The sequence below is a fragment of the Klebsiella sp. P1927 genome (assembly GCF_018204675.1).
Classification (GTDB): Bacteria; Pseudomonadota; Gammaproteobacteria; order Enterobacterales; family Enterobacteriaceae; genus Klebsiella; species Klebsiella pneumoniae.
Genome location: NZ_CP073377.1, coordinates 4,127,497 through 4,185,167 on the forward strand (window position 1 = coordinate 4,127,497; position 57,671 = coordinate 4,185,167).

A 57,671-nucleotide genomic window follows, 5' to 3' on the forward strand; every position below is an offset into this window, starting at 1 on the left:
GACTGCACATCTCCTCCGCAGCGGACTGCTTACTTTTGCCCTGCTCCTACTTACCGCCTGTACCTTGGACGTCGGCCGCAGCTCGCCTTCCACATCTGCTGCCGATGACCATTCATCATCCTGGGCTGTTACCCTCCAGCGTCAAAGCTCGATTGCCGGCAGCGGACTGCGCGAAATCGCCGAAAGCGACCTGCGCTCCGGCGACCTGCTGTTCTCCTCCAGCCTGGGCGTCACATCGCTTGGGATCCGCGCCTTCAGCGCCTCTTCCGTAAGCCACGTCGCGCTGTATGTTGGCGAAGGTCAGGTTGCGGAAGCCACCGGCGCCGGCGTACAAGTGATTACCCTTCAGCAGGCGCTGGCGCACAGCGATAAACTCTTTGCTCTCAGGGTGCCTGACCTGACGCCGGACCAGGCAACGACGATGAAAAGTTTTGCCTGGCAGGTCAAAGACAGCGGGTATAACTATCGCGGCATTATTCAGTTTATCCCTTATATGGTCACCAAACCGCTCTGCTCGCTCAACCCCTTCTCACGAGACTTTCGCCAGCAGTGCGTCAGTGGCCTGGCTAAAGCGCAGCTGGGCGATGCGGCAAGCGGCGACAAGAAAGCGTGGTTTTGCTCGGAGTTTGTCAGCGAGGCCTTTGTCCGAGCCGGGCATCCGCTGACGCTCGCGCAGGCGGCGTGGATCAGTCCTTCCGATCTGCTGCACATGCGGGAAGGAGACGTCGCCACGTTTAAACCCGAAACGCAGCTCCAGTATGTCGGGCATTTGAAACTGGGAGTTTATCTTCAGGCCGGTAAGCTGGTGGGGCTGAACAAACCGAAGGACGGTGCGGAGTAAAGAAACGATTGACGCTTTTCCGCCAGCCAGATCCACGCTCACTCTTGATGTGACAGGGCTAATAACAGGAGGAAGTAGGTGGTACTGCGCGGGATCATCCCCTGCCCGTTACCCGGACAGGGGCCTGACAATCAATGGCTGCAGTCTTTACCGGGAATAAATTTGCCGGCTTGATCCGTCATCAGCGTTTTCATCATCTCGCCGGTATCCGGGTTCGCTTCGAGAGTAAAGTGCCCTTCTACCACCAGCAGTACCGGGCGAGTATCGGTCCCGCGCGCGGCGGCATAATCCCGTTCAAGCTGGGCATTGTTCGCCACCGCGACGCGTTTACCGGTCGCGCAATCGGTAAAGGTTGCCGCATCGGCCATATAGAAATACATGCCGCGCATCGCCATCGGCGTCGTCGGCAGGCTGGCCTTCACTGGCTCCAGGGTATAGTTGAGAGGAGACTGAATGGGGCTTCCGTTGCGGTCGAGCATCTCCAGCTTGTCGCCTTTCGCGCGAAAGTAAGATTTCTCGCCCTTGCTGTTGGTCAGCACCAGCTTATCCGCGGTACGTGCCCAGGTGCCGTACGAGGCAAAGGATGACGGCTCACGACGGGCGCCCTGGTAGTGCTCATTCATCACCCAGGTCCCGTCTTTTTCCAGGAACAGCGAGGTGTCGATACCTTCGCAATCCGCGCAAGGCAGCACGCCTCGCCAGCTTTGCTGCATCGGCTTGAGCTCTTCCATCGCCGCTGGCTGGACCGTGTCAGTCTCGGCGCGATGGTTACAACCAAACAGCGCGAACAGCGAACAGGCCGCTATCACGGAGAATACGATTTTCTTCACTTTGCTTTCCTTATCATCCATTTCACCCGTTCGCCGACGCCTTCACTGGCGAACTTTCCCACGCAGCGCCTTGACTGAGGACTTCTGTGCCTTGGAAGCAAGGCGTCGCTCTTTCGATGCCCGAGTCGGTCGCGTCTCCCGGCGACTTTTTTGCACTGCGGTTAATTCTTTAATAAGGGCCACCAGCCGGGCGATCGCCGCTTCACGGTTCATCTCCTGGCTGCGGTATTCCTGAGCCTTAATGATAACCACACCGTCAGCAGAAATTAAGTGGTGGCTGGCGGCGAGCAGGCGCTCTTTGTAAAACTCCGGCAGGCTTGAAGCTTTAATATCAAAGCGCAGATGGATCGCCGTCGACGCTTTGTTCACATGCTGCCCCCCTGCTCCCTGGGCGCGAATGCCTGACAAGACGATCTCGTCGTCGGCAAGGGCTACGCTGCGGCTAATAGTAATCATGCCGACGCTTGCCAGGCGGTAAGCTGAATTTCAAGATTATTCCGAGCGTCGGATAACCAGATACTGCCCTCCTGCAGAGTGGCCTGCAGCGTCATGGTACGATCGGCAAAGGCGCTAAGCAGTGCCAGTTGCGCATCATCAAGATACCAGATGGTCAGCTTCGGGTACGCCGCAAGCTTGCTCTGATTCTGCTGCCACCAGATTTCAGCTGCCCGGCTATTATAGGCAAACAGCGCCACCGCCTGCGCCCGTGAGCAGGCTTTCTTAATCCGCCGCTCATCCGGCAGGCCCAGTTCGATCCACAGATCGACCCCGAGATGATCGTTAAGCAGCCACAGCTCCGGCTCGTCATCCGACGACAGACCGCGGGTAAACTGTAGCCGTTCATCGGCATATTTGATCCATGCCAGCAGGCGCAGCATCATGCGCTCCTGGGTTTCTGACGGATGCTGAGCCAGCGTCAGGTTAGCATCCAGAAACTGGTTGCGATCCAGATCGGCTACATTTACCGCAGCTTTATATATTGTCGCTTTCAGCGCCATGAATAAACTCCTGAAAAGAATGGCGTACATTGTAGCGAAACTGGCGGCAAAAGGCTGTCGTCAATCGCAGCAACCTGTTTCATCCTGCTGAAATTGCTTAAATGACTATGATATAGTTCCCTTGCTAAACAGAGTTTATCTTCGTAGGCTTAAACTTGCATCCCACGGTTGAGTCAGAACGCTGACAGGAGGGCATGTGGACCACTATTGTGAGTTAATACGCAAGCGGTATGCGGAAATAGCCAGCGGAGACTTAGGGTATATCCCGGATGCGCTGGGTTGCGTGTTGAAAGTATTGAATGAGATTGCGGCGGATGAGGCCCTTTCGGAGTCAGTCAGGGAAAAGGCCGCTTATGCGGCAGCAAACTTACTGGTGAGCGATTATGTCAATGAATGATACTTATCAACCCATTAACTGCGATGATTACGACAACCTGGAGCTGGCCTGCCAGCATCACCTGGTGCTGACGCTGGCGCTGAAGGATGGCGAACAGCTGCAGGCAAAGGCCAGCGATCTTATCTCGCGAAAAAATATCGAGTATCTGGTGGTCGAACTCGCCGGCAACGTCCGCGAGCTGCGCCTGGATAAAATCGCCAGCTTCAGTCACCCGGAAATCGGCACCGTGGTGGTGAGCGAATCCTGAATCAAAAACGGGCTTAATCGCCCGTTTTCCTCCACATCAGCCTGACCCCTTCCCCGTCCTTCACTTCACCTTCTGTGGTCACAAACAGATCGTCCGCTGCGGCAATCGGCGTTTCGCCGTAAAACAGCAGCGGCGTGGTGTCTCGTCGCCACGGAGCAACGCCCAGCTCCTGCCAGAGCTTCTTAAGCTTGCGTCCGCCATGGCGCCCGACAATATGCAGGTGGCCGCTGGCGCGAAAGCGGACGGTGACCGGCTCATCCGCCGACGGCGGGCGCAACTTGCCGCCGGGCCGCAGCGTCAGCTCGCCGAGACCGTCCGCCAGCCGCAGCGGCTGGCGCCAGTCGGGCCAGCGCTGAACGCTGTCCGTCTGACCGGGAAGATACTTCACCCAGTACAAACGCTGTTGAAAACGGCGGACGGTAAATTCCCCCAGCCGCAGACAGGGGCTGGCATCTTCCCGCGCCAGCGCCACCTCGTGCCAGAGGCGCTCAGGCACCTCGCGGGCGGGCATCGGCGCCTGCTGCCCGGCGAGCCAGCGACGCAGCAGCGCCGCTCGGCGCGGCGGACTCATCGTCGCCAGCGGCGCGATAGCCAGCGAGCCATCTTCGGCCACCAGCGACGCCAGCTCCGCCGCCAACATCTCGTCCAGCAGTTGTTCCTGCTCGGCGCACAGGCTGGCGCTGCGGGCGACGGCCTCGCTAAAGTGCGGCCAACGCTCGCGCAGCACCGGGATCACCCGCAGGCGCAGGAAATTGCGGTCATAGGTATCATCCTGATTACTCTCATCTTCGATCCACGACAGCTGATGGGCGAGCGCCCACTGGCGTAGTGATTCGCGGGTTTCATTGAGGAGAGGACGCAGTAGTCGACTGCCGGCAAAGGCAGAGGATGGCGCCATCGCCGACAGGCCGGTAGGACCGCTGCCGCGTTTTAACGCCAGCAGCAGGGTTTCGCACTGATCGTCCTGGTGCTGGGCGGTCACTAACACCTCGCCGGCATTGAGCGTATCCTGAAAGGCCTGATAGCGCGCCGCACGAGCGTGGGCCTCGACGCCCAGCCCTCCCCGGGCTAACGTCACGCGATGCACCACCAGCGGCACCTGCCACTGCTGGCAAATCTGCCGACAATGCGCCACCCAGTCGTCTGCGTGGGCGCTAAGGCCGTGGTGAACATGCACCGCCCGCAGCGTCAGCGAGGGATCCTGTTCCCGCAGCAGCACCAGCTGATGCAGAAGAACCGTCGAGTCCAGACCGCCGCTGAAGGCCACCAGCAGCTGGCGATGGGGATGAAGCGTATGCGCAATATCAGCCGTCATATCCACGAACATACCGAGAAGTGATGGCCCGGCACGTTACCGGGCCAGGGCCGCGCTGGCAAGATTTACTGCTGATATATTTCCAGCGGCAGGTCGTCCGGATCGCTAAAGAAGGTAAAGCGTTTACCGGTAAAGGGATCGACACGAATCGCTTCGCACTCCACGCCATGCGCGGTGAGATGGGCTACCGCGGCGTCGATATCATCCACGCTAAAGGCCAGATGACGCAGCCCGCAGGCTTCCGGACGACTGGGGCGGGCTGGCGGAAACGGGAACGAGAACAACTCAATCACATACTCGCCGTTGAGCGCCAGATCGCCTTTCCAGGAATCGCGCTCGGCGCGATAAAACTCACTTTGCAGCGTAAACCCCAGAATATCGCAATAGAACGCTTTACTGCGGGCGTAGTCGGTCGCAATGATGGCAATATGGTGAACCCGTTTCAAACCCAGCATGGTTAAACTCCTTCTGTTAAGCCAGCCACGTTACTCGTGCGCGCCGTTAACGCGCAAGCCTTTCGTCATTTTTTAAGACTCGTACCCGATACACACCGTCCTCATCGCGCTTGGCGCCGTGAATATCGGTCTCAAAGCCCGGGTAATGACGGCCGATAGAGCAAAGCATCAGCAGAAAATCGAGCACCGCCCGGCTTTCCTCGGTGATCATCTCTCCCGGCATCAGCAGCGGAACCCCCGGCGGATAAGGGAGGATCATGTTGGCCGAAATCCGCCCCACCAGGTTCTCCAGTTCAATAGTTTCCACCTCCCCCTTGATCTGGCGCTGCCAGGCGTGATGCGGCGTCATTTTCATTTCCGGCAGGACGTCAAAGGCGCTGAGCATCAGCTGCGGCAGCTGATGCTGACGGATCAAGCGGTGGATCCCCTGCGCCAGATCCTGGATCCGCATGTTGCGGTAGAAGTCGGGATCTTCGGCGTACAGATCCGGCAGCATATTTTTCACCCGCAGATTGAGATCGTAGGCGCGTTTAAACTCGGTCAGGCCGCGCAGCAGCCCCATCGCCCGGGTTTTATCGATGCCGATACTGAACAGGAACAGCAGATTGTAGGGGCCTGTTTTCTCTACCACCACGCCCCGCTCGTCGAGGAACTTCGCCACCAGCGCCGCCGGGATCCCCTCTTCATCCATATTCCCCTGCTCGTCCATGCCCGGCGTCAGAATGGTGACCTTCACCGGATCGAGATACATATGATCCGCATCGGCATCTTTGAAACCGTGCCAGTCCTCGCCCGGCGCTACCGGCCAGCACTCGGCTTTATCCACGGCTTCCGGCTGCCAGATATCAAAGAACCAGCCGTCCGACTCCTCGCGCAGTCGCTGCACCTCTTTGCGGAAGTCCAGCGCCCGCTCAATGGAGCGCTGGATCAGACGTTTACCGGAGTTGCCGCGCAGCATCGCCGCCGCGGTCTCAATCGACGCGACGATGGGGTAGCTCGGCGACGTAGAGGTATGCATCATAAAGGCTTCGTTAAAGGTCTCTTCATCATAGTTGCCTTTAATGTGGATCAGCGAGGCCTGCGACAGCGCGGCCAGCATCTTATGCGTCGACTGCGTCTCGAAGATGACTTTCCCGGGGATCCGCTCCCCGCTCATACCGCTTTTCCCCTGATATATCGGATGGAAATGGGTATAGGGCACCCAGGCGGAATCGAAATGGATCGACGGGACATCGAGCGTCTCCTTAAGCCAGGTGGTGTTATAGAGCAGACCATCGTAGGTGGAGTTGGTGATCACCGCATGCACGGGCCACTGCGCCCCGCCCGTGTCGCGCACTTTCTGCTGAATGCTGTCGCGGGTAAATTCGCGCCGGGGGATACCGCCGAGGATCCCCAGCGCGTTGCGGGTCGGCTTCAGCCACAGGGGAACCACATCGCTCATCATCAGCAGGTGGGCCAGCGATTTGTGACAGTTACGGTCAATCAGCAGGGTGCTGCCGGCGGGCGCCGAGTACATGCCGACAATTTTATTGGACGTCGAGGTGCCGTTGGTCACCATATAGCTTTGCTCGGCGCCAAAGGCGCGCGCGATATACTCCTCCGCCTCCAGGTGCGGGCCGGTATGATCCAGCAGGGAGCCCAGCTCGGTGACCGAAATCGAGACATCCGCCTTCAGCGTATTCCCGCCAAAAAAATCATAGAACAGGCAGCCCACCGGGCTTTTCTGATAGGCGCTGCCGCCCATATGACCCGGCGTACAGAAGGTATATTTTCCCTCCTGGACATAGTTGAACAGCGCGCGGGTAAACGGCGGAGTGATATTCTCCAGGTACTCGCGGGTGTACTGCCCAATGCGGGTGGCGATCTCTTCGGAGAGTCCCAGCGCATATTCGAAGAACCACAGCGTCATGCGCAAATCCTGACTGCTGACATCCATCGTCGAGTGGGCGTTAATAAAGGCGTACAGAGGAAGGTATTCATTGAGCTGATTGATATCGCTGCACAGATCGACGCTGTATTCATCCCAGTCGAAGATCACCCCGCAGATGCGCGGGTTGTGCTCGATAAACTGCAGCAGGTCGGCGCTGTTTTGCGGCCAGATGGTCTGGAAGCCCTGGCGCTGCAGCGCCGCTTCCAGTTCTTTGATCGGCTCGTCTTTGTGGTAGACGCCGTGAGGCCCCATGATGGCGATGATATTCACGCTTTCCTCCTGGTATTCACCTAAGTCAAGCATCATAGCAATCCCCCGGGCGCATCGCACATAAAAAAAGGGCCGGAAAATCCGGCCCTTAGTGTTTAGTCCTGACGAAAAAGTTAAGCGTAACCGTAGCTCATCAGACGCTGATAGCGGCGGTTCAGCAGCTCTTCTTCGCTGAGCAGATCGAGGTCTGCCAGGTCTGCCAGCAGCTGCGCCTTCAGGCTCGCTGCCATCGCTTCCGGGTTGCGGTGAGCGCCGCCCAGCGGTTCCAGAACGATAGAATCGATCAGCTTCAGCTCTTTCAGACGCGGGGCGATAATGCCCATCGCTTCCGCAGCCAGCGGCGCTTTATCCGCGCTCTTCCACAGAATGGAGGCGCAGCCTTCCGGCGAAATGACCGAATAGGTGCTGTACTGGAGCATGTTGACCTTGTCGCCCACGCCGATCGCCAGCGCGCCGCCGGAGCCGCCTTCACCGATTACGGTGCAGATAACCGGCACGCTCAGACGCGACATCTCACGCAGGTTGCGGGCGATCGCTTCCGACTGGCCACGCTCTTCCGCGCCGACGCCCGGGTAGGCGCCCGGGGTGTCGATAAAGGTGATGATCGGCATTTTAAACCGCTCAGCCATCTCCATCAGGCGTAGCGCTTTGCGGTAGCCTTCCGGCGCCGGCATCCCAAAGTTGCGGCGAATTTTCTCTTTGGTTTCACGACCTTTCTGGTGGCCGATGATCATCACCGGACGACCGTCAAGACGCGCGATACCGCCGACAATCGCTTTATCGTCAGCGAAGGCGCGGTCACCGGCCAGTTCGTCAAATTCGTCGAACGCCAGGCGGACATAATCCAGGGTGTAAGGACGGCGCGGGTGGCGCGCCAGTTGCGCAACCTGCCATGCACCGAGATCGGCGAAGATTTTGCGCGTCAGCTCTACGCTTTTCTCACGCAGACGATGCACTTCTTCGTCGATGTTAATATCCAGTTTCTCATCCTGACGGCTTACCGCAGTCAGGGAATCGATTTTCGCTTCCAGCTCTGCAATCGGCTGTTCAAAATCTAGGAAATTCAGACTCATAGTATTCCTGTATTAGTCAAACTCCAGTTCCACCTGCTCCGAGCCGATAAGGCCCCGCAGATCGTTAAGTAAACGATCGCTCGGAGAGACGCGCCATGTTGCGCCGAAACGCAACCGCGCGCGTGCATCCGCCCTCTGATAGTAGAGGTGCACTGGAATGGTTCCCGAACGGTGGGGTTCCAGAGACTGACGGAGTCGGTTTAAAAGCTGGTCATCAATTTGCCTGTCCGTCAGCGAGATAGCAAGCCCGCGAGCATATTTTTCCCGGGCTTCGTCAATGTCCATGACTTCACGGGCGGTCATTTTAAGCCCCCCGCTAAAGTCATCAAAGCTGACCTGTCCGCTGACGATAAGTATGCGGTCTTTTTCCAGCAACTGCTGATATTTATCCAGCGCGTCGGTGAATAACATCACTTCCAGCCGCCCGGAACGGTCATCCAGGGTACAGATGCCGATACGATTGCCGCGCTTGGTGACCATTACCCGCGCCGCAATCACCAGCCCCGCCGCCGTGGTGACTTTCCCACGTTCGGTCGGATGCATGTCTTTGAGCCTCACGCCGCCGACGTAGCGCTCAATCTCCTTCAGATACTGGTTAATCGGGTGTCCGGTGAGGTATAGCCCCAGGGTCTCCCTTTCACCATCCAGCACCACCTGCTCAGGCCATGGCTGGCAGCTGGCGTAGGATTGCTCAATTTGCTCGGGCTCTTCCGCCAGCACGCCGAACATATCAGCCTGGCCGATGGCCTCGGCTTTCGCGTGCTGGTCAGCGGCTTTCAACGCATCGCCCAGCGAATTCATCAGCGCCGCGCGATGTGGGCCGAGACGATCGAACGCCCCGGACATAATCAGCTTTTCCAGCACCCGACGGTTGAGCTTTTTAATATCGGTTCGCGCGCAGAGGTCGAACAGCTCGCGGAAATAGCCGCCATTGTTGCGCGCCTCAATAATCGCTTCGATCGGTCCTTCGCCGACGCCCTTGATGGCGCCAATGCCATAGACGATCTCGCCATCGTCGTTGACGTGGAAATGGTACAGGCCGGAGTTAATATCCGGGGGCAGGATTTTTAGCCCCATTCGCCAGCACTCATCCACCAGGCCAACCACCTTCTCGGTGTTGTCCATATCGGCGGTCATCACTGCCGCCATAAACTCGGCCGGGTAGTGCGCCTTAAGCCACAGCGTCTGGTAGGAGACCAACGCGTAGGCGGCGGAGTGCGATTTGTTAAATCCGTAACCGGCGAATTTCTCCACCAGGTCGAAGATTTTCATCGCCAGTTCGCCGTCAATGCCGTTTTTCTTCGCCCCATCCTCAAAGATAGAACGCTGCTTGGCCATCTCCTCCGGCTTTTTCTTACCCATCGCACGACGCAGCATGTCCGCGCCGCCGAGGGTATATCCGGACAGCACCTGGGCAATCTGCATGACCTGTTCCTGATACAGGATGATGCCGTAGGTTGGCTCCAGCACCGGTTTCAGGCTTTCATGCTGCCACTGCACGTCCGGATAAGAGATCTCCTCGCGGCCATGCTTACGGTCGATAAAGTTATCTACCATCCCCGACTGCAGCGGGCCCGGGCGGAACAGAGCCACCAGCGCGATCATATCTTCGAAGCAGTCCGGCTGCAGGCGTTTAATCAGATCTTTCATGCCGCGTGATTCAAGCTGGAAGACCGCGGTGGTTTCCGAGCGCTGCAGCATGTCGAAGCTTTTCTTGTCATCCAGCGGGATGGCGGCGATATCCAGCGGCCCTTCGCCGTTCTTCTCACGGCGCTTGTTGATCATCTCCAGCGCCCAGTTAATGATAGTAAGCGTACGCAGACCGAGGAAGTCGAATTTCACCAGCCCGGCGTATTCCACGTCGTTCTTATCAAACTGGGTAACCGGATGCAGCCCCTGCTCATCGCAATACAGTGGCGCGAAATCGGTGATTTTGGTTGGAGCGATAACTACCCCACCGGCATGTTTACCGGCGTTTCGCGTCACCCCTTCCAGCTTACGCGCCATGTCGATCAGCGCTTTCACTTCTTCGTCCGCCTCGTAGATCTCCGGCAGCTGCGGCTCGGCCTCAAAGGCTTTCGCCAGCGTCATGCCCGGATCGGGCGGCACCAGCTTGGAGATACGATCGACAAATCCGTACGGGTGACCCAGCACGCGACCGACATCGCGGATGACCGCTTTCGCCGCCATGGTACCGAAGGTGATGATCTGCGATACCGCGTCGCGGCCGTACATATCCGCCACGTGCTCGATAACCTGGTCGCGTTTCTCCATGCAGAAGTCGACGTCGAAGTCGGGCATCGAGACACGTTCCGGGTTAAGGAAACGTTCGAACAGCAGGTCGAACTCCAGCGGGTCAAGATCGGTGATCTTCAGAGCATAGGCCACCAGCGAACCGGCGCCGGAACCGCGTCCCGGGCCAACCGGCACGCCGTTATCCTTCGACCACTGGATAAACTCCATCACAATCAGGAAGTAGCCCGGGAACCCCATCTGGTTGATAACCTGCAGCTCGATGTCCAGACGTTCGTCGTACTCCGGTCGACGCTTTGCGCGCTCTTCCGGATCCGGAAACAGAAACGCCAGACGCTCTTCCAGACCCTCTTTCGATTTCATGACCAGGAAATCTTCCGTGGTCATATCGCCGGTCGGGAACTGCGGCAGGAAATATTCGCCAAGCCGCACGGTGACGTTGCAGCGCTTGGCGATTTCTACGCTGTTTGCCAGCGCTTCCGGGATGTCGGCGAACAGCTCGCACATCTCCTCCTCACTGCGCATATATTGCTGCGGCGAGTAGTTACGCGGCCGTTTCGGATCGTCGAGCGTGAAGCCGTCGTGAATGGCAACGCGGATTTCGTGGGCGTCGAAGTCGCCGGTTTCAAGGAAGCGGACATCGTTGGTCGCCACCACCGGCAGACCGCGCGCTTCCGCCAGCGCCACGGCGGCGTGGAGATAGGCCTCTTCATCCTGTCGACCGGTACGGATCAGCTCCAGAAAATAGCGGTCCGGGAAATGCTCTTCGTAGAAGGCGACGCACTGTTCAACCAGCGGCATATTGCCGCGGATCAGGCTGACGCCGACGTCACCTTTCCGGCCGCCGGAGAGCAGAATCAGCCCTTCCTGATGTTCCACCAGCCAGTTGCGATCGATCCACGGCCCCAGGGCGCCGTAGCCGCGCTGATAGGCACGGGAAATCAACAGGGTCAGGTTCTGGTAGCCGGTGTTGTTCGCCGCCAGCACGGTCAGCTCGGTAAATTCGTCGCCGAGCAGGTCGCACTGCACGTGAAAGTCGGCGCCGACGATCGGCTTAATCCCCGCGCCGTGTCCCGTCCCGTAGAACTTCACCAGTCCGCAGAGGTTGGTGAAATCGGTGATCGCCAGCGCTGGCATGCCAAGCGAGGCCGCCTTCTTCACCAGCGGCCCGGTCTTTGCCAGCCCATCGATCATGGAATAGTCGCTGTGCACCCGCAGGTGTACGAAACGTGGTTCAGCCATCTTTAGATCCCGGTGACTTAGTTGGACGCCAGGCCCAGGGCACGCTTCACCGGGCCAAAACTGCGCCGGTGATGCTCTGTTGCGCCGTGTTCCTGCAGCTTCTGCAGGTGAACAGCGGTGGGATAGCCTTTATGCTGGGCAAATCCGTAGTGGGGAAATGCGAGGTCCAGCGTGGCCATTTCGGCGTCACGAGTGACTTTTGCCAGAATAGACGCTGCGCTGATTTCTGCCACCCGGCTGTCGCCTTTCACCACCGCCTGGGAGGGCATCGGTAGCGACGGACAGCGGTTGCCATCGATCAGGACAAACTCAGGAACAATGCTCAGGCCGGCGACGGCGCGCTGCATCGCCAGCATAGTGGCATGCAGAATATTCAGCTCGTCGATTTCGTGCGGCTCGGCGCGCCCCAGGCTCCAGCACAGCGCTTTCTCTTTAATCTCATCGAACAGCGCCAGACGACGCTTCTCGCTGAGTTTTTTGGAATCATTCAGACCCACAATCGGCTTCGCCGGATCGAGGATCACCGCCGCGGTCACCACCGCGCCAACCAGGGGGCCACGCCCGACCTCATCGACGCCGGCAACCAGATGGGTATGCGGATAGACGAACTCCATCATTGTTTTGCTAACTCCAGTACGGCGTCCGCCGCCTGCTCATCGGCGTTGCAGCGGATCTGCTGATGCAGGGCGCGGAACGTCTCATGCATCTCATGGCTGGTTTTGCCATCGGCCAGCAGCGGCTGCAGAGCGGCTGCCAGCGCCTGGGGCTCGCACTCATCCTGCAGCAGCTCTTTAACCAGTTCGCGACCGGCCAGCAGGTTCGGTAACGAGACGTAGTCGGTTTTTACCAACCGCTTCGCCAGCCAGAAGGTGAACGGCTTCATCCGGTAGCCAACCACCATCGGGCATTTCGCCAGCATACACTCCAGCGCTGCCGTCCCGGAGGCCAGCAGCGCGGCGTCGCTGGCGATCATTGCATCGCGCGCCTGACCGTCCAGCATATGCACGATCATATCCGGCGCCGTCTCAGCTTTAATACGCTCAAACTGCTCCCGCCGTTTAGCATTAACCAGCGGCACCACCACCTGCAGATCGGGATAGGTGGCGCGCAGAAGCTGCGCGGTTTTCAGGAAGTCGGCGCTAAGCATTTCGACTTCCGCGCCGCGGCTGCCGGGTAGCAGAGCGAGGCAGCGCACGCTGTGCGGGATCCCTAACCGGTCGCGCGCAGCGCCTTTGTCAGGATCCAGCGGCATCGCATCCGCCATGGTATGGCCAATAAAGCGGCAGGGGACGTTAAATTTGTCATAAAACGCTTTTTCGAAAGGCAGAAAGGCCAGCACCAGATCGGTGGATCTGCCGATTTTGAAAACGCGTTTTTGTCGCCAGGCCCAGACCGACGGGCTGACGTAGTGAATGGTTTTGATGCCCTGCTTTTTCAGATTTCCTTCGAGGGTGATATTAAAGTCAGGGGCGTCGATGCCGACGAAGACATCGGGACGCAGCTCGCCGAAGCGGCGGGTCAAATCGGCGCGAATATGGAGTAAGCGACGCAGGCGACCGAGCACTTCAACAATGCCCATCACCGCCAGCTCTTCCATTTCATACCAGGCTTCGCACCCTTCCGCCTGCATTAGCGGCCCCGCCACGCCGACAAAGCGCGCATTCGGGATGCGTGCTTTAAGCGCGCGGATGAGACCAGCGCCTAGAATATCGCCGGAGGTTTCTCCGGCGACCAGGGCAATCGTCAGGGGACGCTGTTCAGCCATTAACGAATCAAGCCGCGGGTAGAACGAGCGAAGAAATCGACAAACAGCTGAACCTCAGGATGCTGAGCAGCCAGTTCGGCGATTTCCGGCTTGGCTTCTTCCAGCGTTTTGCCGCTGCGGTACAGCAGTTTATACGCGTTGCGGATCGCGGTGATTGCTTCCCGGCTGAAGCCGCGGCGTTTCAGCCCTTCGATGTTAACGCCGAACGGCGTCGCATGGTTGCCCTGGGCAATGACGAACGGCGGAACGTCCTGCGCCACGCCGGAGCAGCCGCCAACCATAACGTGTGAGCCAATGACGCAGAACTGATGCACCGCCGTCATGCCGCCGATAATGACATAATCATCCAGCGAAACATGGCCCGCGAGCGTCGCGTTATTGGCCAGAATGCAGCGATCGCCAAGCGTACAATCGTGCGCCACGTGGGCGTTGATCATCAGCAGGTTATCGTTGCCCACCTTTGTTAATCCACCGCCCTGTACTGTGCCGCGATGAATGGTGACGCTTTCGCGAATGCGGTTGCGATCGCCAATTTCCACCCGGGTCGGTTCGCCAGCATATTTCAGATCCTGGTTAACTTCGCCGATGGAAGCGAACTGATAGATCTCATTGTCACGGCCGATTTTGGTGTGGCCGTTAACGACAACGTGAGACTTCAGCACGGTGCCTTCGCCGATTTCGACGTTAGCGCCAACAATACAAAACGGACCAATGTGAACGTTAGCGCCAATCACGGCGCCCTCTTCTACAATGGCGGTAGGATGAACAAAAGCGGTTTTATCAATCACGTATCAGGCCTCCCGGCTACGCGCACACATCATCGTCGCTTCGCAAACCACTTTACCGTCAACCAGCGCAACGCCTTTGAAACGGGTCAGGCCGCGGCGGGTTTTCTCGAAAGTGACTTCCATAATCATCTGATCGCCTGGTACTACCGGGCGTTTGAAGCGTGCTTCATCGATACCCGCGAAGTAGTACAGCTCGCCTGGTTCCAGTTTTCCGACGCTTTTGAACGCCAGAATCCCGGTGGCTTGCGCCATTGCTTCCAGAATCAGGACGCCCGGCAAAATCGGCTTACCAGGGAAGTGCCCCTGGAAAAACGGCTCGTTTACAGAAACATTTTTTACTGCGCGCAGAAAACGACCTTCTTCAAAATCCAGCACGCGGTCTACCAGCAGGAACGGGTAACGGTGAGGCAGAAGTTCCAGAATCTCTTCAATGTGCAGAGTATGAGTGTCAGTAGTCAAAATACTCTTCCTGTCTAAATGTACTAAAAGGCAATAATAACACGGCCTGCGGCAATCTTTTAGCGAATGCAACAGGCCGGAAATGTCATGTGACCAAATGATGAATTAGTCTTGTTGATTAACCTTGCGCTCAATCGCTTTCAGGCGCTTGCTCATCTCGTCAATATTCATCACCAGCGCAGCGGTTTTACGCCACGCCTTGTTCGGCTGCAGCGGAATACCGGAGGAATATACGCCAGGTTCGCTGATAGGACGCATCACCATCCCCATCCCCGTGACGGTGACCTTATCGCAGATTTCCATATGGCCGTTAATCACGCTGGCGCCGCCAATCATGCAGTAGCGGCCAATTTTCAGGCTGCCCGCCATGATAACGCCGCCAGCGACCGCGGTATTGTCGCCAATCACCACGTTATGCGCAATCTGGCACTGGTTATCAATGATAACCCCGTTGCCAATCACGGTATCGTCCAGCGCACCACGGTCAATCGTGGTGCAGGCGCCAATCTCCACGCGATCGCCAATAATGACGCGACCCAACTGCGGGATCTTTACCCAGTTACCGCGATCGTTAGCGTAGCCGAAGCCATCCGCGCCAATCACCGTGCTGGACTGAATCAGGCAATTCTCGCCGATCTCAATCTCATGGTAAACGGTCACATTAGCCCACAAACGCGAGCCGGCGCCTATTTTCGTATTTTTCCCAACGAAGCAGCCTGCGCCGATAACTACGTTATCGCCCAGCACTACGCCGGATTCGATAACCGCGTTGGCGCCGATGGCAACGTTGCTACCCAGCTTCGCCGACGGATCGATGACCGCGCTCGGCGCGATATCCTGAGCCGGCTGCGGCGTGGTATCAAGAATTTGAGCCATGCGCGCGTAGGTCAGGTAGGGGTTACGCACTACCAGCGCGGCGCTATGGGCAAAAGGTAAATCATCCTGCGTCATCACAACGGCAGAAGCCTGGCAAGCGGCCAGGTGCTCACGGTACTTAGGGTTGACCATGAAAGTGATTTGGCCCGTTTTCGCGCTCTGCATGGACGCAACGCCGGTGATGACGATATCGCCATCACCGTGTAATTCTGCATCCAACTGCTGCGCGAGATCAGCCAGTCGAATTGAAGGCATTACTTATTTAACCTGTTTCAGCACATCAGCGGTGATGTCTTTTACATCGCTGCTGTTATATGCAACGGCATTCGCGTCAACCACCAGATCGATGCTCTGATCTTTCGCTACGCTCTGTACGGCAGTCTGGATACGGGTAACCAGTTTGCCACGCTCTTCGTTGGAACGACGTGCGCGATCCTGTTCAAACGCCTGCGCTTTCTGGGAGAAGGTCTGGCGCTGTGCCATCACGTCTTTTTCCAGTTTGGTACGATCGGCGCCCGGCTTCATGGACTGCAGACGCTGCATTTTGGACTGCAGGTCGCCTTCCATACGCTGCAGTTCGCTAGCGCGGCCTTTGAACTCGTTTTCCAGCGTGTTGGAAACGCCAGTTTTCTGGGCAACCTGTTGGAACAGGCTGTTCATGTTCACCAGGGCAATTTTATCTGCCGCCTGAGCGGAAGTTACCATTGCCAAACCCAGACCTGCAGCTAATAACCACTTTTTCACAATAAACTCCTTACCATCCCATGAGTACCCAGGGGTACCGTTATTTGCGTGGCGAGGCGATAAACGCGTTATCGCCTACGGTCAGCGCTATACTGCACTTGCATTCCGTTGCCGCCAACAATTACCAGGTTTTACCAATGTTAAACTGGAACTGTTCGGCTTTGTCTCCATCGTACTTTTTGAACGGTTGGGCGTAGGAGAAGACCAACGGCCCCAACGGCGACATCCACTGCACGGCAATACCCGCAGACATACGGATGTTGCTCGGATCGCTGTAATCCGGATAACCAGCGTACGCGCTCGAATCCCAGTGAGTATCCCATACGGTACCCATATCCCAGAAGACGGAAGTCCGGACCGAGTTCGCATATTTGTCACTAATAAACGGCGTCGGGGTAATCAGCTCAAGGCTGGCCACCGCCATCGCGTTACCGCCAACCGCATCATCGGATTTACACGGTGCGGATTCGGTGCTCTTACAGTCATTGGTATAACCGCTATCGCCATCATGACGGCTGCTCGACGGGAAGTACACCGCCTTCGGACCAATGGTGTTCGACTGGAAGCCACGCACGGTGCTGGAACCACCGGCATAGAAGTTCTCATAGAACGGCATCTCTTTGCCGCCGATACCATCGCCATAACCAAAGCGCGTACGACCCAGTACTACCCACTGATGATCGTTGTCGATCGGCACGTAGGTCGCGGTATCCAGCGTCGCTTTGTAGTACTCGTTGTCTGAGCCCGGAATGGTCACCTTACCGTTCAGGTTGACGCGCGAACCTTCCGTTGGGAAGAAGCCGCGGTCAAGCTTGTTATAGGTCCAACCGTAGTTGAAGGTGAAGTCATTCGCACTGAACGAGTTCCGGTCGTTGGTGTTGTCCGGATACTGGCCCATCGAGTTAAGGTAACGCCACATTGCCACCTGCGGCTGCATATTGGACAGGGAGTTATGCACATAACCGACGCCGGCGCGCAGCGTGTTGTATTCATTGACCGGGAAGCCCAGCGTAATGTCTGTACCATAGCTTTTGTTGGTATAGTCAGACAGATCCGCATCGTTTGCATCAAAGTCATTATAGAAGACACGACCGCCGAGGCTTACACCGTCTACGGTGAAGTACGGGTTGGTCACCGACAGCTCGGTATAGGTCTGGTAGTCGTTTTTGGTACCGTTGATCCCGACAGCATAGCCAGTACCTAACCAGTTATCCTGCTGAACGCCCGCCTGGAAGCTGACGCCGCTCTCGGTGCCGTAGCCGATACCGAAGTTGAAGCTACCGGTGTTACGCTCTTTCACCTTGTAGACAACGTCGACCTGGTCCGGGTTGCCCGGCACGCGCTGGGTATCAGTATCCACCGTTTCAAAGAAACCTAAACGATTGAGACGGTCTTTACCCTGATCGACGAGGTCGCTGCCCAGCCATGCGCCTTCCATCTGGCGCATTTCGCGGCGCAGTACGGCATCTTTAGAGGTGTCGTTGCCTTCGAAGCGAATTTTACGCACGTAATAACGGTTGCCTGCGTCGACGTTAACGTGCAGCTTAACGGTTTTATCGCTGTCGTTGATCTCCGGCTGCGACTGCACGCGCGGATAGGCGTAACCATAACGACCCAACAGTTTCTTGATGTCGTTTTCCATCCTGGTCACTTTCGCGCCGTTGTACAGTTCGCCTGGCTCAACTTTAGTCAGCGCTTCGATTTCCGCGGAATGGCCAGCGAGGTTGCCCGTCACCTGCACTCCGGAAAACTTGTACTGATCGCCTTCGGTGATGTTGACGGTGATGTAGATCCCTTTCTTATCCGGCGTCAGGCTGACCTGGGTAGAATCGATGTTGAAACGGGCATAGCCGCGATCCAGGTAGTAGCTGCGCAGGGTTTCAAGGTCGCCCGCTAGCTTCTGCTTCTGGTATTTACGGTCGCCGACCACGTTCCACCACGGCACCTCATCGCGCAGCTGGAAGTGGGAGATCAGCTCATCGGTCGAAAACGCATGGTTGCCGACGATGTTGATCTGTTGAATTTTTGCGGAGACGCCTTCCTGGAAGACCAGCTTCAAATCGACACGGTTACGCGGCAGCGGCGTAACGACTGCTTTGACGCTGGCGCTGTATTTACCGACGCTGTAGTAGAAGTCTTCAAGACCCTTCTCGATATCCGCGATGGTCGTGCGGTCAAGCGACTCGCCCACCCGAACGCCTGAGGCCTCAAGGTTCTGCTTCAGCATGTCATCTTTCACCGACTTGTTGCCGGAGAAGGTGATGCTGGCGATCGTCGGACGCTCTTTCACCTGCACCAGCAGGGTATCACCATCGCGCAGGACGCGGACGTCCTCGAAGTTGCCAGTGGCAAACAGCGCGCGAATAGTGTTACTGATATCATCGTCGGTCACCGTATCGCCAGGACGCACTGGCATACTGAGGAGGGCCGCACCAACAGCGACACGCTGCAAGCCTTCGAAATGAATGTCCTTCACCACGAACCCTTCAGCACCGTATACAGTCGCGCTGCTAAACAGCAGCGACGCTATGAGCAACTTTTTCATCGCCATCGTTATTATGCGTTCTTCCTAACAAACTCTCTTATAACCGAGAGAAATCATTGAAAAGTGCAAGCCCCATTAACAGCACCAGCAGTATTGAGCCAATGCGATAACTAAAGTCTTGAACTCGCTCGGATACCGGCCCGCCCTTCAGCTTTTCAATCGCTAAAAACAGCAGATGTCCCCCATCCAGTACGGGTAGAGGGAACAGGTTGATGATTCCGAGGTTCACGCTAATCAGCGCCAGGAACATCAGATAATAAATCAACCCAAACTCCGCTGACATTCCAGCCCCCTGAGCGATAGAGATCGGCCCACTGAGGTTGTTCAGTTTGACATCACCGGTTATCAATTTACCCAGCATCCTGACCGTCAGCGACATCAGCTGCCAGGTTTTATCCGTGGCTTCAGCGATGGCGGCAAACGGTCCGTACTGACGTACTGTCTTGTATTCTTCAGGCAGCGGGATGACCTTTGGCACCACCCCTGCGAACCCTTCCGCCTTACCTTTCACCGTTTTCGCATCCGGCGTCAGGGTTAACGGCAGCACACTCCCCTGCCGTTCAATCTCCAGCGCCAGCGCTTTGCCCGGATTATCGCGCACCAGATTAACAAACGTCATCCACTGCGTTAACGGTTGACCATCGACTTTAACGATCCGGTCGCCCGCTTGCAAACCCGCTTTCTGGGCTGCCGATCCCGCCTGAACCTCAGCCAGCACCGTATCAATCTGCGCGCTGCGCGGCTGGATCCCCAGCGAGGTCACGGGATCTTGCTTGTCTGGCTCAAACGACCAGTGCCGCAGATCGACGATTTTATCCTGGCGCTGATTGGTCCCGAAAGGGGCGACGGTAACTATTGTTTGCGGGTTGCCGATTTTGGCCACCAGCTGCAGACGCACCGCATCCCAATCAGGCGTTTCGATACCATCTATCGCTTTAAGTTCCGTTCCTTTTGCAATTTGTGCTTGCGCGGCAACCGAATTGGGCGTTATTTCACCCACCACCGGCCGCACGCCGGGAACGCCGATGATAAAGACCAGCCAGTAAGCAAAGATAGCGAAAATGAAGTTAGCGATGGGGCCGGCGGCAATCACCGCCGCACGCTGACCGACGGTTTTGTTGTTGAAGGCATAGTGACGCATCTCCGGCGCCACCGCTTCAACACGCTCATCCAGCATCTTGACGTAGCCGCCCAGTGGGATCAGGGCGATGACGAACTCTGTGCCCTGCTTATCCATCCGCCGCCACAGCGCTTTGCCGAAGCCGATAGAAAAACGCTCAACCCGGATACCGCAGCGGCGCGCCACCCAAAAATGGCCAAACTCATGCACCGTAATCAGTACGCCAAGCGCAATGATAAAAGCCGCCAGATTCCAGAGCACGCTCAGCATATAACCTTCCGTCAAATCGTCCTGAAGACCAACAGTAGCAGACAGGCGAAGACCGGTACCGCCGCCGTCAGGCTGTCGATACGATCGAGAATACCACCATGTCCGGGAATCAAGTGCCCGCTATCCTTAATGCCGGCCTCGCGCTTAAACATACTTTCCGTCAGGTCGCCCAGCACCGAAGCCAGGGCCGCCACCACCGAACAGACCAGCAGCACCGTCGGCGTGACGTCAAGATGGGCCCACACGCCGTAGGCCCAGGAAATCACTGCCGCGGTCAGCAAACCGCCAAAAAAGCCCTGCCAGGTTTTACCCGGTGAGACCTTCGGCGCCAGCTTGTGCTTGCCAAACATTTTACCAAACATATAGGCGCCAGAGTCCGCGCCCCACACCAGGATCATGACGTACAGCAGCCACAGCGCGCCGCTATAGTGGTTATCGGCATAGTGCCAGGCGCGCAGCGCCAGCATGCCCCAGAAAAACGGGACGATGGTCAGAATGCCGAAGATGAGGCGCAGCACCTTAGAGTGGCGCCAGAATGCCGCCGACGCCGGGTATGAGAGCACCAGCAGTAACGCGACGATCCACCAGGCAAAAGAGGCCCATAGCGACCCTTCAACCATCGGTTGATGAACGTCATAGTGGTATTCAGGCAGCAGAAAAAGCATCGCCGCCAGCAGAAGGCCGCACAGCACCGCCAGCCAAACCCGCTGCGACGTCGAGGTAAAACCGCTCAGTTGTCCCCACTCCCAGGCGGCGAGCATACAGACCACCAGGGTGACGATAGCAAAGCCCATCGGCGGCAATAAAAACAATGCCGCAATGACGATGGGGATTAAGACGAAAGCAGATATCAGGCGATACTTCAGCAAAAGTGACCCCCATCAGGCATGACTGCCACCCGGCTCAGTGCCGCCGAAACGACGCTCTCGATTAACAAAGGCATGGAGTGCACCTTCAAAGTCCTGTTCAGCAAAATCGGGCCAAAGAACATCCGTAAAGTAAAGTTCGGCATAGGCAATTTGCCAAATCAGAAAGTTACTTATTCGGTGCTCTCCCCCGGTCCTAATAACTAAATCAACGGGAGCCAGTTCATGCATGCAGACCTGCTGACTCAGCATGTCTTCCGTGATCTGCTCAGGCAGCAGCGTCCCGTCCTGTACCTGTTTCGCCAGCAAACGAACGCCCTGGGTAATATCCCAGCGACCGCCGTAATTGGCTGCAATATTCAGCGTTAAGCCGGTATTGTTTGCGGTTAGCGCTTCCGCTTTGCGGATCCGCTCCTGCAGGCGCGCATTGAAGCGCGTGGTGTCGCCAATAATCCGCAGACGCACATTGTGTCGGTGCAGGCTTTTGACTTCGCTATCCAGCGCCCAGACGAACAGTTCCATCAGCGCACTGACTTCCTGAGCCGGACGGTTCCAGTTTTCGCTGCTGAACGCGTATAACGTTAACGCCTCAATCCCATTATTCGCCGCGAAGGAGACCGCGCGACGCACGGATTTCGCACCGGCCTTATGCCCGAAAGCGCGAATTTTACCTTGCCGTTTCGCCCAACGGCCGTTGCCATCCATAATAATGGCGACATGACGGCAGCCATGGGTGGGCGATATTTCGCTGACAGTTTGATTAGCAGACAACATCACGCGTTTTAAGTCCATAATAAGGATTAACTAGCCACCAAACAGAGGCCACCGGGCCGCGCTGGATACGCATTTTTATCCGGTGCCGGGGCTGCAGCCAATCGCAGAGAACAACCAAAAGCTTTACGCAAAAAAGCCGTGTTTTGTCACGGCCACCGTAATCTTTAACAACAAAATGCAACGATCGGGTGGCGCAGACTATATCACCGAAGCCTTGCGCCCACAAATATCACCGCGTTACGCCTGCGCAACCAACCGCTGCAGCTGCTGGTGAGCGATTGCGCGCGCCTCGGCGTCGATAACCAGAACATCATCAATGCTTTGCGGCTCCTGCAGGTCCATCTTATCCAGCACCGCCAGGTTAACCGCCGCAATATCGGTAAAGCGGATATCGCCATGCAGAAACGCGGCAACCGACTCTTCATTAGCCGCATTCAGCGTCGTGGTCGCGGCCTGGCCGACGTCAAACGCGTCCATCGCCAGCTTCAGGCACGGATATCGCGTATAGTCCGGCGCGGAGAAGCTCAGATTGCTCAACTGACAGAAGTCCAGCGGTTTAACGCCGGAATTCAGTCGCTGCGGCCAGCCCATGGTATGGGCGATCGGCGTGCGCATATCCGGCTCCCCAAGCTGGGCCAGCACGCTGCCATCCTGATAGCGAACCATCGAGTGGATCACCGACTGCGGATGGATCAGCACTTCCATCTGCTGGGCCGAGGCGTTAAACAGCCAGCGCGCTTCAATATATTCCAGGCCTTTGTTCATCATCGTGGCCGAATCGACGGAGATCTTGCGCCCCATCGACCAGTTGGGATGACGGCAGGCCTGATCCGGGGTCATCGCCGCCAGTTCAGCCACGGCCGTCTCGCGGAAAGGCCCACCGGAGCCGGTCAGCAGGATTGACGAGACGCCATTCCGGGCAAGATCAGCGTATCCCAGATGCTGCTGAATTGTCTCCGGCATACTCTGAAAAATAGCGTTATGCTCGCTATCGACCGGTAGCAATCGCGCCCCCGACTGTTGCACCGCCTCCATGAATAAGCGACCGCAGGTCACCAGCGATTCTTTATTCGCTAACAATACCGTTTTCCCGGCGCGGATCGCCGCCAGCGTCGGCACCAGTCCCGCCGCGCCGACGATTGCCGCCATGACCTGATCGACCTCATCCAGCGCCGCGACCTCTGCCGCCGCCTGCTGGCCGCTCAGCACCTCGGTGCGACTGCCATGCTCATGCAGACGGGTGCGCAACCGCTCAGCGCTTTGCGCATCGTCCATCACCGCGTAACGGGGGGTAAATTCCAGGCATTGTTCAACCATACGGTCAACGTTTTTCCCCGCGACCAGCGCGGCGACGGAAAAGCGACCAGGGTTATGGCGCACCACGTCCAGCGTGCTACAGCCAATGGAGCCGGTCGAACCGAGAACGGTTAATTGCTTCATGAGACGTCCAGAAGAGTGGAAACAGAATAAAAAGCAAAACGCCGCCAGCAAGCCCCTACGCAGCAACTATCGGGGATGAGACGGCGGCATTAGGCCTTCAACTAAGCGCTAAAGGCTACAAGGCCAGCGGTTGCAACGCAATCCCGAGAATTGAGCGTACAGTCTTCTGTACGGCGTTTCAGATTTTACTCAGGCCAGAGCCTGTCTGGCCCGAGTAAGGGCAGAGCATTAGAACTGCATCAGTTCCGCTTCTTTGTCTGCCAGCGCCGCGTCAACTTTTTTGATGGCGGCGTCAGTCATTTTCTGCACGTCGTCCTGAGAACGGCGATCGTCATCTTCGCTGATCTCTTTTTCTTTCAGCAGCGCTTTGACTTTATCGTTGGCGTCACGGCGAACGTTACGCACGGCAACGCGCGCCTGCTCGGCTTCACCACGCACGATCTTGGTCAGATCTTTACGACGCTCTTCGGTCAGCGGCGGCAGCGGAACACGAATATCGCTGCCGGCAGAGCTTGGGTTCAGACCGAGGTCTGACGCCATGATCGCTTTTTCAACGGCCGCGGACATAGAACGGTCAAAGACGTTGATTTTCAGGGTACGGGAGTCTTCGACGGTGACGCTGGCCAGCTGGCGCAGCGGGGTCGGAGTACCGTAGTATTCAACAACAATCCCGTCCAGCAGGCTCGGAGAAGCACGACCCGTGCGAATTTTGCTGATTTGGTTTTTGAATGCTTCGACGCATTTTTCCATGCGGATTTCAGCATCTTTTCTGATATCGCTAATCACGTTACGAATCCTTGAAAGCTTGTCTCAGTCAGACCAGACGGGGCACCCGTCGGAAAATGAGCTAAGTATAGTCAGATTTAATGAAAATCACCGGGCAATATCCCCGCGAAAGTAAAGCGGAATATTACCCGGATTTGGCGCTGACGGGAATTATTCCGTGATCAATGTGCCTTCTTTTTCGCCCATCACCACGCGACGCAGGGCGCCAGGTTTGTTCATGTTAAAGACGCGAATCGGTAATTTATGGTCACGCGCCAGGGTGAAGGCCGCCAGATCCATGACTTTCAGCTCTTTTTCCAGAACTTCGCTGTAGGTCAGCTGATCGTACATGGTGGCAGAAGGATCTTTTGCCGGGTCAGCGGTGAATACGCCGTCAACCTTGGTGGCTTTCAGCACCACATCGGCTTCAATTTCGATACCGCGCAGGCAGGCTGCGGAATCGGTGGTAAAGAACGGGTTGCCGGTACCAGCGGAGAGGATCACTACGCGGTTGTTGCGCAGCAGGCTGATCGCCTCTGCCCAGCTGTAGTTGTCGCATACGCCGTTCAGCGGAATGGCGGACATCAGACGAGCGTTCACATAGGCGCGGTGGAGCGCATCACGCATTGCGAGGCCGTTCATGACCGTTGCCAGCATGCCCATGTGGTCGCCCACAACGCGGTTCATACCCGCTTTCGCCAGACCAGCACCACGGAACAGGTTACCGCCACCAATTACTACGCCAACCTGAATACCCAGCTCAACCAGCTCTTTGATCTCCTGAGCCATGCGGTCAAGTATGCTTGCATCAATACCGAAGCCTTCTGAGCCCTGCAGCGCTTCGCCACTTAATTTCAGCAGAATACGTTTGTAGACGGGTTTTGCATTGGTAGCCATGTTTCTTTCCTGAGACTGTCAACGAATGAGATGTGATAATTCCGGCGACATTGTATGTCGCATTTCAGCGCGGCCACTATAAGCAGTTGGCTGAATTTACAAAATGGGCGCAAAAAGAAGCCGCCCTCAGGCGGCTCCTTTTTTTAAAAATTAAGACTGCTTGGACATCGCAGCAACTTCTGCTGCAAAGTCAGTCTCAACTTTCTCAATGCCTTCGCCCACTTCAAAGCGGATGAAGCCAGTCACGTCAGCGTTGTGCTCTTTCAGCAGCTGGCCAACAGATTTGCTCGGCTCCATAACGAAAGGCTGACCAGTCAGAGAAACTTCGCCGGTGAATTTCTTCATGCGGCCTTCAACCATTTTCTCTGCGATTTCTTTCGGCTTACCGGACTGCATCGCGATGTCCAGCTGAACCTGGTACTCTTTCTCTACCACTTCAGCAGACACGTCTTCCGGCTTAACGAATTCCGGCTTGCTTGCAGCAACGTGCATTGCCAGCTGCTTAACCAGCTCTTCGTCAGCGCCTTTAGCGGCAACCAGAACGCCGATACGCGCACCGTGCTGGTAGCTGCCCAGAACGTCGCCTTCCAGAACAGCGATACGACGGATGTTGATGTTCTCGCCGATTTTAGCAACCAGCGCAACACGTTCTTCTTCGAACTGCGCTTTCAGAACTTCAACGTCGGAGATTTTACCTGCAACAGCGGCGTCCAGTACTTTGTCGGCAAATGCCTGGAAACCACCATCTTTAGCAACGAAGTCAGTCTGGCAGTTAACTTCCAGAATGTAACCGTAGTTGCCTTCGATTTTGGTTTTGATCACGCCGTCAGCAGCCACGTTGCCTGCTTTCTTCGCCGCTTTGATCGCGCCGGATTTACGCATGTTTTCGATTGCCAGCTCGATGTCGCCATTCGCTTCAGTCAGCGCTTTTTTGCAATCCATCATGCCTGCGCCAGTACGTTCGCGCAGCTCTTTTACCAGGGAAGCGGTAATTTCAGCCATTCTAAAATCCTCGGGAGATGTGGATACTGCCCGGCCAACGGCCAAACAGCGTAAATTGAAAAAAGGGGCCGATAATGGGCCCCTATTCATACACGGTACTAATAAGGGCTTAAACCTTATTATTCAGCTTCTACGAAGCTTTCTTCCGCCTGAGAAGCCAGGTCCTGAGAGCGACCTTCACGAACGGTAGCAGCAACAGCGCCCAGGTACAGGCTTACTGCGCGGATTGCATCGTCGTTACCCGGGATAACGAAGTCTACGCCGTCCGGATCAGAGTTGGTATCAACGATAGCAAATACCGGGATGCCCAGGTTGTTTGCTTCTTTGATAGCGATGTGCTCGTGGTCAGCGTCGATAACGAACAGTGCGTCCGGCAGGCCGCCCATATCTTTGATACCGCCCAGGCTGTTTTCCAGCTTGTCCAGCTCACGAGTGCGCATCAGCGCTTCTTTCTTGGTCAGCTTGTCGAAAGTACCGTCCTGGGACTGAGTTTCCAGGTCTTTCAGACGTTTGATGGACTGACGAACGGTTTTCCAGTTAGTCAGCATACCGCCCAGCCAGCGATGGTTCACGAAGAACTGATCGCAGCTCAGAGCAGCGTCTTTTACCGCTTCGCTTGCAGCGCGCTTAGTACCAACGAAAAGGATTTTACCTTTACGAGCAGCGATCTTATTCAGTTCAGCCAGAGCTTCGTTGAACATCGGTACGGTTTTCTCAAGGTTGATGATGTGAACTTTGTTACGCGCGCCGAAGATGAAAGGCTTCATTTTCGGGTTCCAGTAACGGGTCTGGTGACCGAAGTGAACACCAGCCTTGAGCATGTCGCGCATGGAAACAGTTGCCATGTTTAAAACCTCTATAGATTAAATTGGGGTTATGCCTCCACGTATCCCATATTACCGACCCCGAAGGGCACCCCGGAATATGTGCCGATACGTGTGTGTTATTACACAAAGTGAGCTATGTCGCTTACGTCCATCCTTGTGTATCTGAGATGGAACGGAAGTCCGGCGCGCTTTATACCACAAAATCCATCCAGACACCAACTCTTGTTGACGTCGCGTGCTGTTAATGATTCTCAGTTTGGCACCAGCCTGCCCGGACTGTTACCATTGACAGGACTTACTCTATTATTGTCGAAAATATCGACACTGCTGGACATACTCCATGGCTATCTCTATTAAGACATCTGAAGACATCGAAAAAATGCGCGTTGCCGGCCGTCTGGCCGCCGAAGTGCTGGAAATGATCGAACCCTACGTCAAACCGGGCGTCAGCACCGGCGAACTGGACCGCATCTGTAACGACTATATCGTTAACGAGCAGAAGGCCATTTCCGCCTGCCTCGGCTATCACGGCTATCCGAAATCCGTCTGCATTTCGGTCAATGAAGTGGTCTGTCACGGTATCCCTGATGACGGCAAGCTGCTGAAAGATGGCGATATCGTGAATATCGACGTGACCGTCATTAAAGATGATTTCCATGGCGATACCTCCAAAATGTTTATCGTCGGCAAACCGACGATTCTCGGCGAGCGCCTGTGCCGCATCACTCAGGAAAGCCTGTACCTGGCGCTGAGAATGGTGAAGCCAGGCATCAACCTGCGCACCATCGGCGCGGCGATCCAGAAATTTGTGGAAGCCGAAGGTTTCTCAGTGGTTCGCGAGTACTGTGGCCACGGCATCGGCCGCGGCTTCCATGAAGAGCCTCAGGTACTGCACTACGATTCGCCGGAGACCAACGTCGTACTCAAACCAGGCATGACCTTCACCATCGAGCCGATGGTCAACGCCGGTAAAAAAGAGATCCGCAGCATGAAAGACGGCTGGACGGTGAAAACCAAAGACCGGAGCTTGTCTGCGCAGTACGAGCATACTATTGTGGTGACAGACAACGGCTGCGAAATTCTGACGCTACGCAAGGATGACACCATCCCGGCGATAATCTCGCACGATGAATGATGAAAAGCCGGCGCCCGCCGGCTTTTTTATTAGATAGTTTTTTCTTATGGTGACGCGATGAGCAACTCATTACCTGACACAGCCTCCCCTCTCCTGCCCGTCCCGCCGGAACACCCGGTGAGTTGGCCCCAGGGCGATCTGAACTGTGCCGCAATCAAGGCGCACATCGATACCTTCCAGCACTGGCTGGGCGAGGCGTTTGACTCCGGCATCGTCGCGGAGCAGCTCATCGCGGCGCGCACCGAATTTATCGACCAGTTGCTGCAGCGATTATGGATCGCCTGCGGTTTTGAATCCGTCAGCGACCTGGCGCTGGTCGCCGTCGGCGGCTATGGCCGTGGCGAACTGCACCCGCTCTCAGACGTCGATCTGCTGATCCTCAGTCGTAAAAAACTGCCGGACGACCAGGCGCAAAAAGTCGGCGAACTGCTCACCCTGCTGTGGGACGTCAAGCTGGAGGTGGGCCACAGCGTACGCACCCTCGAAGAGTGCCTGCTGGAAGGTCTCTCGGATCTGACCGTTGCCACCAACTTAATCGAATCGCGCCTGCTGATCGGCGACGTCGCGCTGTTCCTTGAACTGCAAAAACATATTTTTAGCGACGGCTTCTGGCCATCGGAAAAGTTCTTCGCCGCCAAGGTCGAAGAGCAGAACGTCCGTCATCAGCGCTATCATGGCACCAGCTATAACCTCGAGCCGGACGTGAAAAGCAGCCCCGGCGGCTTGCGCGATATCCATACGCTACAGTGGGTGGCTCGCCGCCATTTCGGCGCCACCTCAATGGATGAGATGGTCGGCTTCGGCTTTCTGACCGAAGCCGAGCGCAATGAACTCAATGAGTGTCTGCATCAGCTGTGGCGCATCCGTTTCGCGCTGCATCTCGAACTCACGCGCTATGACAACCGTCTGCTTTTCGACCGCCAGCTCAGCGTGGCCCGCCGGCTAGGCTATGAAGGCGACGGCAACCAGCCGATTGAGCATATGATGAAGGACTTCTTCCGCGTTACCCGCCGGGTGAGCGAGCTGAATCAGATGCTGCTTCAGCTGTTTGAGGAGGCTATCCTCGCCCTGACCGAGGATGAAAAACCACGCCCGATCGATGATGATTTCCAGCTGCGCGGCACCCTTATCGATCTGCGTGACGACACGCTGTTTATTCGCGAACCGCAGGCCATTCTGCGCATGTTTTATATCATGGTGCGCAACAGCACCATCACCGGCATCTACTCAACGACGTTGCGCCATCTGCGCCACGCCCGCCGTCATCTCACCCAGCCGCTGTGCTATATCCCGGAGGCGCGCACGCTCTTTCTTAGTATGCTGCGCCATCAGGGAGCGGTAAGTCGCGGGCTGCTGCCGATGCATCGCCACAGCGTACTGTGGGCCTATATGCCGCAGTGGTCGCATATCGTCGGCCAGATGCAGTTCGACCTGTTTCACGCCTACACCGTCGATGAACACACCGTCCGGGTGATGCTCAAGCTGGAAAGCTTTGCCAAAGAAGAAACCCGCAGCCGCCACCCGCTGTGCGTGGAGCTGTGGCCGCGCTTAACGCACCCGGAGCTGATCTTAATTGCCGCCCTGTTCCACGACATCGCCAAAGGGCGCGGCGGCGACCACTCGATCCTCGGCGCGCAGGATGTGCTGAAGTTTGCCGAGCTGCACGGGCTGAACTCGCGCGAAACGCAGCTGGTCGCCTGGCTGGTGCGTCACCACCTGCTGATGTCGGTCACCGCCCAGCGGCGCGATATTCAGGATCCGGAGGTGATTAAGCAGTTCGCCGAGGAGGTGCAAACGGAAAATCGTCTGCGCTATCTGGTGTGTCTGACCGTCGCCGATATCTGCGCCACCAACGAAACCTTGTGGAACAGCTGGAAGCAGAGCCTGCTGCGTGAACTCTATTTCGCCACCGAGAAGCAGCTGCGTCGCGGCATGCAAAGCACCCCGGACATGCGCGAACGAGTGCGTCACCATCAGCTGCAGGCGCTGGCCCTGCTGCGGATGGACAATATTAATGAAGAGGCGCTGCATCAGATCTGGAACCGCTGCCGCGCCAACTATTTCGTGCGACATACGCCGACGCAGCTCGCCTGGCACGCCCGCAACCTGCTGCGCCACGATCTGAATAAACCGATGATCCTGCTGAGCTCGCAGGCCACCCGCGGCGGTACGGAGATTTTTATCTGGAGCCCGGATCGCCCTTACCTGTTCGCCGCGGTGTGTGGCGAACTTGACCGTCGCAACCTCAGCGTCCACGACGCGCAGATCTTCACCACCCGCGACGGTATGGCGATGGATACCTTTATCGTCCTTGAGCCCGACGGCAGCCCCCTTTCCGCCGACCGCCACGAGGCGATCCGCCAGGGGCTGGAGCAGACCATCACTCAGCGCAGCTGGCAGCCTCCGGCCCCGCGTCGTCAGGCGGCAAAGCTACGCCATTTTTCCGTGGACACCGAGGTGAATTTCCTGCCGACCCATACCGACCGAAAATCGTTTCTGGAGCTGATAGCGCTCGACCAGCCCGGGCTGCTCGCCCGCGTTGGGCAGGTGTTCGCCGACCTCGGGATATCGCTTCACGGGGCGCGAATTACGACAATTGGTGAGCGAGTAGAAGATTTATTTATAATCGCCACCGCCGACCGGCGTGCCCTTAATAATGAGCTGCAACAAGAAGTGCAACAACGGTTGACAGCGGCCCTCAATCCAAACGATAAAGGGTGACGTATTTTTTTTAGTGAATGGAAAGAAACAATGCAGCAGTTACAGAACGTTATTGAGTCCGCTTTCGAGCGTCGCGCCGACATTACGCCGGCTAATGTGGATACCGTGACCCGCGAAGCGGTTAACCAGGTTATCGCCCTTCTTGATTCCGGCGCGCTGCGCGTCGCTGAGAAGATCGACGGTCAGTGGGTGACGCATCAGTGGCTGAAGAAGGCGGTACTGCTCTCTTTCCGTATTAACGATAACCAGGTTATCGATGGTGCGGAAAGCCGCTACTTCGATAAAGTGCCGATGAAATTCGCTGACTACGACGAAGCGCGTTTCCAGAAAGAAGGTTTCCGCGTGGTGCCGCCGGCCGCCGTGCGCCAGGGCGCGTTCATCGCCCGCAACACTGTGCTGATGCCGTCCTACGTTAACATCGGCGCCTACGTTGACGAAGGCACCATGGTTGATACCTGGGCCACCGTCGGCTCCTGCGCGCAGATCGGTAAAAACGTGCATCTGTCCGGCGGTGTCGGTATCGGTGGCGTACTGGAGCCGCTGCAGGCGAACCCGACCATCATCGAAGATAACTGCTTCATCGGCGCGCGCTCTGAAGTGGTTGAAGGGGTGATTGTCGAAGAAGGCTCCGTCATCTCCATGGGCGTTTACCTCGGTCAGAGCACCAAAATCTACGATCGCGAAACCGGCGAAGTCTTCTACGGCCGCGTACCGGCTGGCTCGGTGGTGGTCTCAGGCAACCTGCCGTCGAAAGATGGTAAATACAGCCTGTACTGCGCGGTGATAGTGAAGAAAGTCGATGCCAAAACCCGCGGCAAGGTCGGCATTAACGAACTGCTGCGCACCATCGACTAAAGCAAATAAAAAGCGGGAGATATCCCGCTTTTTTTATATTTGATGCTGGCGAAAATGGATTTTTTCGTTAATTATTCAATGGTTATGATGCTATCAAAGGTACCGTTATGTACGATAATCTGAAAAGTCTTGGCATTACCAACCCTGATGAGATCGATCGCTATAGCCTGCGGCAGGAAGCTAACAACGACATTCTGAAAATCTATTTTCAGAAAGACAAAGGCGAATTCTTCGCCAAGAGCGTGAAGTTCAAATATCCGCGTCAGCGCAAAACCGTCGTCGCCGACGGCGTCGGCCAGGGCTACAAAGAGGTCCAGGAGATCAGCCCCAATCTGCGCTACGTTATCGACGAGCTGGATCAGATCTGCCAGCGCGATCGCACTGAAATCGATCTCAAGCGTAAAATCCTCGACGATTTACGCCATCTGGAAAGCGTGGTCACCAATAAGATCAGCGAAATCGAAGCCGATCTGGAAAAGCTCACCCGTAAGTAAGAGCATCCCGGCGGCGCGTTGCCTGGCCGGGCTGGTGGTCTCTATCCACTCCAGACAGCATGCATCGTCCAGGCCGGGTATGGCGCGTCGCTGCCCGGCATTTTTTTGCCTCCACGTCTTAGCGTTGTTCGTCCAGCTGCAGCGCGATATACAGCAGCAGCCTGTCGTCAAAGCTACCGAGATCCAGGCCGGTCAGCTCCGAGATACGGTTCAACCGGTACTCCAGCGTATTGCGATGAATAAACAGCGCCTTTGACGTCGCCAGCGGCTGCACGTTATGGCGAAACCACGCCTGCAGCGTCCGCCGCAGCAGCCCGTTGTTGTCCATGGCCTTCAAACGCGCCAGCGGACGGGCCAGCTCATTGGCCTGCCAGCCGCCGCGCAGGCTGTCAAGCAGCACCGGCAGCATTAGATCCTGATAGAAATAACTGCGGCTCTCCGGCATCCGCTGCTTGCCAACCATCATCGTCGTCCGTGCGGTACGGTAAGAGCGGGCGATACTTCCTGGGCCGGTGAAGAAATTGCCCAGCGCCACGCGAAAGCGCAGCTGGCCATTCTCTTTCATCCTGGCGATAAGCTGCTCGACGCGCCGGACGTGATCGTCAGCGTCCCAGCGGCCAAAGCTGTTCAGCGCCGGTTTCAGCACCACCATTTCCGTGAGCGAGACAATGGCCACCAGATTATTGCGATCGGGGGTGGTCAGCGCGTTCTGTAACTGTTGCAGTTCCGCCATCGCGCTGTCCACGCCGAGCTGACCGCTGTCTACCTCAATCATCGCCACCACGCGCGGCTGATTGAGATCGATGCCTAAACGCTGAGCCCATTCGTTCAGCGCCGGGGTATGCTCTTCCGCCTGAATCAGGTTCATCACCAGCTCTTCGCGCAGACGGCTGTCCTGGGCCAGGAGATGCATCAGCCGCGACTGCTCCAGCATCATCTCTGCTGTCATGCACACCAGCTCGCCATATTTTCGCAGCGACTCCGGCTCGCCGGTCAGGCCGATCACCCCGACGATCTCCCCCTCCAGGCGCAGCGGCAGGTTAATCCCCTGGCGAACCCCGTGCAGATGGCGAGCGACCGCGTCGTCGATATCCACCACCCGCCCCTGGGAGAGGACCAGCAGCGCGCCTTCGTGCAATTCACCAATCCTTTCCCGATCGCCGCTGCCGATGATCCGCCCGCGGGCATCCATCACGTTGATATTGGTATCGATGATGCGCATGGTCCGCGCCACAATATCCTGCGCCATTTTGGTATCAAGATGCCAGCCAGCCATGTAGTCCTCCCCTTTGCTGGGCACCAGCATAAAAGAGTCATCGTCGCGCTGCATTGTGCATTTGCACTAAGCCGGGGTGAGATATGTGGAGTTGTGGGGGCGGTCACAGAACGAAAAAAGCCCCTGCCCTCGGCGAGGGAAGGGGCTGGGAAGCGAGCGCTGGCGGTTACTGCAACAGCAGATAGATAGAGGCGTCGCCGCGCTGAATGTTCAGCGCCAGTACGGACGGTTTGGCGTCGAAGATTTTCCGCAGATCGGCGATGTTTTTCACCGGCTGCTGATTCGCCCCGACGATGACGTCGCCTTTCTTGAGGCCAATCTGTGCCGCCGGGGTACCGGCTTTCACATTATTGACCACCACGCCCTTATCCTGACCCTTATTGCTCATTTCCGCCCCTTCAATCCCGTTGAAGATGGTGCTGGAGTCAACCTGGGTCTGGTTGCTCTGCTGCAGTTCGACGGTCACGGTCACCGGTTTGCCGTCGCGCAGCAGACCAAGCTCAACTTTGCTGCCGATAGGCATGGTGCCGACCTGGGCACGCAGCGCGGCGAAGCTGCTGATCGCTTTCCCGTTGAGGGAGGTGATGACATCGCCGGCTTTAATGCCCGCTTTCGCGGCCGCCGAACCTGGCATTACCTGGCTGACGAAGGCCCCGCGCTGGGCATCGACTTTCATCGCTTTCGCCAGCTCAGAGTTCAGTTCGGTGCCCATAATGCCGAGCTCACCGCGTTTCACCTGGCCATATTTCACCATCTGCTCGGTCAGGTTTTTCACCATGTTGCTCGGGATAGCAAAACCGATACCGATGTTGCCGCCGTCCGGCGCCAGAATGGCGGTGTTGATACCGATCAGCTCGCCGTTGAGGTTCACCAGCGCACCGCCGGAGTTCCCGCGGTTAATCGCCGCATCGGTCTGGATAAAGTTTTCGTAGTTTTCCACGTTGAGGCCGCTACGGCCCAGCGCGGAGACAATCCCGGAGGTCACGGTTTCGCCCAGACCGAACGGGTTGCCGATAGCCACGGTGTAATCACCGACGCGCAGCGCATCGGAGTCGGCAAGCTTAATCGCCGTCAGGTTTTTTGGATCCTGAATCTGAATCAGCGCGATATCAGAGCGCGGATCTTTGCCGACGACTTTAGCATCAAACCTACGGCCATCGCTCAGCTGAACCTTAATCGTGGTGGCGTTGTCCACGACGTGGTTGTTGGTCACCACATACCCTTTGGCGGCATCAATGATGACGCCGGAGCCCAGCGCCATAAATTTCTGCTGCTGGCCGCCGTCAGGCTGACCGCCCTGTCCGCCGCCCTGGCAAAACGGCGAACTCTGGAAAGGAGAACCATCCTGGCAGAACGGCGAATTATCGCCAAAGAACTGCTGGAAGTTACGTGGCATCCGTGGGGTATTAACGGTGGTGCTACCTTCAACGTTAATGCTCACCACCGACGGCATCACCTTCTCCAGCATCGGGGCCAGGCTTGGCATCTGCTGTGCATTAGTGGCCGAAGATGCCGTTTCTGCCGCGCTCGCAGAGAGCGGGGACAACGCCAGACCTAAACTCAGAGCCAGTGCACTCATTGCTAACGTGGTTTTTTTCATCAGTTTCAATCTCAATATCAGGTAACGAAAGTTGCTGTGTACGTGACTATCAGAGTCATTTTATAACGCTAAGTTCCGGAATTAAGTTTCTGGAAAAAGTAAAAATTTATTGTCCATCTTTACAAAACTCCAGCCTATTCCACCGCCATGAGTCGCCGATATTCATCCCACGCATACAAATCCGTCATCCCGCTGATATAGTCCTGAATCAGACGGCAGCGATAATAGTATTCCATCAGCGCAAATTCGGGCGCCGTACGCGCCAGTTTATTTACCGCTTCAACATAGGCCAGCCGGTGACGGGTCGAAAGTTTCTGATACAGCCGGGAGGCAATGGGTAAACGTCGTACCCGCTCCTGCGCTACTAATTCGCTGAAATCCTCCAGCGATAATTTCAGCAGCGGCTGATAGATATCCAACAGGCCGCTGATCACCCGGTAGCCCTGCAATTCCAGCTGCTCAACATCCGGATGGCTAAAGACCTGTTTCATCGCCACATTTTTATAGAGCTCCAGTAGCTGACTGCAATCGCTGTCGTCCTCCAGCAACGCATGATTAAAGTCCCCCGTGAAGATTGCCGGCAGGTTGTCAATAAATCGGCGCGCCGCGTAGGGCACCAGCTTATTCAGCGTATTCACCCGCAAATACATAAAAAACTGATCTTCCGCGCTCTGCTTCAGATAATTGGCTCGCGATTTCTCCCAGGCATTTTCTACTACCTGCGAAAATAACGAGCCTTTTTCATGACTGCCCCAGGCGTCGTAAAGATGCTGATAGAGCTGGTCTGCGCTAAAAATACGTTTTTCCACCGCGTCCTCGAGATCCGCGACGCAATATGAGATGTCATCCGCAGCCTCCATAATCCAGGTTAATGGAAACCGATTGTAAGGCGCGAGATCCAGTTCTTTACGCAAACGCGCGACATACTCTTCTTCGGCTAAATAATAGCCAGGTTTCTTCATTAAATAACTGTGGCTGGCCGGCGTCTCCTCAGACCACCACGCCGGACGAGTATATTTCAGGATACATCCCACCTGCGCCCAGGTCAGGTTCATACGCATTAGCGTATGGACCAGACGAATGCCCTGCGCGTTGCCCTCAAAGCTGCAGAGATCCTGGCGCACTTTACGGCGCAGCGCATTAAGCGATGTCTCTCCGTCATGCAGGCGTAAGGCCTGCACTTCGCAGCGATCGTCGATCAGCGGCTGCCCGAGCGCATCGCCGGGCGCCAGGCGCTGACGGAACCAGTCGTTAATCGCCGCTTCGCCAAAATGGCCAAACGGGGGATTGCCGATATCGTGCATCAGGCAGGCCATCTCCACCACGCTCTCGAATGGCCCGGTCAGCTCTTCCAGGCCATACTCTTCCAGCAGCCTCTGCTCTTTCAGCCGGCTCAGCACCTCTTTGGCGATATAGCGCCCCACCTGCTGCACCTCCAGCGAGTGGGTCAGGCGAGTGCGCACCGCCGCGTTGCGCTCGAGCGGGAAGACCTGAGTTTTTTGCTGCAGGCGGCGGATTGCCGGCGAGTTGACGATCCGTCCCCGATCGCTTTCAAAGATCCGCAGGATGTCGCGCTCCGTCTCCACCCGCGGCGGCGAACGGAAGCGTCGACGCCAGTTTATCTTGTTGCGAAAATCAATCTTTGCCATAGCCTCTCCCGCGCGAGCAATACGCTTCCCCTTAAGCGCATGATAGACTATGCAACTAAACCTGACACATCGCGAGTAAATCTATGAAAATTGGCATTATTGGCGCTATGGAAGAGGAAGTTACCCTTCTGCGCGACAAAATCGAAAACCGCCAGACCATCACCATTGGCGGAAGCGAAATCTATACCGGCCAACTTCACGGCGTTGACGTCGCTCTGCTGAAGTCTGGTATCGGAAAAGTAGCGGCGGCGATGGGCGCGACCCTGCTGCTGGAGCGCTGCCAGCCTGACGTGATCATTAATACCGGTTCTGCCGGCGGCCTGGCGTCGACGCTGAAGGTCGGCGATATCGTCGTCTCCGATGAAGCGCGCTACCACGACGCCGACGTCACCGCCTTCGGCTATGAATACGGCCAGCTCCCTGGCTGCCCGGCGGGTTTTAAGGCGGATGAAAAACTGGTGGCCGCCGCAGAGAGCTGCATTAAAGCGTTAGATCTCAACGCCGTTCGCGGCCTCATCGTTAGCGGGGATGCCTTCATTAACGGCTCTGTCGGTCTGGCGAAGATCCGCCATAATTTCCCGCAGGCGATCGCCGTGGAAATGGAAGCGACCGCCATCGCCCACGTCTGCCATAACTTTAAGGTTCCCTTCGTGGTAGTTCGCGCTATTTCCGACGTGGCCGACCAGCAGTCCCACCTCAGCTTTGAGGAGTTCCTTGCGGTCGCCGCCAGACAGTCCACCCTGATGGTGGAGAATCTGGTACAGAACCTGGCACGTGGCTAAGTCGCTATCCTTCGCGCTTGCCGCGCTGCTGTTACTCGCCCCGGCGTGGCTGCTGGCCGCGCCGCGGGTGATCACCCTCTCCCCCGCCAATACCGAACTGGCCTTTGCCGCCGGGATCACGCCGGTCGGCGTCAGCAGCTATTCCGATTATCCTTCGCAGGCCAAAACGATCGAACAGGTTGCCAGCTGGCAGGGAATGAACCTGGAACGCATCGTGGCGCTCAAGCCAGACGTGGTGCTGGCCTGGCGCGGGGGCAATGCCGAACGCCAGGTTAACCAGCTGCAGTCTCTGGGTATTCATGTCCTGTGGGTACAGACCTCGACCATAGAAGAGATCATCGCTACCCTGCGTGAGCTGGCGCAGTGGAGCCCGCAGCCGGAAAAAGCGCAGCAGGCGGCGCAGGCGATGCAGCAGGAATACGATGCGTTGAAAGCGCGCTATGCCAACGCGCCGAAGAAACGCGTCTTCCTGCAGTTCGGCTCCGCACCGCTGTTCACCAGCGGCCCCGGTTCGATTCAGGATCAGGTGCTAAGGCTTTGCGGCGGCGAGAATATCTTCGCCACCAGCCGCGTTCCCTGGCCGCAGGTGAGCCGCGAACAGGTGCTGGCCCGCCAGCCGCAGGCGATCGTGGTGACCGGGGATGCCAGCCGCATTGCCGAAGCGCAGCGCTTTTGGCAACATCAGCTCACCATTTCGTTGATTGCGTTACACAGCGACTGGTTTGAACGCGCCGGCCCACGTATTATCCTCGCCGCCAAACAACTTTGTGCGGCGCTTGACCAGGTAAAATAATCATCCGGCACACCGGATGTTCAGTGGGAATCAACGATGCTTGTCTATTGGCTGGATATTATTGGCACAGCTGTCTTCGCGATCTCCGGCGTACTGCTGGCCGGAAAACTGCGTATGGACCCATTCGGCGTGCTGGTGTTAGGGGTAGTGACGGCGGTAGGCGGCGGGACCATCCGCGACATGGCGCTGGCGAATGGCCCGGTATTCTGGGTCAAAGATCCCACCGATCTGGTGGTGGCGATGGTCACCAGCATGCTGACCATCCTGCTGGTCCGCCAGCCTCGCCGGCTGCCGAAATGGATCCTGCCCGTTCTTGATGCCGTCGGTCTGGCGGTGTTTGTCGGCATTGGCGTCAATAAAGCTTTTCTCGCTGGCAGCGGCCCGCTGGTCGCGGTGTGCATGGGGGTGGTGACCGGCGTCGGCGGCGGGATTATTCGCGACGTGCTGGCGCGGGAAATTCCTATGATTCTGCGTACCGAAATCTACGCCACCGCCTGTATCGTCGGCGGTATTGTCCACGCCACGGCACACGACACCTTTCATCTCCCGCTGGAGAATTCGGCAATGATGGGGATGGTGGTCACCCTGGTAATTCGTCTGGCGGCTATTCGCTGGCATCTGAAGCTGCCGACGTTTGCCCTGGACGATAACGGTCGGTAATAAAAGCAAAACGGTAACCTTAAGGTTACCGTTTTTAGGGTTTGCTCCCTCCCGCTGGGGGAGAACTCGCTTTAAACGCTGAACGAGGAGCCGCAGCCGCAGGTGCTTTTCGCGTTCGGATTGGTCACGATAAAGCGCGAACCTTCCAGCCCTTCGGTATAGTCGACCGAGCCGCCGACCAGATACTGCAGGCTCATCGGGTCAACCACCAGGCCGACGCCCTGTTTCTCAATGGTCATATCCCCTTCGTTCACCTGATCGTCAAAGGTGAAGCCATACTGGAAACCACTGCAACCGCCGCCGGTGATATACACGCGCAGTTTCAGGTTCGGATTATCTTCATCCGCAATCAGGTGTTTTACTTTATTGGCTGCGGCTTCGGTAAACTCCAGCGGCAACGCTACGTCATCACTCATTTTCTGCTCCCATTGATACTTCCGGCCGGTTAAAGAATAACCGGACCTTTTGAGCCATTATCTAATACCCTGGTAAATCGTTCAAGTATTCTCCCGGGGAGCCTGCTGCGCTTTTGCCGCCTGCTCGGCTTCCTGCTTCGCCAGAGTACGCTGCAGAATGGTCGAATACAAAGGCTTACCGCCGAGGAATTGCGCCAGTAGTGTTGCGCCAAGGCAGGTAATAATCATTGGCAAAATGAGCTGATAGTTATCGGTCATCTCAAGCACCAGCACGATCCCGGTCAGCGGCGCACGCACCGAGGCGGCGAGCAGCGCCCCCATACCGGCAATCGCGAAGGTGCCGGCATCGAGATGGTAGGCCGGAAACAGCGGAATAGCCGCCATGCCGAACGCCGTGCCCAGCAGCGTGCCGAGCGCCAACATAGGCGCGAAAATGCCCCCTGGCGCGCCGGAAGAGAAGCAGATCAGCGTGGTCACCACGCGGGCGATAAAGATAAACAGCAGCAGTCCGACGGAGAAGTTACCGGCAGCGGCGATAGGGATCAAGTTAAAGCCACCACCCACCGCGGAGGGCTGCATCAGCCCCAGCAGACCGCAGAGCCCGCCGATTAATCCGCCAATCAACACCCATTTTTTGATGTTGCCGCCGTGGATGCGCTGGAACAGATCCTGAGTGCGCAGCACCAGAAAATTAAACAGCGGGCCAAAGCAGCCAAACAGCATGCCCAGCACCAGATACAGCCATAGGGTATTTACCGGGGCGTTGCTTAGTTTACCCACCTCAATGATCGCCGCTTCGCCGTTGAAAATGCGAAACACAATGCTCGACATGATCACGCCGGTAAACACTGCTTTAATGGAGATCAGGTTGTAGCGGAACTGCGGGCGCATCTCTTCGATGATAAACAGAATACCGGCCAGCGGCGCATTAAAGGCCGCCGAAAGCCCCGACGCCGCACCGGTCGCCAACAGCGTATGCCGCGCTTCCGGACTGCGCATGCGGAAAACGTCCAGCACCATGCGCCCAATGTTGCCGCCAAGCTGTACCATCGGTCCTTCACGACCCAGCACCATCCCGGCGCCAAGGGTCCCCATGCCGCCAACGAATTTCACCGGCAGCACGCGCCACCAGCGCACCGGCCGCAGCTCCTCCAGCGCGCCCTCAATTTCCGGAATCCCGGAGCCGCCGGCCTCCGGCGCAAAGCGACGCACCAGAAAATAGCCGACCATCGCCAGCAGCGCCGACAGGATAAACGCCAGCGGCCAGACCAGATACCAGTGGTCCGCCACCTGCGCCAGCGCGCCGATCCGCTGGTTCTGCACCCAGTTCACGCTCTTTTCAAAGGCGACGCCCACTAGCCCCGCCAGCGTGCCGACCACTGCCGCCATAAACAGCACCGCCAGCGGCGTTTTATCGCGTTGAATCAGACGGCGCACCGCATCGCCGCGACGCACCCGCACAAACTGATGTGCTTCAAAAGAGGGAGTTTCTGCTTTCATGCCGTTATCAATTATTGGTAATACAAATGAAGAGAGCGGCATTTTAGCCGCCCCGGCGCGCTGCGTCGTCAAAAAAATGCCCTTGCGGCACATTGTTTCAATTGGGCAAAACTTTCATAACCATCCTGGAATAACTTAGAATAGCCGATAAAACATTTTTCACGAACCAGGACCCTGGCCATGAGCAAATCTGAAAATCTGTATCACGCTGCGCGCGAACTGATCCCCGGCGGCGTTAACTCGCCGGTGCGCGCTTTCACCGGCGTCGGCGGCACACCGCTGTTTATCGAACGCGCGGATGGCGCTTACCTCTATGACGTGGATGGGAAAGCCTATATCGATTATGTCGGTTCCTGGGGTCCGATGGTGCTGGGCCACAACCACCCGGCTATCCGCAATGCGGTGATCGAGGCGGCATCCCGCGGCCTGAGCTTTGGCGCGCCGACCGAAATGGAAGTGAAAATGGCGGCCCTGGTGACCGAGCTGGTGCCGACCATGGATATGGTGCGGATGGTGAACTCCGGTACCGAAGCCACCATGAGCGCCATTCGCCTGGCGCGCGGCTTCACCGGTCGCGACAAAATCATTAAGTTCGAAGGCTGCTACCACGGCCATGCCGACTGCCTGCTGGTGAAAGCCGGTTCCGGCGCGTTGACCCTCGGCCAGCCGAACTCGCCGGGCGTCCCGGCCGATTTCGCCAAACATACCCTGACCTGCACTTATAACGACCTCGCCTCGGTGCGCGCGGCGTTCGAGCAGTATCCGCAGGAGATCGCCTGCATCATCGTCGAGCCGGTGGCCGGAAATATGAACTGCATTCCGCCGCAGCCGGAATTCCTGCCGGGCCTGCGCGCCCTGTGCGACGAATTTGGCGCCCTGCTGATTATCGACGAAGTGATGACCGGCTTCCGCGTGGCGCTGGCAGGCGCTCAGGCTTACTACGGCGTGGAGCCGGATCTGACCTGTCTGGGGAAAATCATCGGCGGCGGGATGCCGGTAGGCGCCTTCGGCGGCCGCCGTGAGGTGATGGACGCCCTGGCGCCCACCGGTCCGGTCTATCAGGCGGGCACCCTATCCGGCAACCCGATCGCCATGGCGGCTGGCTTCGCCTGCCTGAACGAAGTGGCGCAGCCGGGGGTCCATGAAACCCTGACTGAACTGACTAACCAGCTGGCGCAAGGCCTGCTGGATGCGGCGCGTGACGCCGGGATCCCGCTGGTGGTCAATAACGTCGGCGGCATGTTCGGCATCTTCTTTACCGATGCCGAAACCGTCACCTGCTATCAGGACGTGGTGAAGTGCGACGTTGAACGATTCAAGCGCTTCTTCCATCTGATGCTGGAGGAAGGCGTGTACCTGGCGCCGTCAGCGTTTGAGGCCGGCTTTATGTCCGTGGCCCACAGCGAAGAAGATATCGACAACACCATCGACGCCGCGCGTCGGGTATTTGCCAAGCTGTAAGGTGCTTGAATGCCTGGTGGCGCAGGGATTTTCCCGGAGGAGGCGCATTGCGCCTTATCCGGGCTACCAAATCGCACAGCGCTGTAGCCCCGGTAAGCGATAGCGCCACCGGGGATGTTGAAGCCATCCAGGACCGTTAGCGACTCTGCTTTCTCAACAAATAAATAAAGTAAGGCGCGCCGATAAAGGTCGACAGTAGCCCCGCCGGGATCTGATACGGGAACATCATCATCCGTCCGCACCAGTCGGCGAAGACCAGCAGCAGCCCGCCAGTCAGCCCGGAGATCACCATATGCGGTAGGGTTCGCCGGAAGCCCATCATCCGCGCGATATGCGGCGCCATCAGCCCGACAAAGCTCAGCGGGCCGATGGTCAGCGTCGCCGCCGCCGTCAGGCAGGCCGCCAGCAGCAGCAGAACAATCCGCGATGACGTCAGCGCCATGCCCACCGCTCGCGCCGCCTCCCCGCCCAGCGGCAGGATGGTTAACCAGCGACGACAGAGCGGCGCCAGCGCCAGCAGCGCCAGCATTACCGCGCCGCTACGCACCACCCTCTCCGGCGTCGCGCTATATGTCGACCCCGAGATCCACGTCAGGATCTGCGCCATACGCGGATCGCCGCTGGCCTGCAGCATCATCAGCAGCATAGTGAAGGCGGTGCTCAGCGCCATCCCCGCCAGCAGCATCCGATGCGGCGAGAAGCCGCCGCGCCCGGCGGCAAGCATAATGATCAGCAAGGTGGCCGCCGCGCCAAGGCTGCCGGCCGGCAGCAGCCAGCCAAAGGCGTCGCCAGGCACGAAGAACAGCATCAGCACCACGCCAAAAGCCGCGCCGGAGCTGATGCCCAGCACTTCCGGGCTGGCCATCGGGTTGCCGGTCAGGCGCTGGATAATACAGCCGGCGACCGCCAGCATGACCCCGGCGAACAGCGCCGACAGCACCCGCGGCCAGCGCCAGGGCAGCAGTTGCTCCAGCAGATCGCCGTGGGCCCACAGCCAGCCGTGGGCATCGCGACCAAAGGCCAGCGCCACGCTCACCGCCAGCAGCAGCAACGCGACGCCTGCGAGAACAAACCATTGCACATGATAGCGCTCAGGCTGCACATTATCGCCGCCGTTCATCACCGGGGCGCTGATGCTGCGCAACCGCGGCAGCAGCCACAGCAGCAGCGGCGCGCCAATCAGGGCGGTGACCGAGCCGGTGGAGACTTCCCGCCATACCCGGCTCAGCCAGAGGATCACCTGATCGGAAAGCCACAGGAGCAGCGCGCCGATCAGCGCCGCCAGCAGCAGCCGCGCCAGCAGCCGACGGGCGCCAAGCATTTTCGCCAGCAGCGGCGCGAACAGGCCGATAAAGCCGATAATCCCTACCGCGTTCACCAGCAGCGCGCTGATGACGATCGCCAGCGTCAGGGCGCCGAGGCGCGCCAGGGACAGCGCCAGCCCGAGGTTACGCGCCACCCCGTCATCGAGCCCCATCAGGGTCAGCGGCCGCAGCAGCAGCAAGGTGAGTATTGCCCCGCCAAGCAGCTGCGGCCACAGGCGCTGCGCCACGCTCCAGTCGGTCTGCGTCAGCGTCCCGGTGCTCCACAGGAACATGCTTTGCAGCTGGTCGTGATGGAAAATCACCATCAGCTGGTTAAGCGCGCCACAGTAAAGGCTGACCACCAGCCCCGCCAGGATCAGCGTTACCGGCGACAGGCGCTTGCCCCACGAGACGCCAAACACCAGCGCGCCCACCAGACAGGCCCCGGCCAGCGCGGCGAATTGCGACGCCAGCACGCCGGGAATAGCCCATAACGTGGTGACCGTTATCCCCAGCTGCGCGCCGGTGGCGACGCCAAGAGTGGTCGGTTCCGCCAGCGGATTACGCAGCACCTGCTGGAACAGGACGCCAACCAGTCCCAGCCCGGCGCCCACCAGCAGCGCAACAGCCAGTCTCGGTAACAAACTGTAATGAAACAGCATTTGGGCGATATCATCGACATCCGGCTGCCACAGCGCCTGCCGCCACTGCGCATAGGGCAAGGCGACATTGAGGTTGACGATGCTCAGCGCGAAGGCGACGCCCAGCAGCCCGGCCAGCAGGATAATAGCTAACGGCGAGAGACGCGTATTCATGCCGGACTCCCCTGGGCATCAGCCAGCACGCGGGCAAAATGCATCGCTGACAGCGTCGCGCCGTAGAACCAAACCGCCGGAACGCGCTGGAAGCGGCCCGCGCGCACGAAGGGCATCGCCTGCCATAGCGGCGTCGCCAGCAGTTGAGCCATATCTCGCTCATTGCCATGGTCGAAACAGATGACATCGGCTTCGTTAAATGCCGCCAGCCTGTCGATGCCAACGCTAACGCTTCCCCAGAATGCCGCTTCGCCGTGCCAGGCGTTTTTAATACCAAAGCGATCAAGCACCTCCTGGAACAGGCAGTTTTCGCCAAACACCAGCACGTGCCGGGGATCGAGCAGAGAGATCATCAGCAGCGGACGATCGCCGCGCCCGGCAAAACGCGGACGCAGGCTCTCCATCAGCGCGTCGAACTCCGCCAGATGGCGCTTCGCCTGCTGCGTTTTGCCCAGCAGATCGGCCATTTCCAGTAGCGAACGCTGGGCCATCGCCAGCGGCCGTTTGCCGTCGCTGAAGGTGAAACCGCGGCCGGGCGCGATACGCGCCAGCTTCTCCGGCGACGGGCCGTAGCCCGCCGACCAGACGATAAACGACGGTTTCATCTGCGTCAGCAGTTCAAGGTTGGGTTCGGTACGCAGACCAACATCGATCACCGAGTCGGGCAGCGCGGGTTCGTTCACCCACAAGCGATAGTTGGGAATATCGGCCACGCCATAGGGCGTCACGCCGAGCGCCAGCAGCAGCTCCGCGGGCAGCCACTCCAGGGCGACCACGCGCTGCGGGTCGACGTCGGCCGCCTGCGCGCCGCGCATCTGCCACAGCAGCGGCGAGAGCGCCATCGCGATCAGCAGGCGGCGTCGGGTTATCAGAGTTGGGTTCATCATCAATAGACAAAGCTTACCGGCGCCGCACCGGCCGGGTGTGGCAGGATCCCCATCGGGATGCCATAGATCTGTTCCAGAGTGTCGCTGCGCATCAGTTCCGCCGGCGTCCCCTGAGCAATCATTTCTCCGCCGCGCAGGGCCACCAGATAGTCGCAATAGCGGGCCGCCATATTAATATCGTGCAGGACGGCGATCACCGTCAGGCCGCGCTGCTGGCTGAGACGATGCACCAGCGCCAGAACATCGACTTGATGAGCAATATCCAGCGCCGAGGTGGGTTCATCGAGCAGCAGGCAGCGACTGTCCTGCGCCACCAGCATGGCGATCCACGCCCGCTGGCGTTCACCGCCGGAGAGGCTGTCCACCAGACGATGAGCGAGCGGCTTCAGCCCCACCAGCGCAATCGCCTCTTCTACTTTCTCACGGTCCGCTGCGCCAAAGCGACCCAGCGCGCCGTGCCATGGATAGCGGCCGATCGCCACCAGCTCGCGCACCGTCATACCTTCGGCCGGCGGCAGCTGCTGCGGCAGATAGGCCACTTTGCGGGCAAAGGCTTTGCTGCCCCAGCTCTCCAGCGGCTGCCCGTCCAGCAGCACTTCGCCTGCGGAGGGCGGCTGATGACGGCCAAGCATTTTCAGTAACGTCGATTTGCCGGAGCCATTATGGCCGATCAGGCCTGTGACTTTTCCGGTCGGGAAGGTGAGCGAGAGCGGATGGAGCAATGTGCGGCCAGGCACACGGAAAGTGACGCGATCCAGCGCGAAGGTGGTTTCTGCGTGCGGAGTCTGTTCCTGCATAGCGATAACCTGATAGAGGGCGCGGCGAACCGCGCCCGTAGGTGGTTAGTAACGGAAGGTGGCGGTGGCGACGACCTGACGTCCGGCGCCCCAGTAGCAGGCGTATTCGCTGTAGCAACTGGAGACATATTCGCGGTCGAACAGGTTGTTGACGTTGACGCCGACCGACGATCCCGGCAGGCCAAAGCGCGCCAGATCGTATTTCACCGTCGCATCCATCAGCGCATAACCGGCCACACTAAAGGCATCATTTTTCTTACCGGTGCTGGTGTCATTTTTGTAGTAGCTGACCGTTGAACCGATATAGCGCGCCCCGGCCCCAATCGTCAGACCGCTCAGCGCGGTTTCGTGGAAGGTATAATCCGCCCACAGGGAGGCCATGTTACGCGGCACTTCCGCCGGACGTTTGCCGTTGAACACCGTATCGTGAGTGTACTCCGCATCGGTGTAGCTGTAGGCTGCGGTGACGTTAATATTAGCGTTCACCGCCGCCTTCGCCTCCAGCTCAAGGCCGCGGGAGCGGATCTCGCCGGTCTGGATGCTGAACGCCTGGTTAGCCGGATCAGCCGTCAGGTTCTTGTCTTTGGTCAGCTGATAAACCGCCGCGGTGACCACCACCGGCATATCTTTCGGCACGTATTTCACGCCGGCTTCATACTGCTTACCGCGCGACGGATCGAACGGCTGGCCGCGGCTGTTGGAACCCGATACCGGTTCAAACGATTCGCTGTAGCTGAAGTACGGAGAGATGCCGTTATCGAACAGGTAGTTGATGCCGCCGCGCCAGCTGAACTGCTGGTCGTGATTCTCCGCCAGGCTGTTGGTGGCGCGGGTTAACGTTGAGGTCGTGGCGTAATCGTAACGGCCGCCCAGGGTCATCACCCATTTATCCCACTCCATCTGATCCTGCGCGTACAGGCCGGTCTGCTCCATCCGGTTGAGGACCGCGTACGGGAAGGTGACCTGAATATTCGGATTGCCGTACTGCGGATTGCTCATGCTGATAGGATCCGCCGTCCCGTAGTCGGCATCCACATCGTTACGCATCCGCGAGTAGTCCACGCCGGTCAGCAGCGTATGGCTGACCGCGCCGGTGGCGAAATCAGACTGCAGCTGGGTATCGACGGTGAAGGTGTTCAGGTGCTCGTCGGAGCGCACGTAGGCGCGATTCATGTAGCCCGGCGCGACATAGCCGTTGCCGTATACCGAACGATAGAGCGTATGCACATCGGCATAGCGCAGGTTCTGCCGCACGGTAAAAGTGTCATCGAACTGATGGGAGAAGCTGTAGCCCACCATCTTCTGGCGGCGGGAGATTTTATTATCGGACTCGCCTTCGTTGAAATCGGTCGGCAGCTTGTGCGCCTTACCGTTGGCGTCGTAATACGGCACCACGGTGCCTTCGCGCGGCAGCCAGCCGTAGTAGCCCGCATCCGGGTCATTCTGGAAGTTGCTCAGGAAGGTGAAGTCGGTTTTATCGTCCGGACGCCAGCTAAAGGAGGGCGCCACCGCGTAGCGAGTCGATTTCGCCATCTGCTGCTGGGCATCCTGACTGCGGCCAAGGCCGGTCAGGCGATACGACCAAACGCCGGCATCATCAATGGCGTCGCTAAAGTCAAACCCGGTCTGCCACAGATTGTCGGTGCCCATCTTAAACTGCACTTCTTTCAGCGGCTCGGTAGTCGGGCGCTTGCTGACCATGCTGACGATACCGCCCGGGTTGCTGTTGCCGTACAGCACCGAGGTTGGCCCGCGCATCACTTCCACACGCTCTGAGGAAGTAAGGATCCATGGAGACTTCAGAGTAGTTATTCCCCTGCAGCTTCATGCCGTCCAGATACTGGTTGGTGTTGACGGTCGTCGAGGTGGTGAAGCCGCGAATGGTGACCACGTCATAGGTGGTCGAACTGCCGCGAGTGGAGAAGACGCTGGGCGTATAGGAGAGCGCCTCTTTTACCGTCGTCGGCTGGCGCATCTCCATCTCCTGGCGCGTCACCACCGACACAGACTGCGGCGTTTTTTCAATCGGGGTATCGGTTTTGGTCGCCGTGGCGGAGCGTTTTGCCGCGATAGTCGGCGCCGGTCCCCAGGCGCTTTCCTGGGCGGCCGGGGCGGCAACGACGGTGATGGTTTCTTCTTGCTTCGGTTGTTCTGCTGCCTGTGCGTAGACAGACATGCCGCTAACCGCCGTGGCTACTACAGCTGCGACTTTACGCAGCGAGTGATTTGGCTGAGCAGTTTTTGGACGCGCCATGGGTATATCTCTGATGAAAGTGAATGATAACGTAAACGAGAATTATTATTATGACGGGCGATATAATAGGCGAAACGTCGAAGGCAAGGCAAGCGATATGCCTGTCGCCGCCGGTCGAAGGCTGAATTAATAACCAGATAGTTATTATGGAGTTAAAGAGCCGTTAACTTTTTTACAGGCATAAAAAAACCCCTTAATACTTTCGTATTAAGGGGTCTGGTCGTGCGGTCAAAATCAGTTACTGCCGAACATATCCTTGATCCAGCCCGCGACGCCGTCGCTCTTTTCCTGCTGCTTCGGCGGCTGTTGCTGCTGTTGCTGCTGCGGCGGCGGTTGCTGCCCGGACTGATTAAACGGATTTTTCGCTTCCTGTTGCTGCAACTGCTGCTGTTGCATCATTTCGCCCTGACGGCACAGCGCATCCGGCTGCGTGGTCCAGACCGGCAGCGAACGCATACCGCCGCTGCAGACGAAGTTGCCGTTGCTGTCCACGCCCATATCAACCACGTCTTCCGGCACCGTCAGCACCAGCGGCGTTGGCGTCTGGTTCGCCAGATAGCGCTGGTAAATCGACATCGCGCCGCTGGCGCCGTACAGTTTGGTCGGCTGGTTATTGTCGCGACCCACCCAGGTGATGGTCACCTGACTACCGTCGATGCCGGCGAACCAGGTATCGACGTTATTGTTGGTGGTCCCGGTTTTCCCCGCCAGATGCAGGCCCGGATACTTCGCCCCCAGCTGACGCCCCGTACCGCGCTGCACCACCTGCTGCATAGTCCACAGCGTCATGTAGGCCGCCTGGGCAGGCACCGCGCGCTCCGCCTGCGGATAGCTCTGGTAGAGCACAGTGCCATCTTCGGCAATCACTGACCGCAGCGCGGAAAGCGGCGCACGGTTCCCACCGCTGGCGATGGTCTGGAAGGCCTGGGCCACTTCAATCGGCGTCAGGTTCAGCGCGCCAAGCAGCATCGACGGCACCGCGTTGAGCTGATTCTTCGGCGCCCCCAGTTTAGTCCAGGTATCGACTACCGCCGGCAAGCCCAGCGCCATCCCGAGGTTAACCGTCGGGACGTTCATCGAGCGAGTCAGGGCATCGACCAGCATCACCTGACCGCTGAAACGACGATCGTCGTTCTGCGGGGACCACGTCTGACCGTTGGACAGGCGAATCGTCACCGGCGCATCGGCGATCCAGGTATTCAGGCGATACTGATTCGGCTGACTCAGCGCGGTCAGATAGGTCGCCGGCTTGGCCAGAGAACCAATCGATCGGCGGGCCTGCATCGCGCGGTTATAACCGGCGAACTGCGGCTCCGCGCCGCCGACCATCGCCCGCACTTCGCCGGTGAAGCGGTCAACCACCACCATAGCGGTTTCCAGGTCTGCCAGCTTACGCTGTTTCTTCAGAACCGGGATCCCTTCGGAGGCCGCTTTTTCCGCCGCATCCTGCGCCACCGAGTCGAAAGTGGTGAAGATCTTCACGCCGGAGAGATCTTTCACTTTATCGCCCAGCTTCGCCTGCAGTTCCTGACGAACCATCTGCATAAACGCCGGCTGCGGTGAAATCACCCCGCCGCGCGGCTGCACGCCCAGCGGACGGGCGCTGAGCATGTCGTACAGCTCCTGGTCGATAACCTGCTGCTGCTGCAGCAGACGCAGCACCAGATTGCGTCGTTCAAGGGCCAGTTTCGGGTTACGCCACGGGTTATAGACCGACGCCCCTTTCACCATCCCCACCAGCAGCGCCTGCTGGTCGAGGCTCAGCTCTTCCACCGGACGGCCGAAGTAATACAGGCTGGCCAGCGGGAAGCCGCGAATTTCGTTATCGCCGCTCTGGCCGAGGTACACCTCGTTCATATACAGCTCAAGGATGCGATCCTTGCTGTAGCGGGCGTCGACGATCAGCGCCATATACGCTTCGTTGGCTTTACGCCAGTAGGAGCGTTCGCTGGAGAGGAACAGGTTTTTCACCAGCTGTTGGGTCAGGGTACTCGCCCCCTGCACCGTTCGGCCTGCCGTCAGGTTCGCCAGCACCGCGCGGCCGATGGAGTAGAGACTGATCCCATCGTGCTCATAGAAGTGGCGGTCTTCGGTCGCCAGCAGGGTATCCACCAGCAGATCGGGGAAGCCGCTGCGCTTCACGAACAGGCGCTGCTCGCCGTTCGGCGACTGCAGCATGGTGATAAGACGCGGATCGAGGCGGAAGAAACCGAACTGGCGGTTATTATCCATATTCTCGATGGTCTCAAGATGGTCGCCGTCGAAGGTAAGACGCGCGCGCACCTGCCCTTCCTTACTGTCCGGGAAATCGAACGGACGACGGATCATCTCGATGCTGTTAGCCTGCACGGTATATTCGCCGGGGCGCGTCATCGCGCTGACCTGGCGATACTGCGTGGCGTTGAGCAGACGCACCATCTCGTTTTTGCTGATCTGCATGTCCGGCTCAAGGTTGACCATCCGGCCATAGACCGCGGCCGGCAGCTCCCAGACTTTACCGTCAATGCGGCTGCGGATTTTCTGGTCGAGGTAGACGCCATAGGCGGCAATCAGCACCGCGAAGACAATCCCCAGCTTGACCAGCAGCCACAGCCAGCTGCGCTTCCGACGAGGCTTGCCACCTTTGCCTTTGGCTTTTCTCGGCACCGGTTTCTCATCCTCATAATCATCGTCATCATACTCGTCGTCGTAGTCCTCTTCCCGGACCCGGCGACGGGTGACTTTCTGTTTAGTCGGACGTGAGGGTCTTCCCTTACGTCCGATAGGCTCGCGGTCATCTCCCGCCATGCTTTTTCTCCGCAACGTTCAGGCGCAAAGGCCTGATTCTCAATACTTCCCCTGTTCAGAGGAAGAAGAAATCTCTCAAATTAACGTCCAGGCTGCTTATCCTTCGGACGACAACCTGCTGGCAGGCAGGACGCGCCGCCAGCCTTTCAGAGGGTTGGTTTGCTTCATGTTACATGATACTAACAATAAAAATTCACCATAAAATCATTGCGTTAAACGCATCATCGGCAGAATAAGTCAGAACATAGCACGTAATGTTCAGGGCATACAGGATAGCACTAAAATGCGACATTCTTAACCAGCATTTTACCTCCTGCGCACGTAACAAGATGGGAAAGAGTATGTTTTTTAATAACATAAAAAACGGCGCGCTTCCTGCCGGTCAACGCAGTGGCATCATCCGCGGATGAAAATATATTTTCCCAGCGCCAACGTTTATTATTGATAAAAGTAAAGTCGATTAAGCGCCTTTCCGCTGATAAAAATGAGAGCCTGTTAACATTTATGCAGAATAATATTTTATGATGACACCAGGGAAATATTTGTTAAACTAGCGGCCAGTGATTCATTATTTTGATTACTCTATGATGCGTATTCCGCTTATATTTCCGCTTTGCATGGTAGCCCTTCTCTCTGGCTGCCAACAAAAACCCGCCTCAACGCTCAGCCCGGCTATCAGCAGCCAGGCGCAGCTCGAGCAGCTCTCGTCCGTGGCGGCCGGGACGCGCTATCTCAAGAATAAATGTAATCGTAGCGATCTCCCCGCTGATGAAACGATATATCGGGCAGCGGTGAATGTCGGTAAAGCGCGCGGATGGGGAAATATTGACGTGGCGACGTTAAGCCAAAATAGCGACCGGCTTTACCAACAGCTATTACAGGACAGTACCCCGGAAGCCACACAGTGCAGTCAATTTAATCGTCAGCTCGCGCCATTTATTGCCAGCTTGCGCAGCGACTAAGCGAAATATCCTCAGCGCGCCGGTTATTGTGCGCGCTTTTATTCCTCTTTCGGCTCCTCGTCAATTTTTCCGCCCGGCCAGTCCTCCAGCGCCGCGAGGGTAAAGGTCGTGCCGTTGAAGCTGAAGATCGTCACATCCTGCTGGATCTGCTCCACCACCAGATTGGGCAGGGGTGAATCGCCCTCCGTCCACGCTTTGCCGTTTAACACAATGCTGCGCTTTTCCGGTAGCGAGGCATAGACATGGGCGCTGTAGCGTAGAGGCGGCAGCGTATCGCTGTCCACTTCCGGCGCCGCGGGCGCGCTGGCTTTTGCCGCCGGCGGCGGCGTCTTTGGCGCGGCCTCTCCGGCAGCGGTTAACGGCAGAAGCGCCGCATGCGCCACCGGCAAGGGCAGCGTTTGCGGCGGTGCCGGGTGACGCCACTGCTCGCCGCCAAACCAGCCGAGCGCGATAAATAATCCGGCGTACAGCGGGATAATCCAGCCGGGGATCTGCACCATCCGTCCGCGGATCACCGGCGCATCATCCATCGAGGACGGCGGCTGATGCGTCACCAGCGGCGGGATGCCTCTTTCACTGTCATCACGAACAATCACAACCGTCTCCTGTTCCCTCACGATAACGAGAAGGCGCCCTTACGGATGCCCCAGACTGCTGACAAAGTGCAATCTTCAGGAATTGCCCGGCGGCGCTACGCTTGCGCGGGCCTACAGATAACTGCATAACTGTTTGATATTGTAATCTTTCGTAGGCCGGGTAAGGCGAAAGCCGCCACCCGACAGAAAGGCGAGCACAATAACGAAACAGGTTTGTCATCAGCCAGAGGCGCCCTTACGGGCGCCCTACGTTATGTTATTTACTGCTCACCGGCAGGCCAGCGCCCTGCGACTCGCCCTGCGGCAACTCGAGAACGGCAACCGACCAGGCCGGCAGCGTGACCGAACCGTCAGCGGCAACCTGCACGCCGCTCGCCAGCGACCGGTCGCCCGCCGCCTGCTGAATAGCGCTCAGCTGGAGCGATGTGCCGGCGAAGTCCTGCAGCGTCCGGCTTTCCGGCGCGGCGTTGATCGCCACCACGATGCCGTCGACACGGCTGTCCAGACTGGCGCCAGCCTGCATCCCGTCATCGATGGTCATCACCAGCAGACCCGTCTGCTGATCGGCGCCAGTATTGCGGAAGTCCACGCGCTTCATCACCGTCGCGCCGTCGCCGAGGGTAAACAGCGGAGACGATTTACGCAGCGCGGTCAGCTCCTGATAAAACGCGGTCATCTGCTTGAGCTCCGTTTCACCCGGAGTAGCCACCGCGTCTTTCACCCGGGCGATAATGTCATAGTTGCTGCCATCATCGCTGCTGCGCGGCATACCGACGTTGTAGTTGTTGTCCTGCAGGGAGTAGTCCACGCGGTTAAACCAGTCGCCGGAATCATACGAATCGCGGGTAAAGGATTTAGAGCGCAGCAGCTCCGAGCCCTGCTGGTCAAAGGCGATCCCCTGGCCGAGCATCACCGTCGCCAGCGACACCGCCTGCATCCGGACGCGGGTATCGAGATCCGCCTCCTGAGCGGCTTTATAGCTGATCATGTCCCACAGCGTCTGGTTATCGTGTTTTGACACATAGTTCACGACTTCCGTCGGATCAGCCGCATAGCCGCCTGGCGCGCCGTTATAATCAATCTCGCTGCCTCTCTTCACCGCGCCGTCTTTGTCGATCAGCACAAAGTCCGCAAGGTTACCGGCCATGCCGAGACGGGTCAGATCGGCGAGGTGACGCGCCTGATCGTCGCTCAGGGTGGTCAGCTCATTCGGCAGAACGCCGGCCCCGCTGCCCACGCCCTGGTTCTGGCGTAATGCGTCACCGGAGTCGAACGGCCCGCCGCCGCGCACTGCGTCGCGCAGACGATCGGAGAACGTGCCGATCCCGGTGCCTTTGAGATTGATTTGCGAGGCAATTTCAAAGCGATCGCTCTGGTTGGAATCCCAGCCTTCGCCAAAGAAGTAGATATCCGGGTTCAGCGCTTTAATGCGTTCCCAGGCCGAGAGGATCTGCGCTTTCGGGTGGTAGCCCATCAGGTCGAAGCGGAAGCCATCGATCTTATAATCGGTGGTCCATACCGCCAGTGAATCGGCGATAAGCTTGGCGAACATCCGGTGCTCTGGCGCCGAGTCGGAGCAACAGGTAGCCGATTCCACGCTGCCGGTGGTTTCGTTCAGACGCTGGTAGTACCAGGGGACGATCTTATCCAGTACCGAGGTGCGATCGGTCGGGCCGGCGGCGTTGGTGTGGTTGTACACCACGTCCATAATGACGTTCATTCCCAGATCCTGCTTGATCGCCTGAATCATGGTGCGGAACTCTTTAATACGCGCCGTGCCTTCCGGATCGGTGGCGTAGGATCCTTCCGGTACCGTGTAGTGGAACGGATCGTAGCCCCAGTTATAGGAGTCGGTCTGCGCCACCAGCGTATTCAACGCCTGCACCTGCGGGTTATCCTTGCTGTCGTTCTGCTTCAGCTGAGTCAGCACCTCTTCAACCGTCGAACCGCTGTCGCAATAGCCCGCGAACTCGCTGCTCTTCACCGCGCTATTGACCTCGCACAGGCGGCTGAACGGCTGCTGAATATCGGCGACTTTGTCGCTGAACTCATTGACCGTCGCCAGATCGAAGACCGGCAGCAGCTCAATATGGGTCACGCCCGAGGCCGACAGCTGTTTCAGATGCTGGACCATATTGCTTTCCTGGGCGGTGAGCGCCAGATACTTACCGCGCAGCTCCGCAGGAACGGTTTGATCCCAGGCGGAGAGATCGCGAATATGCGATTCGTGGATCGTCATTTTCGCCAGGTCGGCTTTGGTTTTCTGCGCGTGCGGCATCGTCAGCCCGTCCCAGCCTTCCGGCTTCAGCGCGCTGTCGTTGAGATCGACCACCTGGCTGTACTCCGAGTTGGTCGACAAACTGTGGGCGTAGGGATCGGTCACTTCGTACTGCTCGACTTTACGCGACTGCGGGTGGTAGACCGTCATCGCGTAGCGGTAGAAGGCGCCCTTCAGGTCGCTTCCCCCCTGCCAGGACCAGGCGCCGGAGGCGCTGTCGCGGGTCATCGGGTGACTGGCTATCACTTTCTTGTCCGCGCTATAGATCACCAGCTCGACCTGCTGCGCCGTGGGCGCCCAGACGCGGAAGGTCACGCCGCTATCGGTTAGCTGGGCGCCATAGCTCAGCGCCTCGGCGGCGGCGGCATAGGTATCGTCCAGCACGCCGGCGGTCTGCACCTGGGTGGCTGAGCTCAGGATCCCATCGCTTTCCGCGGCTATCGCCACCGTCTCGCCCTGCAGCAATTCATCGACGTTAACATCATCCGGCAGTTTAAAGGCTGGATAGCTGGCGAGATGCGGGAAGCGCATGCTTACCTGCTGGTTGACGGTGGTGGGGGTCAGCTTGACATATTTATCGCTAAATTCGCCGTTACTGTCGGCGGCCACCTTACTGCTGTGGCTGTAATAGAGGCGCACAATGGGTTTATTTTCCCCACCCGGCCACAGCAGAGTAGTCTTATCGACCCAGTGCGCATCGGCCAGCGCCACGCCAAAGGCGGCGCGGAAGGCGTCGGCGCGGGAGTCATAGAGCGCGCTGTTACCGGCGATGACCGATACCGTCCGATCGGTGAAATCACTGAAAGAGACGCGCAGGTCGCTGTCGATAAGCTTATTGGTGCCATCGCGGACGATAACGTTGATGCATCCGCTCTCTTTAGTCAGCGGGATCACCCAGTAAGGGCCATATTTGTCGCTGCCGGTCGGCGTGGTGCTGACATCATTCCAGTCCGCCACCGGCGCGCTCAGCGCGTCACAGGTTTCGTTGTTCCATAAGTAGAGGTTTTTCGTCGCATAGTCGGCCGGCGTGCTGCTGGTGATGCCGGCGATATCGACGAGATGAATGACAGCCTGCCTGGCGGAAGCCTGCACCGCTTCGCCTGGGACGGCAACGTCCGGTAAGCGGACGACGACATCCTGCGGGTCGGGCGTGCCGGGAGTGCCTGGGTTGCCAGGATTGCCTGGTGAACCCGGTGAGCCAGAGGTAGAAGAGGAAGAGCTGTTATCACAGCCACTCAATAATACTAACGATCCAAGAAATAGGGCATGACAGGTATATCTGAGCATTCGATAGTCCCTAATATGCTTATTAAATTATAAAAGGTAAGAAAGGATGAATATCTTTACAGCGCGCTAATTAGATATTTTTGCTTTCCCAGGCGCAATCATCCCCCACAAATGAGCGGGGGGCGTAGGAAGCCGGGGGAGTAAATCAATAAAGGGAATGACGACCCGAAACCGCAAACTGATTATGATTCGCCACGCTTATCGCCACTCTCCGGCAATAAATAATTCAAAAGCCAATAATCACCTACCTGTTTCGGTAGGGTATTACGCCAACGTGCAGAAAAATAAATTAGCAAAGGAATTAAAATGCCAGTTTCTGTGATGAGGTTAACAAATATAAATAAAGGGATAATTAAATTATTACCACAAATTGTGACGCTCATCATATTAATAACCGCTATCCCACAGCTGGCGAAATTAACCTGGCGCGTGGTATTCCCTGTGAGTCCTGAGGATATTTCCGCCCTACCGTTAACCATGCCTCCGGCGGCAGATCCGGAATTAAAAAATGTGCGGCCCGCATTTACCCTGTTTGGCCTGGCGGTGAAAAATAGCCCCACGCCAACGGATGCTGCCAGTCTCAATCAGGTGCCGGTTTCCAGCCTGAAGCTACGCCTGGCCGGGCTACTCGCCAGCAGCAACCCGGCGCGCTCCATCGCTATTATCGAAAAGGGAAATCAGCAGGTTAGCCTTAGCACGGGCGATCCCCTCCCAGGGTATGATGCGCGGATCGCCGCCATTCTGCCTGACCGGATCATTGTCAACTATCAGGGGCGCAAAGAGGCCATTTTATTATTTAACGACAGTCGCGCGCCGTCGCCGCCGCCCACCGCCGCGGGCAACCCGCCCCTCGTGAAGCGACTCCGCGAACAGCCGCAAAATATCCTCACTTATTTATCTATTTCGCCGGTACTCAGCGGCGACAAACTGCTGGGTTATCGACTAAACCCAGGCAAAGACGCCTCGCTGTTTCGCCAGTCCGGCCTGCAGGCAAATGATTTGGCGATTGCCTTAAATGGCATCGATTTACGCGACCAGGAGCAAGCGCAACAGGCGCTGCAGAATCTGGCCGACATGACCGAAATAACGCTAACCGTTGAGCGGGAAGGCCAACGACACGATATTGCTTTCGCGCTGGGGGATGAATAATTGCCAACCATGAAAAGCCTGCGAAAAATGCTGCCTGCGCTGCTGATATTAACCCCGCTGCTATTTTCTCCGGCCGCCGCGGAGGAATTTTCCGCCAGTTTTAAAGGCACCGATATCCAGGAATTTATCAATACCGTCAGCAAAAACCTGAATAAAACGGTGATTATCGATCCCAGCGTACGCGGTACTATCACCGTGCGCAGTTACGATATGCTCAATGAAGA

50 protein-coding genes and 1 pseudogene (2 of these 51 only partly in view) are annotated in these 57,671 nt (G+C 57.7%); 16 read left to right on the plus strand and 35 right to left on the minus strand.

All coding sequences use genetic code 11. The features are described from left to right. Positions 1-841: the 3' portion of a YaeF family permuted papain-like enzyme gene (locus tag KB892_RS20795; RefSeq protein ID WP_002889437.1), read on the plus strand. 2 nt of this gene lie to the left of the window's left edge; the window shows 841 of its 843 coding nt (coding positions 3-843); only part of the start codon is in view: it crosses the left edge, with 1 base visible at position 1; it ends in the stop codon at positions 839-841. Positions 842-972: 131 nt separating this feature from the next. On the opposite strand, the gene nlpE is transcribed toward KB892_RS20795, so the two are convergent. The 3 genes from nlpE to KB892_RS20810 are packed head-to-tail and all read right to left on the minus strand — an operon-like array spanning position 973 to position 2,669. Continuing rightward, on the minus strand, positions 973-1,671 hold the full coding sequence (gene nlpE / locus KB892_RS20800) for an envelope stress response activation lipoprotein NlpE (protein WP_002889435.1): 699 nt from the start codon (positions 1,669-1,671) through the stop codon (positions 973-975). A 42-nt stretch (positions 1,672-1,713) separates the two neighbouring features. Then, positions 1,714-2,127 (minus strand): alternative ribosome rescue aminoacyl-tRNA hydrolase ArfB, encoded by a 414-nt coding sequence (gene arfB, locus KB892_RS20805; RefSeq protein ID WP_002889433.1) that lies wholly within the window; start codon positions 2,125-2,127, stop codon positions 1,714-1,716. Then, a complete protein-coding gene (locus KB892_RS20810) occupies positions 2,124-2,669 on the minus strand; it encodes a YaeQ family protein (protein ID WP_002889431.1) in 546 nt (181 codons plus the stop codon). Before KB892_RS20810 ends, arfB begins: the two co-directional genes overlap by 4 nt. A gap of 196 nt (positions 2,670-2,865) precedes the next feature. Here KB892_RS20810 and KB892_RS20815 point away from each other — a divergent pair, with 196 nt between their 5' ends. Together KB892_RS20815 and rof are read left to right on the plus strand one after the other, a co-directional pair. Next, a complete protein-coding gene (locus KB892_RS20815) occupies positions 2,866-3,066 on the plus strand; it encodes a YaeP family protein (RefSeq protein WP_002889429.1) in 201 nt (66 codons plus the stop codon). After that, positions 3,053-3,313: a Rho-binding antiterminator gene (gene rof, locus KB892_RS20820; protein ID WP_002889424.1), complete on the plus strand. Its 261-nt coding sequence runs from the start codon at positions 3,053-3,055 to the stop codon at positions 3,311-3,313. The genes KB892_RS20815 and rof overlap by 14 nt, the downstream gene beginning before the upstream one ends. Positions 3,314-3,326: 13 nt before the next feature. Here rof and tilS read toward each other — a convergent pair whose 3' ends face one another. From tilS to rpsB, 20 genes are all read right to left on the minus strand, one after another. Then, on the minus strand, positions 3,327-4,640 hold the full coding sequence (gene tilS, locus KB892_RS20825; protein WP_014342876.1) for a tRNA lysidine(34) synthetase TilS: 1,314 nt from the start codon (positions 4,638-4,640) through the stop codon (positions 3,327-3,329). Positions 4,641-4,693: 53 nt separating this feature from the next. Further along, the gene (locus KB892_RS20830; protein ID WP_002889387.1) at positions 4,694-5,083 is read right to left on the minus strand and encodes a VOC family protein; all 390 of its coding nucleotides are present in this window, start codon (positions 5,081-5,083) and stop codon (positions 4,694-4,696) included. Between the two features lie 46 nt (positions 5,084-5,129). Continuing rightward, complete coding sequence (locus KB892_RS20835) at positions 5,130-7,283, minus strand: lysine decarboxylase LdcC (RefSeq protein WP_002889384.1); 2,154 nt, start codon at positions 7,281-7,283, stop codon at positions 5,130-5,132. A gap of 113 nt (positions 7,284-7,396) precedes the next feature. Further along, positions 7,397-8,356 (minus strand): acetyl-CoA carboxylase carboxyl transferase subunit alpha, encoded by a 960-nt coding sequence (gene accA, locus KB892_RS20840; protein ID WP_002889381.1) that lies wholly within the window; start codon positions 8,354-8,356, stop codon positions 7,397-7,399. 12 nt (positions 8,357-8,368) lie between these two features. Next, a complete protein-coding gene (dnaE, locus tag KB892_RS20845) occupies positions 8,369-11,851 on the minus strand; it encodes a DNA polymerase III subunit alpha (protein ID WP_002889378.1) in 3,483 nt (1,160 codons plus the stop codon). A gap of 17 nt (positions 11,852-11,868) precedes the next feature. Then, entirely contained in the window at positions 11,869-12,468 is a 600-nt protein-coding gene (gene rnhB / locus KB892_RS20850; RefSeq protein WP_002889376.1) for a ribonuclease HII, read from the minus strand. Beyond that, complete coding sequence (gene lpxB, locus KB892_RS20855; protein ID WP_002889374.1) at positions 12,465-13,616, minus strand: lipid-A-disaccharide synthase; 1,152 nt, start codon at positions 13,614-13,616, stop codon at positions 12,465-12,467. The genes rnhB and lpxB overlap by 4 nt, the downstream gene beginning before the upstream one ends. Further along, on the minus strand, positions 13,616-14,404 hold the full coding sequence (lpxA, locus tag KB892_RS20860; RefSeq protein ID WP_002889371.1) for an acyl-ACP--UDP-N-acetylglucosamine O-acyltransferase: 789 nt from the start codon (positions 14,402-14,404) through the stop codon (positions 13,616-13,618). Before lpxA ends, lpxB begins: the two co-directional genes overlap by 1 nt. A gap of 3 nt (positions 14,405-14,407) precedes the next feature. Further along, the gene (gene fabZ, locus KB892_RS20865; RefSeq protein WP_004145858.1) at positions 14,408-14,863 is read right to left on the minus strand and encodes a 3-hydroxyacyl-ACP dehydratase FabZ; all 456 of its coding nucleotides are present in this window, start codon (positions 14,861-14,863) and stop codon (positions 14,408-14,410) included. 105 nt (positions 14,864-14,968) lie between these two features. Then, positions 14,969-15,994: a UDP-3-O-(3-hydroxymyristoyl)glucosamine N-acyltransferase gene (gene lpxD, locus KB892_RS20870; RefSeq protein ID WP_002889327.1), complete on the minus strand. Its 1,026-nt coding sequence runs from the start codon at positions 15,992-15,994 to the stop codon at positions 14,969-14,971. Positions 15,995-15,997: 3 nt separating this feature from the next. Then, positions 15,998-16,483 carry a molecular chaperone Skp gene (gene skp / locus KB892_RS20875; protein ID WP_002889325.1) on the minus strand — a complete coding sequence of 162 codons (486 nt, stop codon included), beginning with the start codon at positions 16,481-16,483 and terminating at the stop codon, positions 15,998-16,000. A gap of 121 nt (positions 16,484-16,604) precedes the next feature. Beyond that, complete coding sequence (bamA, locus tag KB892_RS20880; RefSeq protein WP_002889322.1) at positions 16,605-19,034, minus strand: outer membrane protein assembly factor BamA; 2,430 nt, start codon at positions 19,032-19,034, stop codon at positions 16,605-16,607. 31 nt (positions 19,035-19,065) lie between these two features. Then, on the minus strand, positions 19,066-20,418 hold the full coding sequence (gene rseP, locus KB892_RS20885; RefSeq protein ID WP_002889320.1) for a sigma E protease regulator RseP: 1,353 nt from the start codon (positions 20,416-20,418) through the stop codon (positions 19,066-19,068). Positions 20,419-20,429: 11 nt separating this feature from the next. Further along, positions 20,430-21,287, minus strand: a complete 858-nt coding sequence (cdsA, locus tag KB892_RS20890; RefSeq protein ID WP_002889318.1) for a phosphatidate cytidylyltransferase — start codon at positions 21,285-21,287, stop codon at positions 20,430-20,432. 12 nt (positions 21,288-21,299) lie between these two features. Further along, entirely contained in the window at positions 21,300-22,058 is a 759-nt protein-coding gene (ispU, locus tag KB892_RS20895; RefSeq protein ID WP_002889316.1) for a (2E,6E)-farnesyl-diphosphate-specific ditrans,polycis-undecaprenyl-diphosphate synthase, read from the minus strand. Between the two features lie 237 nt (positions 22,059-22,295). Next, positions 22,296-23,498 (minus strand): 1-deoxy-D-xylulose-5-phosphate reductoisomerase, encoded by a 1,203-nt coding sequence (gene ispC / locus KB892_RS20900; RefSeq protein WP_002889310.1) that lies wholly within the window; start codon positions 23,496-23,498, stop codon positions 22,296-22,298. 228 nt (positions 23,499-23,726) lie between these two features. Next, the gene (gene frr, locus KB892_RS20905) at positions 23,727-24,284 is read right to left on the minus strand and encodes a ribosome recycling factor (protein WP_002889308.1); all 558 of its coding nucleotides are present in this window, start codon (positions 24,282-24,284) and stop codon (positions 23,727-23,729) included. Positions 24,285-24,434: 150 nt separating this feature from the next. Beyond that, on the minus strand, positions 24,435-25,160 hold the full coding sequence (gene pyrH / locus KB892_RS20910; RefSeq protein WP_002889306.1) for a UMP kinase: 726 nt from the start codon (positions 25,158-25,160) through the stop codon (positions 24,435-24,437). 150 nt (positions 25,161-25,310) lie between these two features. After that, positions 25,311-26,162: a translation elongation factor Ts gene (tsf, locus tag KB892_RS20915; RefSeq protein ID WP_004151930.1), complete on the minus strand. Its 852-nt coding sequence runs from the start codon at positions 26,160-26,162 to the stop codon at positions 25,311-25,313. Between the two features lie 119 nt (positions 26,163-26,281). Further along, complete coding sequence (gene rpsB / locus KB892_RS20920; RefSeq protein WP_002889299.1) at positions 26,282-27,007, minus strand: 30S ribosomal protein S2; 726 nt, start codon at positions 27,005-27,007, stop codon at positions 26,282-26,284. 322 nt (positions 27,008-27,329) lie between these two features. Between rpsB and map the strand changes: the two genes are divergently transcribed. From map to KB892_RS20940, 4 genes are all read left to right on the plus strand, one after another. After that, positions 27,330-28,124: a type I methionyl aminopeptidase gene (map, locus tag KB892_RS20925; RefSeq protein ID WP_002889297.1), complete on the plus strand. Its 795-nt coding sequence runs from the start codon at positions 27,330-27,332 to the stop codon at positions 28,122-28,124. Between the two features lie 57 nt (positions 28,125-28,181). Next, positions 28,182-30,845 carry a bifunctional uridylyltransferase/uridylyl-removing protein GlnD gene (gene glnD, locus KB892_RS20930; protein WP_004151931.1) on the plus strand — a complete coding sequence of 888 codons (2,664 nt, stop codon included), beginning with the start codon at positions 28,182-28,184 and terminating at the stop codon, positions 30,843-30,845. Positions 30,846-30,875: 30 nt separating this feature from the next. Continuing rightward, positions 30,876-31,700, plus strand: coding sequence for a 2,3,4,5-tetrahydropyridine-2,6-dicarboxylate N-succinyltransferase (gene dapD, locus KB892_RS20935; RefSeq protein ID WP_002889295.1), 825 nt, complete (start codon positions 30,876-30,878; stop codon positions 31,698-31,700). A 107-nt stretch (positions 31,701-31,807) separates the two neighbouring features. Beyond that, a complete protein-coding gene (locus tag KB892_RS20940) occupies positions 31,808-32,194 on the plus strand; it encodes a DUF3461 family protein (RefSeq protein ID WP_002889292.1) in 387 nt (128 codons plus the stop codon). 118 nt (positions 32,195-32,312) lie between these two features. On the opposite strand, the gene cdaR is transcribed toward KB892_RS20940, so the two are convergent. From cdaR to dgt, 3 genes are all read right to left on the minus strand, one after another. Further along, entirely contained in the window at positions 32,313-33,470 is a 1,158-nt protein-coding gene (gene cdaR, locus KB892_RS20945) for a DNA-binding transcriptional regulator CdaR (RefSeq protein WP_002889289.1), read from the minus strand. Between the two features lie 166 nt (positions 33,471-33,636). Continuing rightward, the gene (degP, locus tag KB892_RS20950; RefSeq protein WP_002889286.1) at positions 33,637-35,070 is read right to left on the minus strand and encodes a serine endoprotease DegP; all 1,434 of its coding nucleotides are present in this window, start codon (positions 35,068-35,070) and stop codon (positions 33,637-33,639) included. A gap of 134 nt (positions 35,071-35,204) precedes the next feature. Then, positions 35,205-36,719 carry a dGTPase gene (gene dgt / locus KB892_RS20955; RefSeq protein ID WP_002889284.1) on the minus strand — a complete coding sequence of 505 codons (1,515 nt, stop codon included), beginning with the start codon at positions 36,717-36,719 and terminating at the stop codon, positions 35,205-35,207. Positions 36,720-36,802: 83 nt separating this feature from the next. On the opposite strand from dgt, the gene mtnN reads away from it, so the two are divergent. The 3 genes from mtnN to KB892_RS20970 are packed head-to-tail and all read left to right on the plus strand — an operon-like array spanning position 36,803 to position 38,954. Further along, positions 36,803-37,501 (plus strand): 5'-methylthioadenosine/S-adenosylhomocysteine nucleosidase, encoded by a 699-nt coding sequence (mtnN, locus tag KB892_RS20960; protein ID WP_002889282.1) that lies wholly within the window; start codon positions 36,803-36,805, stop codon positions 37,499-37,501. After that, a complete protein-coding gene (btuF, locus tag KB892_RS20965) occupies positions 37,494-38,294 on the plus strand; it encodes a vitamin B12 ABC transporter substrate-binding protein BtuF (protein ID WP_002889279.1) in 801 nt (266 codons plus the stop codon). The genes mtnN and btuF overlap by 8 nt, the downstream gene beginning before the upstream one ends. Positions 38,295-38,330: 36 nt before the next feature. Beyond that, positions 38,331-38,954, plus strand: coding sequence for a TRIC cation channel family protein (locus KB892_RS20970; RefSeq protein WP_002889277.1), 624 nt, complete (start codon positions 38,331-38,333; stop codon positions 38,952-38,954). A gap of 71 nt (positions 38,955-39,025) precedes the next feature. On the opposite strand, the gene erpA is transcribed toward KB892_RS20970, so the two are convergent. Beyond that, positions 39,026-39,370 carry an iron-sulfur cluster insertion protein ErpA gene (erpA, locus tag KB892_RS20975; RefSeq protein WP_002889275.1) on the minus strand — a complete coding sequence of 115 codons (345 nt, stop codon included), beginning with the start codon at positions 39,368-39,370 and terminating at the stop codon, positions 39,026-39,028. Between the two features lie 81 nt (positions 39,371-39,451). After that, positions 39,452-40,870, minus strand: a complete 1,419-nt coding sequence (gene clcA, locus KB892_RS20980) for a H(+)/Cl(-) exchange transporter ClcA (RefSeq protein ID WP_004151932.1) — start codon at positions 40,868-40,870, stop codon at positions 39,452-39,454. A 180-nt stretch (positions 40,871-41,050) separates the two neighbouring features. Between clcA and hemL the strand changes: the two genes are divergently transcribed. Continuing rightward, positions 41,051-42,331 (plus strand): glutamate-1-semialdehyde 2,1-aminomutase, encoded by a 1,281-nt coding sequence (gene hemL, locus KB892_RS20985; protein WP_002889272.1) that lies wholly within the window; start codon positions 41,051-41,053, stop codon positions 42,329-42,331. A 136-nt stretch (positions 42,332-42,467) separates the two neighbouring features. Here hemL and fhuB read toward each other — a convergent pair whose 3' ends face one another. The 5 genes and pseudogenes from fhuB to mrcB all read right to left on the minus strand — a co-directional run bounded on the left by fhuB (position 42,468) and on the right by mrcB (position 51,175). Next, entirely contained in the window at positions 42,468-44,450 is a 1,983-nt protein-coding gene (gene fhuB / locus KB892_RS20990) for a Fe(3+)-hydroxamate ABC transporter permease FhuB (RefSeq protein WP_004147134.1), read from the minus strand. Further along, positions 44,447-45,337, minus strand: coding sequence for a Fe(3+)-hydroxamate ABC transporter substrate-binding protein FhuD (gene fhuD / locus KB892_RS20995; RefSeq protein WP_004147133.1), 891 nt, complete (start codon positions 45,335-45,337; stop codon positions 44,447-44,449). Before fhuD ends, fhuB begins: the two co-directional genes overlap by 4 nt. Beyond that, positions 45,337-46,134 carry a Fe3+-hydroxamate ABC transporter ATP-binding protein FhuC gene (fhuC, locus tag KB892_RS21000; protein ID WP_002889212.1) on the minus strand — a complete coding sequence of 266 codons (798 nt, stop codon included), beginning with the start codon at positions 46,132-46,134 and terminating at the stop codon, positions 45,337-45,339. Before fhuC ends, fhuD begins: the two co-directional genes overlap by 1 nt. Positions 46,135-46,179: 45 nt before the next feature. Beyond that, positions 46,180-48,388: pseudogene (gene fhuA / locus KB892_RS21005) on the minus strand (ferrichrome porin FhuA). Positions 48,389-48,622: 234 nt separating this feature from the next. After that, entirely contained in the window at positions 48,623-51,175 is a 2,553-nt protein-coding gene (mrcB, locus tag KB892_RS21010; RefSeq protein WP_002889208.1) for a bifunctional glycosyl transferase/transpeptidase, read from the minus strand. A 390-nt stretch (positions 51,176-51,565) separates the two neighbouring features. Between mrcB and KB892_RS21015 the strand changes: the two genes are divergently transcribed. Next, on the plus strand, positions 51,566-51,700 hold the full coding sequence (locus KB892_RS21015) for a hypothetical protein (protein WP_004220794.1): 135 nt from the start codon (positions 51,566-51,568) through the stop codon (positions 51,698-51,700). A 62-nt stretch (positions 51,701-51,762) separates the two neighbouring features. Next, positions 51,763-52,137, plus strand: a complete 375-nt coding sequence (gspS, locus tag KB892_RS21020) for a type II secretion system pilot lipoprotein GspS (RefSeq protein ID WP_004194926.1) — start codon at positions 51,763-51,765, stop codon at positions 52,135-52,137. A gap of 38 nt (positions 52,138-52,175) precedes the next feature. Here gspS and gspB read toward each other — a convergent pair whose 3' ends face one another. Both gspB and pulA read right to left on the minus strand, forming a co-directional pair. Next, a complete protein-coding gene (gene gspB, locus KB892_RS21025; protein WP_004151934.1) occupies positions 52,176-52,733 on the minus strand; it encodes a type II secretion system assembly factor GspB in 558 nt (185 codons plus the stop codon). A 256-nt stretch (positions 52,734-52,989) separates the two neighbouring features. Next, positions 52,990-56,298 (minus strand): pullulanase-type alpha-1,6-glucosidase, encoded by a 3,309-nt coding sequence (pulA, locus tag KB892_RS21030; protein WP_004198677.1) that lies wholly within the window; start codon positions 56,296-56,298, stop codon positions 52,990-52,992. A gap of 184 nt (positions 56,299-56,482) precedes the next feature. On the opposite strand from pulA, the gene KB892_RS21035 reads away from it, so the two are divergent. The 3 genes in view from KB892_RS21035 to pulD are tightly spaced (at most 9 nt apart) and all read left to right on the plus strand, a layout consistent with a single transcriptional unit that may run on beyond the window. Further along, a complete protein-coding gene (locus tag KB892_RS21035) occupies positions 56,483-56,620 on the plus strand; it encodes a hypothetical protein (RefSeq protein WP_004219434.1) in 138 nt (45 codons plus the stop codon). Then, positions 56,605-57,447, plus strand: a complete 843-nt coding sequence (gene gspC, locus KB892_RS21040; RefSeq protein ID WP_004177377.1) for a type II secretion system protein GspC — start codon at positions 56,605-56,607, stop codon at positions 57,445-57,447. Before KB892_RS21035 ends, gspC begins: the two co-directional genes overlap by 16 nt. A gap of 9 nt (positions 57,448-57,456) precedes the next feature. Beyond that, positions 57,457-57,671: the start of a GspD family T2SS secretin variant PulD gene (pulD, locus tag KB892_RS21045; protein WP_004151935.1), read on the plus strand. It continues 1,759 nt past the right edge of the window; the window shows 215 of its 1,974 coding nt (coding positions 1-215); the start codon lies at positions 57,457-57,459; its stop codon lies off the right edge, out of view.

Excerpts from the sequence above, each read along its gene's own strand:
- arfB (WP_002889433.1), bottom strand. The coding sequence starts at position 2,127 with ATGATTACTATTAGCCGCAGCGTAGCCCTTGCCGACGACGAGATCGTC.
- rnhB (WP_002889376.1), bottom strand. The coding sequence starts at position 12,468 with ATGATGGAGTTCGTCTATCCGCATACCCATCTGGTTGCCGGCGTCGAT.
- dgt (WP_002889284.1), bottom strand. The coding sequence starts at position 36,719 with ATGGCAAAGATTGATTTTCGCAACAAGATAAACTGGCGTCGACGCTTC.
- fhuC (WP_002889212.1), bottom strand. The coding sequence starts at position 46,134 with ATGCAGGAACAGACTCCGCACGCAGAAACCACCTTCGCGCTGGATCGC.
- KB892_RS20970 (WP_002889277.1), top strand. The coding sequence starts at position 38,331 with ATGCTTGTCTATTGGCTGGATATTATTGGCACAGCTGTCTTCGCGATC.
- hemL (WP_002889272.1), top strand. The coding sequence starts at position 41,051 with ATGAGCAAATCTGAAAATCTGTATCACGCTGCGCGCGAACTGATCCCC.
- ispU (WP_002889316.1), bottom strand. The coding sequence starts at position 22,058 with ATGTTGTCTGCTAATCAAACTGTCAGCGAAATATCGCCCACCCATGGC.
- lpxD (WP_002889327.1), bottom strand. The coding sequence starts at position 15,994 with ATGCCTTCAATTCGACTGGCTGATCTCGCGCAGCAGTTGGATGCAGAA.
- pyrH (WP_002889306.1), bottom strand. The coding sequence starts at position 25,160 with ATGGCTACCAATGCAAAACCCGTCTACAAACGTATTCTGCTGAAATTA.
- KB892_RS20810 (WP_002889431.1), bottom strand. The coding sequence starts at position 2,669 with ATGGCGCTGAAAGCGACAATATATAAAGCTGCGGTAAATGTAGCCGAT.
- KB892_RS21035 (WP_004219434.1), top strand. The coding sequence starts at position 56,483 with ATGATTCGCCACGCTTATCGCCACTCTCCGGCAATAAATAATTCAAAA.
- KB892_RS20830 (WP_002889387.1), bottom strand. The coding sequence starts at position 5,083 with ATGCTGGGTTTGAAACGGGTTCACCATATTGCCATCATTGCGACCGAC.
- fhuD (WP_004147133.1), bottom strand. The coding sequence starts at position 45,337 with ATGATGAACCCAACTCTGATAACCCGACGCCGCCTGCTGATCGCGATG.
- ispC (WP_002889310.1), bottom strand. The coding sequence starts at position 23,498 with ATGAAGCAATTAACCGTTCTCGGTTCGACCGGCTCCATTGGCTGTAGC.
- dapD (WP_002889295.1), top strand. The coding sequence starts at position 30,876 with ATGCAGCAGTTACAGAACGTTATTGAGTCCGCTTTCGAGCGTCGCGCC.
- rpsB (WP_002889299.1), bottom strand. The coding sequence starts at position 27,007 with ATGGCAACTGTTTCCATGCGCGACATGCTCAAGGCTGGTGTTCACTTC.
- cdaR (WP_002889289.1), bottom strand. The coding sequence starts at position 33,470 with ATGGCTGGCTGGCATCTTGATACCAAAATGGCGCAGGATATTGTGGCG.
- gspS (WP_004194926.1), top strand. The coding sequence starts at position 51,763 with ATGCGTATTCCGCTTATATTTCCGCTTTGCATGGTAGCCCTTCTCTCT.
- bamA (WP_002889322.1), bottom strand. The coding sequence starts at position 19,034 with ATGGCGATGAAAAAGTTGCTCATAGCGTCGCTGCTGTTTAGCAGCGCG.
- gspC (WP_004177377.1), top strand. The coding sequence starts at position 56,605 with ATGCCAGTTTCTGTGATGAGGTTAACAAATATAAATAAAGGGATAATT.
- rseP (WP_002889320.1), bottom strand. The coding sequence starts at position 20,418 with ATGCTGAGCGTGCTCTGGAATCTGGCGGCTTTTATCATTGCGCTTGGC.
- tsf (WP_004151930.1), bottom strand. The coding sequence starts at position 26,162 with ATGGCTGAAATTACCGCTTCCCTGGTAAAAGAGCTGCGCGAACGTACT.
- erpA (WP_002889275.1), bottom strand. The coding sequence starts at position 39,370 with ATGAGTGATGACGTAGCGTTGCCGCTGGAGTTTACCGAAGCCGCAGCC.
- mtnN (WP_002889282.1), top strand. The coding sequence starts at position 36,803 with ATGAAAATTGGCATTATTGGCGCTATGGAAGAGGAAGTTACCCTTCTG.
- degP (WP_002889286.1), bottom strand. The coding sequence starts at position 35,070 with ATGAAAAAAACCACGTTAGCAATGAGTGCACTGGCTCTGAGTTTAGGT.
- mrcB (WP_002889208.1), bottom strand. The coding sequence starts at position 51,175 with ATGGCGGGAGATGACCGCGAGCCTATCGGACGTAAGGGAAGACCCTCA.
- rof (WP_002889424.1), top strand. The coding sequence starts at position 3,053 with ATGTCAATGAATGATACTTATCAACCCATTAACTGCGATGATTACGAC.
- lpxB (WP_002889374.1), bottom strand. The coding sequence starts at position 13,616 with ATGGCTGAACAGCGTCCCCTGACGATTGCCCTGGTCGCCGGAGAAACC.
- dnaE (WP_002889378.1), bottom strand. The coding sequence starts at position 11,851 with ATGGCTGAACCACGTTTCGTACACCTGCGGGTGCACAGCGACTATTCC.
- glnD (WP_004151931.1), top strand. The coding sequence starts at position 28,182 with ATGAGCAACTCATTACCTGACACAGCCTCCCCTCTCCTGCCCGTCCCG.
- KB892_RS20940 (WP_002889292.1), top strand. The coding sequence starts at position 31,808 with ATGTACGATAATCTGAAAAGTCTTGGCATTACCAACCCTGATGAGATC.
- clcA (WP_004151932.1), bottom strand. The coding sequence starts at position 40,870 with ATGAAAGCAGAAACTCCCTCTTTTGAAGCACATCAGTTTGTGCGGGTG.
- accA (WP_002889381.1), bottom strand. The coding sequence starts at position 8,356 with ATGAGTCTGAATTTCCTAGATTTTGAACAGCCGATTGCAGAGCTGGAA.
- tilS (WP_014342876.1), bottom strand. The coding sequence starts at position 4,640 with ATGTTCGTGGATATGACGGCTGATATTGCGCATACGCTTCATCCCCAT.
- map (WP_002889297.1), top strand. The coding sequence starts at position 27,330 with ATGGCTATCTCTATTAAGACATCTGAAGACATCGAAAAAATGCGCGTT.
- pulA (WP_004198677.1), bottom strand. The coding sequence starts at position 56,298 with ATGCTCAGATATACCTGTCATGCCCTATTTCTTGGATCGTTAGTATTA.
- fhuB (WP_004147134.1), bottom strand. The coding sequence starts at position 44,450 with ATGAATACGCGTCTCTCGCCGTTAGCTATTATCCTGCTGGCCGGGCTG.